This is a genomic window from Marinomonas posidonica, assembly GCF_043643765.1.
GTDB lineage: Bacteria > Pseudomonadota > Gammaproteobacteria > Pseudomonadales > Marinomonadaceae > Marinomonas > Marinomonas posidonica_A.
In genome coordinates, this window is the sequence record NZ_JBHZSP010000018.1 from 1 (window position 1) to 53,113 (window position 53,113).

A 53,113-nucleotide genomic window follows, 5' to 3' on the forward strand; every position below is an offset into this window, starting at 1 on the left:
CCGATATGATGTTTTGTCGACAAACCAAGTCTCTTGTTCCTTCCCCTTATGTCTTCAAGGGTAAGGGATGGGGTTAGTCCAGCAACCTCTATCCAATCAGATTAACTGCAAGACGCGGTTATTTTGTTAGCCTAGTCCATCTTGTTCTTTTACCCAATCAATTACTGTATTAGTCACCTGCACAAGTCAGATGGGCTCAAGCTATCCGATATGATGTTTTGTCGACAAATCAAGTATCTTGTTCCTTCCCCTTATGTCTTCAAGGGGAAGGGATGGGGTTAGTCCAGCAACCTCTATTAAATCACATTAACTGCAAGACTCGGTTATTTTGTTAGCCTAGCTCGTTTTGTCCTTTAACCTGACCAAATACTGTACTACTATCAAACGGATAGAGCACTTGTTACTGAAATAACGCGCAATACAAAATTACAAACGCACATGGGTATTATTTAAAATGTTATGTGCTTCGGAGCACAGGCATCTTTAATTGACGAATGGCGAAAGGGATTTAAATGTTAGAAAGAATACATAGAATAAAAGGTATAGGGCTTTTACATGATACTGATGCAAGGGCTCATGGACTACAGAAAGCCAGCTTTATCTATGCAGATAATGGACGAGGTAAATCAACACTAGCTTCATTATTTCGTTCTTGTTCGACGAACAAACCTGAACTCCTCTTAAACCGCCGAACTATTGATGGTAATAACGAACCAGAAGCAATTCTTCAATTTTCTAATGGGCAGCGTTCTACCTTTCAAAATGGTAGTTGGGATGTTGAGCGCCCAGAGCTTTTAGTATTTGATGCCGATTTCGTTGAACAAAATGTTTATGCAGGTGGACAAGTTACAGCCGACCAACGAAAAAACTTATTACAATTTGCACTTGGCGAAAATGCTGTTGTGGCGCAACAAGAATATGATCTCGCAGATGATAATGCGAGAGCAGCAGCCAATTCTATACGAGAAACAGGTAATCAATTAGAAGTGCTGCATAGAGGTTTGACGCAAACTCAATTTCAAAGAATCGCCGAAGTTGTAGATGCCGATGATCAAATATCCGCTCTTAACGGCAAAATCGTTGAAGCCCAAAATATAGGTCTTATTCAAGCTAAGGCATTGCCTCAGCAGTTAGCATTGCCGACACTTAATGTGGATGATATTTTTAATATTTTGGGTACATCCCTCGAAAATATTGATCTAGCAGCAGAGAAGCAAGTTAAAGAACACTTAAATACTCACAACAAAAATCGTTTAGAGAAATGGATAAGTGATGGGCATGCATACGGTGAAGAAGGTAATTGCTTGTATTGCAACCAACCTCTCGATGGTGTCGAATTAATACAAGCATATCGCAGTTATTTTAATCAAGATTATAATCAGCTTAAGTCGGATGTTTCTCGGTTGACAGGCCTCATTAACGCGAGCTGCTCTAATGAGATCATTGACAGATTAAAGTCACGGTTTGAAACTGCCAGTGCAGTCATTGATGGTTGGCAGGAGCATGTTGAGGTAATACCTCCAACATTCGATGAAAATTCCGCAAGAGATGCTCTTTCTAATATTGAAACTCTGTTAAACGCTTTGAGAGAGAGCAAAGAAGTTAATTTGCTCGACGCTGTTGGCTCTGAAGATAATAAAAATGAAGTTGCTAGAAACTGGCAGGAAGTTATAGAGATTGTTGTTGCATGTAACAATTCAATTTCAAATGCTACAGCTGTTATAACAAACTACAAAAACAGTTTGGCAGCTCTAAGTATTGAGAATTTACAAAACCAAATCCGTGATTTAGAGTGGGCTAAAATACGTTACAGGCAAGATGTTGTAGATTTATTTTCACAGCTCGCTTTGGAAAAAAGTCAGGACGAAACTGCAAAATCTGAAAAACAAACAAAAAAAGATGCTTTGAATCAAATCATGCAGGCAACTCTAGAAAGCTATAAAGATCGTATTAATGAGCTTTTGCGCGGTTTTGGTGCTCAATTTCTGATTCCGAATATTGATTTTAATTATCGGGGTGGATTGAGAAGTGATTATGTATTGCAAATGCGCGGTGCGAACATTGCTTTAAGTGGTGGTGTACCAGATTTTAAGACTTCTCTGAGTGAGGGTGATAAACGCACATTAGCTTTTGCTTTCTTCATAGCCTCTGCTGAATCTGATCCTGATTTAGCCAACAAGGTTATTGTAATAGATGACCCAATGTGTAGCTTAGACCTTAATAGAAAGCAGCAAACACGTACTGTTTTGAAGAGGTTGCATGACAGCTGCAAGCAAATAATTGTTCTTGCTCATGATGTTCATTTTCTTCGTAATCTTCGTGATGATGTGTTGCGAACAGGAAACCCGAACGAAATTAAATGTTTAAAGTTAAAATCAGTCATTAATCGCTATAGTGACTTTGATGTAATAAATCTTGATCAAGAATGTGAAAGTGCATATTTCAAATGCCACCGCATGCTTGATGAATATTTAGTTGGGAATGCTCAGAGCAGTATGGAAATAGCTAGATCAATTCGGCCAATGCTTGAAGGGTATCTACATAGACGTTTTCCCAACTTGATAAATGGCGGCGTTTTGTTTGGGCAAGTTATTGACTTGATAAGTCATGCTCAACCACCAAGTCCTTTAGTTAATGCTCAAAACATTACTAACGAACTAAATGAGATAAATCGTTACGCCGGACAGTTTCATCACGATACTAATCCAGCGGCAGACCAAGTTCAAATTACAGATGGTGAGCTTTTAAGCTTTGTAGAAAGGTCGCTATCTGTGATTTATGCTGGATAAACACATTCGTAATCAGCACATAACAAGGCCATAAAGTCGGATTCGTAACAGTTGGCTCGGTTCCGCTTCGCTACACATTTTAGCGAACTGTTTCTCACCGTTATGGCGGCGTTAAATTTACAAGGAGTAAAAATGAGCAATAAGTTTATTTCAAATTGGTTTTATTCTTCATTAGGGAAATACGATGTCGAAAAAGGCATATTCAAGAAAACGACTGAGCAGCACCACTCTCAAAGATACGTGGACTTCGATGAATTTTCTGAGCAATTAAGAAAAATGTACGAAGATTATGACTCAGAAGGTTATGATGTAGTAAATGTAATTCCTATTCAGATGGGGCAATCTGAACAATCAATTGCTAAAACTAAAGAGCTAATATCTCAATCTAATTATCTTGGTGATGTTGGCTTCTCAATAACTAGGGGAGCTGTTGTTATTGGTAAAAGGCGTGACTAAAATTTAACAAGTGTCAAGCACTTCGCCCGCAAAAAAACGCGGGCTGGACTTCGCTTCGCTCGGCCCGTGTAGGCGGCCTTATGAACCCCTATCTCTCTAAATCTGAACAATGGCTTTAATGACAGGTGAAAGCCGTTCTGTTTTCACCTTCTTTCGATCTGTTTTCTTCTCAACTTATTAAACTTACGTTCTCGTGACCCCTAGCTTATTCACAAGGATAGGTTGATCACGGGAGTGTCTGATTTTAATATCATGGCTCTTTGAGGAAAATGAGTAGGGTACGGCGAATGGTTTTGTTCTTTCCGGCACAGCAAGATTTGGACTGCATCAGTCAGCAAGGTCTGATTCTTGGCAAGATTAAGTTTGATGGTGTGAAGGAGGAATATGCTTTTCATCCCGATAATGCGTCTGTGTCGTTAACTGAGTCGGAAAGGCTGAGTATTGCGCAACGGCTGTCTATACTTTGTTCTGGTGCCAGTTCGATTCCCATGCAGGACGATGATTGATTGGTTATTGGTTTGCTCCGCGTAAAATAGATGCTTGAGGCGTTTTATGTCCCCAGAAATATTTGTTAAGCGCAGCTTGGCGGCTAAGTCTGTCGTGCGTGCTGAGGTAATCCAATCCTTGTGGAGCGGCTATGGTGAGATTGTGCGCTACCAAGTGTCTGGGGCGCAGGACAATCTTACTTCGGTGATTGTGAAATCGATTCGTTTAGATCAAGTCATGGCGCATCCGCGAGGCTGGCTATCAGACTTGTCCCATCAACGTAAACAAACCTCTTATCAGGTGGAAGCAAGGTGGTATCGCCATTGGGCGCCTCGCCTGTTAGACGCGGTGCGTGTGGCGAAATGTTATGCCGTGCAAGAGTCCGATACTGAAATCTTGCTGTTACTAGAGGACTTGGATGCATCGGGTTTTAGCCATCGTCATCGTCAGCTGACTTGGTCCGCTTGTTTGCCTGTTTTGGATTGGTTAGCGAGCTTTCACAGTGCTTTCATTTCAACCGGAATGGCTAACAATGACGAACGGGTGGACGATAAGGGGTTGTGGGCGCGAGGCAGTTATTGGCATCTGGAAACTCGCCCAGATGAATGGCAAGCCATGGCGGAAGGCGAGTTAAAACGTCAGGCCAGTGTGATTGATGAAACATTAAGAAAGGCGAATTTTCAGACCGTAATACATGGTGATGCTAAGGTGGCGAACTTTTGCTTTTCGGCGTCAGGTTCAGACGTGGCAGCGGTAGATTTTCAATACACGGGGCAAGGAATTGGCGTGCAAGATGTGGCGTATTTTCTTGGCAGTTGTTTGGAGGAAGTCAGTTTGGCAGACCATTTCGCTTTTTTGTTAGAGCACTATTTTGCCGAGTTAACGCGCTGCTTAGTTGCACAAGGTGAATCGCCCGATTTTGCCTCTAAGGTTGAAGCGGAATGGCGATCTTTGTTTGAGCTTGCGTGGGCTGATTTTCATCGCTTTATTCTGGGTTGGAGCCCAGATCACATCAAGAACACGCCGTTCAGTCAAATGATGACCGAACGAGCTCTGGCCTCATTACGAACTTCGTAAGGCGCGATTCGTCTTGGCTGTGGCTTGGGCTGCTAAAGGATCGTCAGGCCAAGGGTGCTTAGGATAACGACCGCGCATTTCCTTTTTTATCTCAGGGTAAGCGTTTTGCCAAAAGAAAGGCAGATCGTGTGTCACAGCCAAAGGCCTTTGGGCCGGGGACAGTAATTCTAAGGTGAGGTTTTGTCCTAATACTTGCGGTGTGTGTGTCATGCCAAAGGCTTCTTGCAGCTTCACGCTGAGCTTAGGAGGCGATTGTTGATAATCAATTTTATGCTGATGGCCTGATGCCACGGCGAGGCGTTCTGGAACCATCTTCTGGAGGCGGTTTTGTTGTTGCCAGTCTAAGGTGTTTAATAAAATGCTTTTGAGATCCAGCTTATCCAGTGCATGTTGTGTCGTCACGTTCGCTAAATAGGGCGCGAGCCATTCCTGCAATGTTTGCAATAATACTTCATCGCTCAAGTTTGGCCACTCGGCTTGATGATCATGTTGGGCGGCAAAGTGGATTCTGGCTCTCAGTTGATCACAGTCTTGGTGCCAGGGTAACACCGCCAGTCCTGCTTGTTTGATGTATTGGCAAACGGCGGTGGTGACGGCCTCTGCAGGAAGTTGTGATGATGCTTGGCGTTGCACACAGAGCTTGCCAATCCATACTTGTTGTTCACTGATCAAACGAGCGTCTTTTTTCGACCAAGCAAGGTGGTTTTTCGTCTGCAATAGGGAAGGCTGATGCTCAGCCAAAGCCGCTAAGTTTAAAGGCTGAGACAAGTAAATTTGGTCCTCTTCATGGCCTTGATGCCCGCCAATGTCGAGCGCCACCAGATAGTCGGATTGCGCATTGTTGTCGGTTTTGTCTAAGCTGGCGAGACGACCATTGGCCAGTTTGTAGCGTACTTTTTGATCAGACTTCCCTTTAGCGTCGCCTTGGCGCTGTGCGATGCGATCAAAAAACGCCGCGGCCAAGAGCAAACCTAATGCGTCCTCTTCACTGATGTTTTTCGTTCGAGTAGGCACGTCTATTGAGGCGCAGCGATGACGCCATTGTTTAATTGATTGTTGGTAAAAATGTTTTGGCTTGTGAGCGGTCAGCTTCGTGTCACTCTGAGTCAGCCACTGTAGACGCATGGTAAAGTCGCTGCCTACGTTGGACATAGGGTCGCCTTCGCTAAGTAATGCGCATGCTTGGCAAGCTAGGTCGCTGTGCCCCCATTGTTTCGCTAAGAGTAGCAGGTGCGCCAAGCGCGGCTCTAGGTTGAGTTGACTCATGTGTTCGCCGTGGGTGGTGAGCGTTAGCCCCTCTGCCTCAATGGCGTGTAATTGACGCAAGGTATCTAACGATTGCTGGAAATGACCTTCTGGCGGTGGCGTGATCCAGTCGAGTTCTAACCTGTCTTGAATGCCCCATTGGGCTAGATTTAAGGTCAAGGAACTGAGTTCTAAGCATTCAATTTGTGGTTGTGCTTGGGCCGCCAATCTATGTTGTTGCTCTTCGCTCCACCAACGATAACAAACCCCTGCTTGGGTGCGCCCAGCACGACCGGCACGTTGAATGGTTTCCGCTTGGGTGGCTCTTCGAGTGTGCAAGCGGGTGGTGGCGGTATTGGCATCAAATCTGGCTTCACGGCTCAGTCCGCTGTCGACCACGACACGTATGCCCTCAATGGTTAAGCTGGTTTGTGCAATGGCCGTGGCTAAGACGATTTTGCGTTCAGGTTCATTGGTCGGGGAAATGACTTTTTCCTGCTCCTGTAGGCTTAAATCTCCATATAAAGGCAAGATAGATAAATGGACTTGGTCTTTTAGTTCTTTGTGCAAACTCTGATGAACTTGGCGGATTTCTTTTTGCCCTGGCAGAAACACCAGAATATTGCCGATTTGTTGGTGGTATGCGCGTAGGACTAAGCGGCTGATTTCATCAGTGACTTCTGCGATTTTCAGCGCTTTATTGTCATATATCACGTCTACTGGGTAACTGCGCCCAGCACTGCTTAGGGTTGAGCTGCCAAGGCGTTGTTCGAGAAGCGGGGTGTCTAAAGTGGCAGACATCACCAGAAGCTTGAGAGGGTCCTCATCACGATAGAGTTCGCGGGTTTGCAGGCACAAAGCAAAGGCCAGATCAGAGTGGAGGTTTCTTTCGTGAAATTCGTCGAAAATAACCAGAGCAATGTCACTTAAAGAGGGATCGTCCTGCAACATGCGAGTGAGAACGCCTTCAGTCACCACTAAAACTTGTGTGTCTTTGCTTTCTTTGGTGTCGTGGCGGATACGATAACCAATGCGTTTACCAAGGGGTTCTAGCAAGCTGTCCGCTAGACGTTTGGCGGCGGCTTTCGCGGCCAAACGACGGGGCTCCAACATGATGATTTTACGTCCTTTCCGCCAAGTTTCATTCATTAAAGCAATCGGTACTACTGTGGTTTTGCCAGCACCGGGAGCCGCTTCCAAAATAGCTTGATCTTGCTCGGCTAAGGTTTGCAATAAGTCCGGCAGAATGGCGTGAATGGGTAAAGAAGATGTCATGTTAGAACCTTTGTAATGGTGGCCACATCATAGCGATTTTTACGTTGCTTTTCAGCTAGGGGGGCGAAGGCATCTTCTGAGCAAAAGAATGAAAATCTTTTTCATTAATATATTTCACGCATTTCTAAATTTAATTAATTTTACTCAAGTTGTTATGCCGGTATAAGATGCGTCTTGTTCTGAGATTAAACAACATAGCAATGGATGCTTAATGAGGCCATTAAGCAAAATACAAAACAGGATTCGATCACCATGAGTAAAGACATTATTTTTACGATTAACAGCGAATGTCTCGATGAACATTATCAGCCTTCTGAAAGTACTCGAGTTACGACGAATTTTGCGAATTTAGCAAGAGGTGAGCGCCGTCAAGCGAACTTACGTAACGCGTTAAAGATGGTGAATAATCGCTTTAATGCGTTAGCACATTGGGATAATCCTAATGGCGATCGTTATGCTGTTGAGTTAGACATTGTCTCGGTTGATATGGACATTGCCAATAATGGACACGCTTTTCCGGCGATTGAAATACTGAAAACGACCATTCTTGATCACCATACGAATAAACGTATCCAAGGCATTGTCGGCAATAATTTTTCCTCTTATGTGCGTGATTATGACTTTAGTGTCTGGCTATTGGAGCACAATAAGCATCAGCCCCAATTTAGTATTCCGAAGAATTTTGGTGAGCTGCATGGCAAGCTCTTTCAGTGTTTTGTGAATTCAAGTGATTACAAGGCGCATTTTAATAAACCACCGGTAATCTGCCTGAGCGTGTCGGACAGCAAAGTGTATCGTCAAACGGATAACCAGCATCCTATTTTGGGGACGGAATACTTAGCCAATGAGGCTTCCTTGACGGAACAGTATTTCCAGCAGATGGGTCTGCAGGTGCGCTATTTCATGCCGCCAAACAGTGTTGCTCCTTTGGCTTTTTATTTCTTTGGTGATCTGCTGAATGACTACACGCATCTTGAACTGATCAGCACTATTAGCACCATGGAAACTTTCCAAAAAATCTATCGTCCTGAAATTTATAATGCGAATTCGGTGGCGGGGAAATGCTATCAACCGAACCTGAAGAACGCAGACCATTCAGTTACTCAAATAGTGTATGACCGAGAAGAACGAAGTCAATTAGCCAATGAACAAGGTAAGTTTGCGGAGGAGCACTTCATCAAACCTTATCAAACAGAACTTGCCCAATGGTTGGCTCAATAATCCGGTTTTAAATGTACGTCTACAATACGGCAGACTTTATTATGAACACAGTTACTAAAAAAAAATTACTCCCTACGTCCACTGCTGGCAGCTTACCAAAGCCAGCTTGGTTAGCTGAACCTGAGACACTTTGGTCACCTTGGAAGCTACAAGATGAGTCATTAATTGAGGGCAAGCTCGACGCTCTTTGCGTGTCATTACAAGAGCAGCAACAGGCTGGTATTGATATTGTCAGTGACGGCGAGCAAACGCGCCAACATTTTGTCACCACTTTCATAGAGCACCTTAATGGTGTTGATTTTGAAAAACGTCAAACGGTTCGAATTCGTGATCGTTATGATGCCAGCGTGCCGACCGTGGTTGGACCAGTGAGTCGTCAAAAGTCGGTTTTTGTTGATGACGCTAAGTTTTTACGTCAGCAAACCAAACAGCCGATTAAATGGGCCTTGCCAGGCCCGATGACGATGATTGATACACTGTATGATGATCATTATAAAAGCCGTGAAAAACTTGCTTGGGAATTTGCCAAAATCCTCAATCAAGAAGCCAAAGAGCTTGAGGCCGCTGGTGTTGATATTATTCAGTTTGATGAGCCTGCCTTTAATGTGTTTTTTGATGAGGTTAATGAATGGGGCGTGGCGACATTAGAAAGAGCCATTGAAGGGCTAAAATGCGAAACGGCGGTGCACATTTGTTATGGCTATGGCATTAAGGCCAATACCGACTGGAAGAAGACGTTAGGATCAGAGTGGCGACAATATGAAGACGCTTTCCCTAAGTTACAGCAATCGAATATCGATATTATCTCATTGGAGTGTCATAACTCACATGTACCAATGGATTTACTGGCACTGATTCGCGGAAAAAAAGTCATGGTCGGTGCCATTGATGTGGCAACCGACACCATTGAAACCCCTGAAGAGGTTGCCAATACGTTACGAAACGCTCTTCAGTTTGTCGATGCCGATAAACTTTATCCTTGTACCAATTGTGGCATGGCACCGTTATCTCGCTCCGTAGCAAGGGCTAAGCTAAAGGCGTTAAGCGCCGGTGCCGACATTGTTCGAAGAGAGCTTTTAAACTCAGACAAATTGGTCTAATAAAGAGGCGGACTAGCTTTTTGATAAGCTCTGGTGAGACTGCTTGAAAGGTAGTCCGCTACTCATGGCGATGATCGGATGGCAAGATCTGTTGGTAGTAAGACTGGCCTATGTCTAGGTGCATTTGAAATGCGAAACCTTTATGAAGCATGGTTTGCATGTCCGCTTGTGTAATTCGCATGACGTAACTGGTTTCGGTGGCGACCAATTTACAGTCATGCATTACCATACTAGCGAGAAACCATTTCGCGGGATCATTGTGTTTGCTTGGGTAGCGCCTTTCGCCACATTCGAGTTGCCATGTGCCATCCAATAGAACCCAATAATCCTTTGCACTTGATGCCGTGGCGATCACTCCACCTTGGTTAACTTGCCATTCTTTTGAGTGATTAATCACCCACTGCTGTTGCGAGGTGTTCAGTACGGTGAAAAATGGCGTATGACGCAGTAAATGCAGATAGGTTACCGAAGGCCTCATGGTCAGCTGTCCTATTGCGTCAGCTTCCATCGGTCTGATACACCCAGTGATGGTCATGAGGGAAGCGCCCAACATGACCATTATTGAGCTTAATTTCTGACAAACCCTCATCAAAGTTAGGCCAACCCGCCGTTAGCGCGAAGTATTTGTCCATTGATCCAACCACTTTCCTGACTGGCCAAGAATGAAACGATTTGAGCAATGTCGTTTGGCTGGCCAAGTCGTTCCAACGGCGGCATTTTGGCAAAGCTTTGAATCATCTCTTGAGTCTTTCCAGTTAAGAACAAATCGGTAGCGATTGGGCCAGGTGCCACCGCATTGACGGTGATTTGACGTCCTCTTAGCTCTTTAGAAAATACTTTAGTGAAGGCTTCAATCGCGGCCTTTGTACCATTGTAAATGGAATAGCCCACCATATTTAAAGCCAGAGTGGTGCTGGATAGATTGATGATTCGGCCGCCGCTGTTTAGGCGTGTTCCTGCTTCTCGTAGAGTATTGAAAACACCTTGTGTATTAATGGCAAAGTAGCGTTCATACAATTCGTCTGAGGTTTCCATTAGAGGTAAGGTGTTCAGAATGCCAGCGTTATTCACTACAACGTCAATGGTACCAAGGCGACGTTCAACCTGATCAAACATGGTATTCACGTCAGCAGAATGGGCCACATTTGCTTTGACGGCGAACGCCGTTTGTCCTTTAGAGGCTAACTCTTCAACCAGTTTGTCTGCGGCTTGAGAGTTAGATGAATAGTTAATGGCGACGGCGAAACCGTCGGCTGCGAGTCGTCGAGCAATGCTGGCCCCAATGCCTCGTGATGCACCTGTTATCAATGCAATTTTCTGATGTGATGTCGACATTTTTTACCCTCTCAGTGATGTGAAAACCAATGAGAGCAAGAATAGTTGGTTTGATTTTAAAGATAATCTGCCTATATTTGATAAGATAATTCCATTTGCGACAACAATAGTTGCCATAACAAGCTTTATGTCAGCGCGTTTCTCTCTCATTTTTGATCACTGATTTTTTTAAGTAAGAGTGCCTTATGGATCGCTTTCAAGAAATGCATGTGTTTGTCCGTATTGCCCAGTGTGGTAGCTTTTCACAAGCCGCCGAAGACCTACACATCCCCAGAGCAACCGTATCTAATTTAGTGAAACGACTTGAGCAGCGGATTGGCGTGCGGTTACTGGAGCGTACGACGCGCCAAGTCAGTATGACGCAAGAGGGCAAGCACTATTACCAACGTTGTTTGCGCATTTTAGCGGATCTAGAGGAAGCCGATACCGCCTTTAAAGACACCAAACCACAAGGCTTATTGCGGATTAACTTACAAGGAACGTTAGCAAAACATTTTGTGATGCCTGTTATCGACGAATTTGTTGCTCGTTACCCAGATATTGCGTTGCATATCGAAGAAGATGATCGGCTGGTTGACCTAGTCAAAGAAGGCATAGATTGCGTTTTACGAGCTGGGCCATTACAGGATTCATCATTGGTTGCCAAGCCGTTGGCGAACATGGAGCAAATGACCGTTGCCAGTCCTAAGTATCTGAAACAATACGGTGTTCCAACCACATTGGCGTCACTTAAGCATCACCGAGTCATTGGTTATCTATCGTCTGCTACTGGATTGGATACGACCTTAGATTTCACTTTTGGTCAGGACATTAAGGAAGTGACATTGCCGTCGATGGTGACCGTCAATGGGGCGGATATGTATACCGGTGCGGCGTTGAGTGGATTAGGTTTGATTCAAGTGCCGCGTTATCGTATCGAAGAAGAATTAAAACGCGGGGTGCTCAAGCCAGTCTTGAGCGAATTCCCACCTCCTAACATGCCCGTGTCGGTACTCTACCCACAGAATCAACAGGTGTCATTGCGAGTCAGAGTGTTCATAGACTGGTTAACCGAGCAGTTTCGCGTAGGCGATTAGGGGAGAGGTCGTGCGTTATTAAGATTGCTTCCTTTGTTTGTTTTCGTTTAGCGAATACTGTTACGTCGCTTTGGGATGGCGGCCAATCGTGAGGTTAAATCGGCGTCTTCACGTTCGCCCAAAATATCGCTGACTCGGTGAGCAATGCCTTGATAAGGCTGAGCAAAGGTGGTGAGTTGATAAGCCTGCCAGGCGGATTGAGGAATATCGTCAAAGCCAAGAATGCTAATGTCATCTGGGATCGAAAGATTGAACGGATGTCGGGCGGTATCCATAAAGCCGCATGCGACTAAATCGGTAATGCAAAAATAGGCATGGTTAGGCTGGTGGTTGGGCAATAAGGCTTGGGCCGCCTGTTGTCCATCTTCGTAGTTGGTGTTATCTCCTCGCCAGACCGTCACTTCGAATCCTTTGGCCTGAGCCGCGCTAATAAAAAAGTGTTCTCGAGCTAACAGACTAGGCGTGCCCTTGTTCGAGCTAACCAGGGAAAGCGTTTGGCAACCTGCTTGTTGGAACAGAGTAACGGCTTGTTGCATGGCATCGGCATAGTCGATTTGAATGTGGTGGGCGTTTTCGACTTCATCATTACAGTTGATCATGATGACTTTTTGGCCTGAGTCGACACAGGTTTGAACCAGTTCTGGTGGTGGGGTTCCCGACATAACCACACTGGCTGATGCTCGATAATGCAGAGCGCGACGCATGGCATCATCGGCACTGCTGGGATCCGAACTGGCATTGATTACCATCACCATACGACCATCTTGTTGTAGTTGCTTGGTGAGGGCGTCTAACAATAGATTGTGATAGGGCTTGTCTAAATTGGCCGCCAGTAGGCAAACCGGTCGGCTTTGTTCTTTCGAAATACTACGGGCTAAATGATTAACGTGATAATTGAGTTCGGCTGCGGCCGCCAGCACTCTTTCTCGGGTTTTGGCCGAGACACTGGCGCCGTCAGTAAAGGTTCGAGAAACGGCTGAACGAGATACGCCTGCCAAACGAGCAACTTCGGCGGCCGACGTTGCTTTGTTCTTTTCAGGTCCTTTGTTTTTTGGCATTTACACTTTCTCTTTGGGCAAATAGGGTTGTAAACGTTTTACTTGTTCCGCAGCCCAATGGGCGGCATCGACCAGTATTTGCTTAGGCGCCTCAGGCCATTCTTCTTTGATCAATTGTCTGGCTTCGCGTATGTGATTGATGGCGTCTTCTAAGCTAGGGTAAGTTTCAGGCTCATCTAAATGTAGCAAAAGTGCCGTTAATGTCACCGAGCGACTGCGGCCACCACGACAGTTGATGAGTATGTTACCAGTTTCTTTCCAAGGGTAACTTGGTTTATTTGGTAATTCTTGGTCGATCAAACTGCGCAGCTGATAATAGCCAGCCAGCATCATAGGATGAGGGTTTCCTGGGCCATCTACTATGCCCAGTTTGTAGTAACGCACAGGTGACCAGCCAAAGGCTAAGGCTTGGCTCAACGGATCTTGCATGGTGACCAGATTAATGTCGAGATTGACAGCACAGTTAAAAACCGTACCTATGCCATGTTGGTTTAGTAATTCCGGATCAGAAGCGGCCTGCTTATTCCCAATGTAAAGATCGATGTTGCGACCAAGAAAATTTTTATGGATCAGATGAAGAGGGGCACGCTTTGCTTCAGCTTCTCGGAAGATTTGTTTCATATCGGTGACATTTGATTGACTCATGATGGTTCCTTTAGGGCTAAATTTGGGAAATTAACTTGGCAAACGCATGTTGCAATGGCGGGGGCCGAAGCGAGTACAGGGCCTGTTTCTAATAGATCAGGTAAGCTGTTTGGCCAAGTGCCGACTTGCCCGCCAGCTTCTTCGACCATCAACATGCCAGCAATACAGTCCCAACTGTTCATCGAGATTTCTAGATAGGCGTCGGTGCGACCCTCTGCAACCCAAGCTAACCCTAAGCCGCCTGAACCGCCTCGGCGAATGCTGGCGCCTTGCTTGAGTAAGTCGTCTTGAGCCGTTAAGTAGGCTTGCGTTGTGGCTCTTTGCGACCAGCCAAGCTCAACATGGGCTTGGGTCATGTCTGATGTTGTAGCGACACTAATGGGTTGGTTGTTTTTGGTGACGCCTCTACCGCGCTGAGCAAAGTACAATTCCTGTGAGACGGGTTGGGCTATGGCTGCTAGTTGAGCTTTGCCATCGATGCAAAAACAAATAATGACGCAAAAATGAGGGATGCCACGAGCAAAGTTCGCGGTGCCATCAATGGGATCTATGATCCAGGTAGCTGACTCAGGCGTTCCGCCGCCTTCTTCTCCTAAAATGGCATCCTCAGGAAAATGGCGAGATATTTCATCTCGGATCATGGTCTCTACGGCTAAGTCTGTTTCGGTCAGAAAATCTTGTGGGCCTTTTAAATCATAGGAGCCTGCTTCTCTGTTTAAGTAGCCCTCCAGCGCGCGCGCGGAGGCTTTTTTAATTAATGTGTTTAGGAAGTTGGCACGTGGTTCAATATCATTAAATGTGTTCAAGGTAATCCTTTATAACGTTGACACAGGCTCATTCATTGGCCTGTGTCTTACCGGTGATGCTAGATGAACGGGTGTTCATGGTATTTCAAAAGTGTTTACAGTTGTCCGGCACGGGCCAGCGCCCAAAGGTCTTGCCAGTCTTGGCGGTTCTCCCAGTCATTCTGTGCGGTTGCTGGGTTGTATTTCATCAGTTGATCAAGGTATGCCGCCACACCAGAAGGCTCGACAGAAGGTATCTGGTTATCCATATTGGTTGAGATCTTGCCGTCAATGGCTTGAGGATGAAAGCCTTCGCTGGTCAACATGTAATGCACAAATAACTTAGCGGCATTAGGGCTATCTGTGCCTTTGGTGATCATCATAAATTTAGGGTAAAGCAGGCCAACCATGGGTTTCATTGACGCGCAGATGCCCAATTTCATGCCATTTTTGTTTTCACGGTATTTCGCTGAAGACATGATGCCAATGAAGTTTTCTTTGGTATCTGGTGCGCCTACTGCAGAGGCGACATCACCATCTGAGTTGGTCAGCAAAGGTTGATTTTTTGCGAGGGCCACCACAAAGGCTGCTGTGGCACTATCCAGATCCGTTTTTAGGGGTTTGCCATAGTGAGCTTGATAAGCGTCGGCAATCACCTTGTCATGGTGCATAGCAAATTGGTTGAAGAAATCGGTGTACATAGATTTGTTAAGAGGGTCTGGCATGGTGACATGACCTTTCCATTTAGGGTCGGTCAGAGCCCAAATATTATCGACCGGACAGCTGTCATTCAGTGCCGTATTGTAAGACCACACTACAGGTGAGTTTGATACCACTAATGGATTGCTGAATTGTGCTGGTATCTTATTTTTCATGTCTTCGGGTAAATAGCTGTAGGTATAGCCGGTTGACAATAATTGTGCGGAGGCCGCGGGTACATCCGAAATAATGACCACGTCGGATTTGACGTTATTGGCTTTAGTTTCACTGAGCACCATCTTGATGTTAGCGCCTGCTTTGATTTTAGTACCAGTGGTTTCAATGCCGTATTTTTGGGCAAAGGCTTTGGCTTGTTTTTTGATTTTACCCGTCGAGTCGTAGACAGAAAGGGCTGGTTCCGACTGGGCTGCTTTGATTAAGGCATTAAGATCGAAATCTTCCGCGAAGGCTGATGTCGAAGCAAGCGTGCTGACTAGTAATAAGCTAGGGATGTTACGAATCATGAGATGTCCTCAATTTTGGATTGATTAAAATCAGGCGAAACCACGTCTGCAGAAGTGCGGAAGATCGCAGCCTTAGGGATTATGGAAAAGGGTTGGCGATGACCGTCTGCATTGAATAAATGCATGGCGTGACGGGCAACTTGCAAATTGGCTCGATCACCCCGTTGCCAAGCTGGTGGCGTTTGGGTGGTGTGAACCAGATTGATAGGCGAGTGACTGTTTTTCTCTTGGATGATGGTTAGTTCAATAATCCAAGCACCACCCGTCGGCAAAATGTCGTTTATTGTGACAGGCACGCAGGATGGCGAAGCTTCTTGGCTTAACAGTAAACCTTCTGGGCGTAAGCCAAGTTGTGTTCCTTTACTGACCGAAGTGGAAAAGCCGGCTTGGTGCATTAATTGCTGTGCAGATTTTGTTTCCGCTGAGATCATATTAATGGGCGGATTACCAATAAATTCCGCCACAAAACGATTCGCGGGGCGTTCGTAAATATCATTTGGTGTGCCGATTTGCTGGAGTGTACCTTTGTTCATGACAGCGATTTGTGTTGCCAATGTCATGGCTTCCCATTGGTCATGGGTCACGAAGACAATGGTCGTGCCGAACTCTTGGTGTAGGCGCGTTAATTCAGCTCGCATGGATAGGCGAAGGGATGCATCGAGATTGGATAATGGCTCATCTAACAACAAGATGCCGGGATTCATGGCTAAGGTTCGTGCTAAGGCGACACGTTGCTGTTGTCCGCCAGAAAGCTGCGCCGGGTAGCGGTTTTCTAGCCCTTCGATCTTGAGCATCACGATCATCTCAGCAACGAGTTTTTTACGCTCGTTGGCCGGTAAGCCTTTTAAACGCAGACCAAATTCAATATTACGTGCGACGGTCATGTGAGGCCACAAGGCATAGGATTGGAAAACCAAACCAATATGGCGTTTTTCCGCCGGAACAAAGAGGCCTTTCGCGACGTTATCAAGCACTCTTCCGTCGGCCATAATCTCGCCATCCGTTAAGTGTTCTAACCCTGCGATCATGCGCAGAATGGTGGATTTGCCACAGCCAGAAGGCCCCAGTACACACATAAACGCGCCATCCTGAATCTCCATTGACACCTGATCGACTGCAGGTGGATGACCCTTGCTATAGCATTTGGAAATATTGTTTAAGGTAATATTTGACATAGTATTAGCTCTCCAGACCTTGAGCTAAGCCTGTCCCAGTGAGGCGGTTGATGAGTATGGTGCCGAATAGGGCAATCAAGGCAATCATCAAAACGACAGCATTAGCGGCTTGGGTGTAGTTGAAATCAATAAGACGGATTGAGAACGTCGTGAGTACGTCGGTCGCCGGTACGGCGAGGATAATGAACAGGCTGACCCCTTTAATACCAGAGATGAAAGGCATTAAAACGGCTGTCACTAGGGCATTGCGTTGAATGGGCAAGATAATAGAAAACATGCGTCGTAACCAGCCTGCGCCAGCGACACGTGCACTGTCTTCCACATCACTGCCAAGTTGTGTCATGGCGGAAATGCCTGCTCGACTAGCAAAGGGCATTTGGTCAGCAATGAGGGCAAGGAAAAGGATCATTGGTGTGCCATACAAGGCTGGAATAGGGCCATGTGGTACGGCGAACAGAGTTAAAAACGCCGCCGCAAAGGCAATTCCAGGCACCAAATAGGGGAAGAACGTAATTTGGCGCAATGATACGGAGACGAATTTTAGCGGTGAGCGTAGCACAATGTATCCGGTTAAAAGTCCTAATATTCCAGCGCATATTGACGCACTGCCGACAATGCTGATGGAACTCCAAGCGGCGTTCCAAAACTCCGAGGACAATAAAATGCCATTGCGTAATGCCACTGTATCTAGATTGGTGCCAATCCAATAATCAAGAGTGAAGTTTGATAAATCGAAGCGACCTGGCAAATGCATGACAGTGGATAATGCCAGTGCTCCTAGCGGGGCAATGACACCAATAAAAACCATGATTAATGCCAATATGCTGGCAGGCCATTGTAACCAACCAAGTGACTGTCGACGCTCCATGGCTCCTTTGGAGCCGATAATGGCAAAGCGTCTGGCTTCGCGCATCATCCAAGTATCCAGTGCTAAGGTCGCAATGCCGACCACTAAAATGACGCCAGCAAACACCGCCGCGACCCCATTTTGTTGTGTGCCTATGGCGCGGTACAGTGAGGTGGCGAGGGTTTCAAATTGTACTGGTAGACCAAGAACGTAGGGTACGGAGAATTCACCAATTGCGTCGGCAAAAATTAATAAGGCCGATGACATCAGTGCCGGACGCATTAAGGGGAAAACAATCGATAGGGCCACTCTTCCTCGACTGGCTCCGAGCATTTGTCCGGCTTCTTCTAATTGGCTGTCTAGGCGTCTTAAGGCATTGCCGACTAACAGGATAACGAACGGAATGTAGTTGAGCGTCATAATGACGATGGTTGGAAAAGCACCATAGGACACCCAGTCTGGTAGCTGATAGCCCATGGCTTCGGCCCAACCTGGTTGACCTCCAATGGTGGCGTTTTTGAATAACGTGGTCCAAGCCAAAGCAAAGGTCCAAGCAGGGAGCATAAAAGGAACAATCAAGGCGGTTGATAACCAGCGACGCCCCATGAGATTTGTCCGAACAAGCAGCCAAGCCAAAATAGAACCAATGACCATGGAAAGCAGCATAGAGGTAATGGAAACCAGTAAGGTGTTCCATAGGGGCTTCCAGAAAATAATTGAGGACATTCGGGATGCAAAGACGCGCTCTAGGTAGTAGCTTGTCACTTGACCTGCGTCGCCGCCAGTGCGCATTTCATCACCTGTTTGAACAGTAAAGACTTCAAATAAAACATTGATGATAGGGACTGCAATTAACCATGCGAAGATAAATAATAGCCCTAGACCCATAAGTAAAGTCGGGTCACATTTTGCGATCACAAGCCGATGTCGCCACTTTTGTAGCGGTGATAAATGGGTCGAATGGGACATCTCGGTCATGTTATCCTCAAGTTCAAAAAACGAATGTTGAAACCTAAGATAGAGACCTTCTATGTCAGAAAGATGACATTTTGCAACCATGTGCAAAAAAATATAAAAAAGTTTGTCAGTGGCCTGATAGGAAAAGACAAAGCCGGCTTGTTCAAGCCATGATAGATCAAAATATGAGAGGGAAGAACAAGAGAAGAGGTGAACGAGTGGAAGCGGCTAGATCAGTCTGTTAGCGTATCCTAACCTTAGGTTGTGCAATGCAAATGTCCGTTTTACAGATGGCAATGCAGGGTAAAAAGTAACCCTTGGCCTGCTCTTGTGTAGTGAGACCTCGAGGTATTTTTGCGCCATAGTCTATCTCTCCGGCTAATAACTTCGTTAAGCAAATACCACAGACGCCATTATCACAGGCGTGTCTAATGGGGACTTGTTGAGCCAATAAGGTTGTGAGAATTGTGTCTTCTAAAGCACACTCTAGGTAGCGAGGAGGATGCAAAAAACTGAGCTGAATGCGTTTCATCTGGGGCAAGATGCTTTTCCTTCTGTTAATCTTCTATTAACTTTAACATGATAAAAATGCTGCAGTGCCATGAGGCGATTGTGCATCGAATAATAATGACAACGGATCCTAATCAATACAATGACAGAGCCAAGTAAAAAAACCTTATTGGTGGTTGATGATGACCAAGATATTCGTCAGCTATTGTGTGATGCGTTATCACAGAAAGGCTATCAAGTGAGAGAGGCCGAAGATGGTCGTCAAATGTGGGCGCATCTAGAAGCGGAAGCTGTGGACTTGGTGTTAATGGACTTGTACTTGAAAGAAGAAGATGGGTTGAGTTTAGCGCGTGAGGTTCGAGAGCGATTTGTCATGCCCATCATGATGCTTACTGGGAAGGGAGATGAAACCGATCGGATTCTGGGGTTAGAGCTGGCCGCGGATGATTACATGATGAAGCCCTTCAACTTGCGTGAGTTGACCGCTCGTATTCATGCTTTATTGCGCCGTTCGTTTCAAGCGCCTCCCGCCGACGTTCATGCGGTTAATCAAGATCACGAATGTTTGCGTTTTGGTTCATGGGTATTGGATCTCACCGCGCGTTTGTTGCAAGATCAAGAGGGCAAATTGGTCACTTTGACGTTGGGGGAATTTTCTTTGTTGGAAGTGCTGGCACGTCACCCAGATCGAATTTTCACTCGTGAGCAATTGATTGAACAAAGTCGAGGATTAGAAACGGAAGTGTTTGATCGTACCGTCGATGTGTTGATTTTGCGCCTCAGACGTAAAATCGAATCCAATCCGAAAACCCCTGAATTCATTAAAACACAACGTGGTCTTGGGTATTTCTTTCAAGGCCCAGTGCGAGTGAGCTGATGCGTTTTGTCAGTATTCGTCAAAAAGCCTCTCTGTCTATGTTGGCCATCAGTGTGGTGGCCTTTTTCATGGTTGGCATTGGCTGGCAATCTATGCGAGTCAGTGAAGCTACTTTGTCTGAATTCGAATCTGAAACGCTCCCTGAAATCAGCACCTCGCTCACCTTAGCGGAAGGCGTGGCGCAGCTGGCCGCGATTGCGCCTTATACCGCCGGTTCTGGACGTCCTTTTCAACTGCAAACGGAATCTGAGCGAATCCACCGTCGCATTCTTGAGTTACGTGGCGTCGCCGATAGCTTAATGAACTCAGAGTTTCAGGTGGACATAGACAAGCGTTTGGATGACTTGCAGGCAACCCTAGAGGAGTTGGTGGTGTTGGTCCGAGAAGAGTTGTACTTGCGAGAAGATGGCTTAGCACAACAATTTCGCATTCGTCAGCTATTGCCCTCTACCAACACAGTCGATATCTCCAATCAACAGGGATTAACTTGGTTATTGCAATTATTAGAAGCCCCTAGTTTGTTACCTGAGCGTATTGCCAATACCTTAAAACTGTCCCAGCAGGGTGCTGATGTGACTCGTATTGCACAGGATTTGTTGCAGGCTCATCAGCGCTTAAATGAGATACAAGAAAGAAAGAATTATTTGCTCATTGCCATACGGGCGAAGTCCGAACAATTGAGTCAGCAAGTGAGTGACTTTGTGGGGGGGTTACAGAAAAAAGTGAGTCGCCAGCGTCAGGAGGTCTCGTCTTTTGTGGCCACAGGGCAAATTTGGATCATGGGTATTTCATTGTTTTTATTGTTAGGTCTGGCACGACTTTATTGGTACAGCCAGCGTATGACCAAAGACTTAGGTGTGGTGACCAACAATATGGAGCAATTGTCTTTAGGAAAAGTAGATTCTGAGCGAGCTTTGATTCGTCGTAATGATGAGATTGGCACCTTGGCAGACACCTTTGATGTGTTTCGCCAAGATGCTTTACGACGCATTGAGGTGACCGCGGAACTGTCAGAACAGAAGCATTTGCTCGAAACCATTTTTGACAATATGAATGATGGTTTGAGTGTGTTCTCAGCCAAAGGTCAGCTGGTGGCTTGGAACCTAGGCTATCAAAAGTTATTTGATTTATCCGATGATGATTTGCACATCGGAATGCCGATTAATGATGTACAAAACCTGATTAACCGAGGAGAGCATAAAAACCTTAATTTAGAAAACCAGCAAGTACACATGGATGAGGTAAACCTGTCTCGTCATCTTAAAGTGCAAAGTTTTGAGCGTCATTTTGATTCCGGCAAGATTATTGAATTTCGCTCTAAGCCTATGCCGGAAGGTGGTTTTGTGACCTTGTATACGGATCTAACGGAGCGTAAAAGTGTGGAAAGCCAATTAAGACAGGCTCAAAAGATGGAGATGCTTGGTCAATTAACTGGTGGCGTAGCCCATGATTTTAACAATCTTCTGGCGGCGATCATGGGCAATCTGCAAATGTTGTCCGATTCTCAACCACAATCAGCTGATCAGGCAAGGTACATAGACAGAGCCTTGGTGGTAGCGGAGAAAAGCAGTAACTTGGTGCAGCGATTATTGGCATTCAGTCGGCGTCAGCAGCTCTTTCCTGTGTTGATTGCTGTAGATGATTTGATTGAAGGTATGTTGGATTTAGTGGAATACAGTGTTGGGTCTCATATCCAGATTGACAGCGATTTGCAATGCCCAAATGTGGTTAGTTTGATAGACCCATCGCAACTTGAAAATGCACTTTTAAATCTGGCTTTAAACAGTGCCAGTGCTATGCCGGACGGTGGGCGTTTGGCTTTTTCGACCAAAACCTGCACTTTGCCAGACAGCGATACGCCTGCTATCCGTATTCGTGTCGAAGACTCGGGCGAGGGGATTTCCGAAGAAGTAATAGGTCGTATCTTTGAACCCTTTTTTACCACTAAGCCGGTGGGCAAGGGCAGTGGTTTAGGTTTGAGTATGATTTATGGCTTCGTAAAGCAAAGCGGTGGTGAAATTAAAGTCACCTCGGAACCTGGTAAGTGGACTCGAGTGTGTTTATTTCTACCACAACAAATACAGCCTGTGGCGATTGCTGATCAAACCATAGAGCCGCAGTTGGCAAGAATCCATCTGCTAGAACAGAGTTTAGTTTGGCTAGTGGAAGATGATGAAGAAGTGTGTCGAGTGATGCGCGAGCAATTGGAAAAAATGGGGCTCATCGTGCAAACGTTTGATTGCGCTGAAACCGTGCTAATGGCGTTACAGAAGGCGATTTTGCCAGAGGCTATCGTGTCGGACGTAAACTTATCGGGTGCGATGAATGGTGTTGAGTTAGCGCATCACATCAAAGAGCAGGAGTGCGCTTTCCAAGGGGATATTTTATTAATGTCTGGTTTGCCAAAAGATGAGTTAGAACAAAAATATCACCTAAAAAGTAATGATTTGTTTATTTCTAAGCCCTTTACAATCAAGCAGTTAGAGAAAATTATCCAGATCAGTCGCTGAAATATTACAAATATTACAATAAAAAATGAAAATTGAAATTATTCGTTAGTTTTTACACTTCATATTATTGGCAAGGAACTAAAGGTTCCTGAGTGGCATCAATGCCAATAATAAAAACAAAAGATTGGAGTTACAGAACAATGAAATTCATGAAGCAATTTTCTGCCAAAAAATTGGCGTGCTTGATCGCTGCAACCAGCTTATCTAGCGTAGCGGTAGCCGAAACCCCTATCATAGGTTTGATCACCAAAACCAATACCAACCCATTCTTCGTTAAAATGAAAGAAGGCGCACAAGCCAAAGCACAAGAGCTTGGTGTGGAGTTGCGTACTTTCGCTGGCCGTTACGACGGCGACAATGAAACCCAAGTACAAGCTGTTGAGAATCTAATTTCAGCGGGTGCGAAAGGCATATTGATCACCCCAAGTGATACCTCTGGTATTGTGCCAGCCATTCAAAAAGCTCGTGATGCTGGTTTGTTGGTCATTGCTTTGGATACGCCTTTAAGTCCAGCGAACGCTGCTGACATGACCTTTGCCACTGATAATTTTAAAGCCGGTGAAATGATTGGCATGTGGGCAAAAGCGAAAATGGGCGATAAGGCCAAAGACGCGAAAATTGCTTTATTAGATTTGAACAGCAGTCAAATTACTGTTGATGTAGCGCGTGACCAAGGTTTCTTGAAAGGTTTTGGTATTGATCTAAAAGACCCGCGTCGTAATGGTGATGAAACGGATCCTCGTATTGTTGGTAATGATGTAACTCAAGGGTCAGAAGAAGGTGGTCGCCGAGCGATGGAAAACCTACTTCAAAAAGACCCTGAAGTGAATTTGGTATACACCATTAACGAACCGGCAGCAGCCGGTGCTTATGAAGCGTTGAAATCCTTCGGTCTGGAAAAAGATGTGCTGATCGTTTCGGTCGATGGTGGTTGTCCTGGTGTACGTAACATCCGCGACGGTGTGATTGGCGCTACCTCTATGCAATTCCCTCTCAAAATGGCCTCCGAAGGGGTAACAGCGATTGTTGAGTTCGCTAAGTCGGGCTCACGTCCAACTGCTTCTGATGGCCTAGACTTCTTCGATACTGGGGTTCAACTTATTACAGATGAACCAGCCAAAGGCGTGCAATCAATCAGTTCGAAAACTGGTTTGAGTATGTGCTGGGGCTAACCCCATTTCAATGATAGTTGGGCAAAAAGAAGGTGCCCGCTTTTGCCGTTAGCCGTCATGGGCTAACGGCTGTTTTCCTGTCTGGAGTAGTCTATGAGTTCAACCGACACAAAACCCTCTTCGCCTGTGCTTGAGCACGATAAAGTGGCGGATCAAGCGCAAACGTATGTTGCCAGTTTCGAACATCGTGCAACCTTATTAGAGCGTTTTAAAAAGTTTCTGCATCATTACCCTGTTGCCGCACCAAGCATTGTACTAATCCTTGCTATTGTGGCCTTTAGCATGATTATTGGTGGCCGCTTCTTACACCCATTTAACTTGTCACTGATTTTGCAGCAAGTGACCATCATTGGTGTGATTGGTGTTGCACAAACCCTGATTATTTTAACCGCGGGCATCGACCTCTCAGTTGGTGCCATTATGGTGTTGTCGTCTGTGGTGATGGGACGGATGGCAATGGACTATGGCTTTGAAGCCTGGTTGGCATTATTGATTGGTATTGGTGTGGGTGCCGTTACTGGATTTATTAATGGCTTGCTGATTACTCGCATGAAATTGCCGCCATTTATTGCCACTTTAGGCTCTTGGAATGTATTTTTTGCGTTAAATCTTTGGTATTCCAAAAGTGAAACTATTCGCTCACAAGACATCAGTGCCGCTGCGCCTTTATTACAGTGGTTAGGCGAGACGGTTAACGTTTTCGGTGCCAGATTAACCTATGGTTCTCTGCTGATGTTAGCTCTGTTTTTTGTCATTTGGTATGCCTTGAATTGGACTTCTTGGGGACGCCATGTTTATGCCACCGGAGATGATCCTGCCGCGGCGAAATTGGCCGGTATTCGTACGGATCGTATTTTATTATCTGTATACATCTTAGCAGGTGTGGTGTGTGCAATTGGTGCTTGGGTATTGATTGGTCGTATTGGCTCTGTCAGTCCTCAGGCGGGTTATACCACTAACTTGGACAGTATCACCGCGGTAGTGATAGGTGGTTGTAGTCTGTTTGGCGGGCGGGGTTCTATCTACGGTACTTTGATCGGAGCCTTGGTCGTCGGTGTGTTTCGGAATGGCTTGGCGCTCGCTGGTGTGGATGTCTTATGGCAAGAGTTCACCGTGGGTATCTTGATTATCGTCGCCGTTGGTGTCGATCAGTGGATTCGAAGAGGGACAGCATAATGACAGTCGATTACAACCAAACACCGGTTTTGCAAACCAAAAATCTAGTGAAACGCTATGGCAGTGTCACGGCCATTGATCATGCGGACTTTGAGCTTTATCCCGGTGAAATTCTCGCCGTCATTGGGGATAACGGAGCGGGAAAATCGTCTCTGATAAAAGCCTTGTCTGGGGCACTCACCCCAGATGAAGGGGAAATCTTATTGGATGGCAAACCTGTGCACTTCAATTCACCGATGGAAGCCAGAGCTCTGGGTATCGAAACGGTTTATCAGAACTTAGCTGTGTCGCCTGCGTTGAATATTGCCGACAATCTTTTTCTAGGTCGTGAGTTGCGCAAACCGGGTATCTTGGGGTCAGTATTTCGCATGCTGGACAAGAAAGAAATGGAAAAGCGCGCCCGTGAAAAAATGGCAGAGTTAGGCCTGATGACCATTCAAAACATCAGTCAAGCGGTTGAGTCATTATCGGGTGGTCAGCGTCAAGGTGTTGCGGTAGCTCGATCCGCGTTGTTTGGTAGCAAGGTCGTGATCATGGATGAGCCAACGGCAGCGCTGGGTGTGAAAGAGTCACGTCGCGTACTCAATTTGATCAAAGAGGTACGAGACCGTGGTTTGCCCATTATTCTGATCAGTCATAACATGCCACATGTGTTTGAAGTCGCTGACCGTATTCATATTCATCGGTTGGGTAAACGTACCGCAGTGGTGACACCCGAATCACATTCCATGTCGGATGCCGTCGCGATTATGACTGGGGCCATGGAAGTCGATGAATCAGAGAGTGCAGCTTAATTTGATCCGTTGGGTCGGATGTGATTTGTGATGACAAAGGACAAAAGGTAAAAGCGTGTCAGATTAACATTAAGCCTCTGTTTTGTTCTTATGGTGAGTAAGGCAAAATAGGGGCTTATTTTATCCTGCCATGGTAGAGGGCATTTCATGAAAGCAATCATCAACCTTATTCGCTGTGGTTTTGTTCAGCTGCGTACAAGCTGGATGATGCGGCGCGTATTGCCGAGTGGCATGGCTGTATTGCTTTGTGCGACCTTGGTCTTACCTATTTCGTCTCAATCGTCTGAGCCACAACCGCTTAGATCCATTGGCATTAGTGTGGCGGATTTAGGCAACCCTTACTTTGTTAAGTTAGTGGATGCTGCAACCAGCAAAGCTCAAGCTTTGTCGAACGGTCCGGTGAAAATGCTGATTCGTTCCGATGCTTATGATTGGCAAAGACAGATAGAGCAACTAAACGACTTCATTGAACAAGATGTGGATTTAATTGTGTTAACCGCCGCCGATGAGTACAAGGTGGCGCCGGTTGTGGCAAAGGCTCAGCGTGCGGGGATTAAAGTCATTGCCGTGGATGTGAATGCCGATGGTGCGGATGCCACTATCACTACGGACAATGTTCAAGCAGGTGTGATCGCGTGCGAAAGGCTAGCGAAGAAAACCGGTTACCAAGGTAACTTTGTAATCATCAATGGTGTGTTGGTGTCGTCCGTGATTGAACGTGTGGCGGGGTGTAAATCTGCCTTGAACAAGTACCCTAATATTCGTCTTCTCAGTGACCGTATGAATGGGACAGGCAGTGTAGAGGGGGGAATGGAAGCCATGACCTATCTGATGGAAGAGTATGACCATATCGATGCAGTATTCAGTATTAATGATCCTACAGCCTTGGGCGCACTCAGGGCGGCGAAACAAGCCCAGCGTGATGAATTTTTATTGGCCTCGGTCGATGGTGCTCCTTTTGCCGAAGATCTGATTAAGCAGCCGGATAATCCTTGGATTGCTACGGCGGTTCAGCGTCCGGTACAAATGGCTGAAAAAGCCATTGAAATTGGCATGGACTTGTTAGCCGGTAAAGACGTTCCTCAACGGTTTATTTTGATCCCAGCAGTATTGGTCGAGAAAAACTAGCTTACGACCTGATTGGCCTTTCAATGTAACAATAGTAAGCTATTGTTCTTCATCATAAAGGGCAAAAAATGGATTCCTCATCTGTCGTAACGCAAATATTTAATACGGTCTTTCCTCTGACCTGTATTGTTGTCATTGCTTTTCTGTATGCGCGTGTCCGTCCAACAGACATGACGGTCGCGAATCGACTCAACATCAGTGTGTTTGCACCTGCGCTGATTTTTTCTGTTATGGCTTCCAAAGAGTTCCATATTGCTCTCTATTTAGATTTGATGCTGGCGGCAGCCGTGGTGGTACTCGGTTCAGGGTTATTGGTGTGGCCGTTGTGTAAGTGGTTAAAAGTGTCGCCAAAAACCTTGGTGCCACCAATGATGTTTAATAACAGTGGTAACTTAGGAATCCCGCTGATTTTATTGGCCTTCGGTGAATCGGCTTTGCCAATTGCCGTGGTGCTATTTCTAACTGAAAACTTACTGCATTTTACCGTGGGTATATACCTCCTTAATCCAAGGTCCAACCCGCTGAATGTACTGAAAATGCCGATGATCATTGCGACCATGTTAGGCCTGGTTTGGAGTTTACAGGGTTGGGAAGTGATGCCGGCGATGAAGGTCACAGTAGATATGTTGGGGCAAATTGCCATCCCATTAATGTTGTTTGCATTGGGTGTGCGCATGACTAGTGTGGATCTTAGCCAGTGGCGACTAGGGGTCATTAGCGGATTTTTATGTCCATTGAGTGGAGTGATTGTGGCTTTTGTATGGCAAGCCACGGTGGGCGTGTCAGAGGAATACTTTGGTTATTTACTTTTGTTCGCGTGCTTGCCTCCTGCAGTATTGAATTACATGGTGGCTGAGTTATATCAACAAGAACCCCATAAAGTGGCGTCGATTGTGTTGATCAGTAATTTAATGAGCTTGGCGATCGTGCCATGTGTTTTGTTTTATGTGCTTTAATGATCCTTCGTTGTGTAGCCTTATTGAGCGGGAGTAAAAGACATGATGGTTCAGCTTGGCTTGATTGCATTGTTGGTGGTTGTCTATTTTATTTTGTCGCGGTTTTTAAAATCCAGTGTGGCATTATTAGGGCGCAGTAAGTCGGTTAGTGACGTGAGAGTGTCTTATGTATCGAAGATGTTACATCTCGGCTTTACCGCGATTTTTGTGTTGCTGATTTGCTTGGTGTTAGGCATAGGTTATGGTCAGCTAGCCATCTTCTTTTCATCTGTGTTTGCCGTTGTGGGGGTCGCCCTGTTTGCCCAGTGGTCTATTTTAAGCAACATTACGGCGAGCTTAATCATTTTCTTTGGCTTTCCTTATCGCGTCGGAGATTGGGTCAAGGTTGTGGATAAAGACGATGAAGTTTTGGGTCAGATACTCGAAATCTCTAGTTTTCATGTCATCATTCAGCGCTTGTCTGGGGATGTTGTCACTTACCCAAATAGCCTGATTTTGCAAAAGGCAGTGATACGCTTTTCATCACAAGAAGCGGCAATGGCAGCCAGTCAATTTCATCAAGACAAAAAGAAAACGCTCACCACAGAAGATAAGGTAGAATAAGAAAAAATAGCGCATCTGGCTAAAAAGTGTTCAATTTTTCATGCTTGAGTTGGTTTTGTGTCATACTTAGAGGCTTCCACCCTATCGAAAGGAGGCTAAAGTGAAATCAGATCCTGAAACTTTGTTAAAAAGTCACGGAGAGCTCGTACAGTCTGATGCCTTAAAAGTGAAGTCCCATGTGCAAAGATCACAAGAAGATTGGATTCTCCACACCTTGATGATCGAGGGTTATGATGTGCCGTTTCGTTTTAAGCGCCAAGGCAAATATCGAACGCTTCGCGGTGCTCGTGTCAACTTGACCTACTATCCCGCGCAGGAGATTGTGGCTGGTATTCCCGTTGAAATTATGAAAGTAGTTCGTGTCAAACGTACCTAACTTGCTCGTGTGAGCGCTTATTTTTGCTTTAAATCCTAACGATATGAACTTAATATGACTGCGCTTGTCTTTGAAGCGGGTACATTAGTTTGATTATTAGGTGTAAGTGTCATGGAAATGAGTCGTTCGAGTAACTGGCTAGCGTTGATGAAACGAATTGAGCGCAGTGTCTGGTTCCAAGGTTTTATCATCAGTATTATTATTGTTGCCGCGCTCACGGTTGGGGCAAAAACCTATTCGTTGCCTTATGGCGTGGAAGCGGCCATCAATTATTTAGATGCCTTTATTACCGTTTTTTTCCTCGTTGAGATCAGTTTGCGTTTTATTGCATGCGACGATAAAAGACGCTTTTTCCGTGACCCTTGGAACATTTTCGATACTGTCATTGTGGTGGGCAGTTTAATCCCCGTGTCTGATACGGAAATGATCTTAGTGGCACGTCTGTTGAGAGTATTTCGTGTTTTGCGTCTGGTTTCCATCATTCCGGATCTGCGCTTTTTGATCAATGCGCTACTCAAAGCCATTCCAAAAATGGGATACATTGCTTTATTGATGTTCATCATCTTTTACATCTTTGCTGCGGTTGGTTCTATTTTCTTTCATCAAGTGAATGAAGAGTTATGGGGAGACATTGCTATTTCCATGTTGACCTTGTTCCGTGTTGCGACGTTCGAAGACTGGACGGATGTGATGTACGAAACCATGACAGTGTACCCATTCAGCTGGATCTTCTATATTGTCTTTATCTTCCTAATGGCCTTTGTGTTCTTAAACATGATGGTGGGTGTGGTGTTGGATGTAATGACCCGGGAAACCGCGCAAGAAGAGCACGAGAACCAGGAAAACCATCATCAGGCTTTGGTGACACAAATAGCCGAATTGCAGGCTCAAATCGCTCGCTTGGCGGATAAAATCGACGAGCAACAAGATCGAAAAGATTAGGCGTTCATTTCAAGGTGATCGTTAAGTGGCGCGCTGGTTAACTTTCTTGAGCCAGCGGCCACCGAATGTATTGAGTATTAATCCAAGCAGTACAATTAAAATCCCCATCCATTGCATCATACTGACGGTTTCAGACAGAAAAATCTCCGCTGAGGTGAGGCCGACAACGGGTACGCCTAAAGTTAACGGTGCCACGGTTGCCGCAGGGTAACGAGACAGTAAATAACTCCATAGACCATAACCCGCTAAGGTTGCAAACAGCGATAAATACGCCAGCGTCGCGATGGTTTTTAGATTCAAATTGACGATATTGCTCCACATAACATCGCCACCGTCGATAAAATACGCACAGATAAAGAAGGGGACGGGCGGCACCCAGCTAGACCAAACGATCAGGTTTAAATTGGCATCGTAGCCTTTTCGGCTGATGACTTTGGTAAAAATATTCCCCAGTGCCCAGCTAGATCCTGCGGCTAAGGTCAAGCCAAAACCAAGTGCGGTCATGGTGGTGTCTTCGTTGTCTAATCCGATTACAGCTAAACCGCCAATGGCGATGCCAATTGCGAGTACTTGGTAGGGCCGAACCGTTTCTTTCAACAATAAAATAGCGAACAGCAGAGTGAAAATCGCCTGAGATTGCAGGACCAAAGACGCAAGCCCTGCTGGCATACCAAATGACATGGCGCTGAATAAAAACGCAAATTGCCCGAAGTTCAATGACAAGGCATAACCAATACACCAAAGTAGTGGCGTGTTGGGACGAGAGAAAAAGAAACAGCCAATCATACCGATGACGAGGAAACGCAATCCGCCTAACATCATCGGTGTAAGTTCATCTAAACCCCAACGCATGACGATAAAGTTAAAGCCCCAAGCGATGATAATAATCAGCGCCAAAAACATATCTTTGCGAATCATGTTGAGTCCTTAATCGTACCATGGTGAGGCGAAAAGTAAGCCAACCACTTTACGTGTTTTCGATACGCTTGCACATGGACAGATCAAGGAAGAATGAAGGACACAGATACAAAAACAGACCAGTTTGTGTATCTGTCTGAGTGAAGATGTCTAAGGCAATCCCGTCATCAGTAGTTTAATACCATATGAGACACTGACTAAGGTCACAAACCCGACTAGGTAGAAGAGTAAAAACCACTGCCACGACTTGAATTTGGCGATTTTTTCTTTCAGGCTTTTTAATGGCATTAGTAACCCTCCTGATAATCTTCCACCTTGCCAGAAAAAACGCGATAACCCCATAAGGTATAAGCACAAATTAATGGCACGAAGATGCAGATACCGGGCAGCAAGAAGAGCAAGCTGCTGTCTGGCGATGCGGCTTCCATAAAGGTGAGTTGTCTTGGTATCAGATATGGAAACAAACCGACGACAAGACCAGCAAAACCCAGTAAAAATAGCGTGGCGGCATACCAAAATGGTCGCCCTTCATGATGAACGACGCCAGCTGAATGACGGTTTAAATCTCTCCAAGCCAAAACCGCGACCACCAAGGTGATGATAGGTAAGGGCGACAGCCACAAGAAATTCAAACCAGAAAACCAACGTTGACGAATGTCTACTTGGTTTGCCACTGTCCATAAGCTCACGATCACCATGGCTAGGATAGTGATCAACAAGAGTTGTTTGCCGAGTTTCGCGGCGTGATTTTGAATACGCCCACGACTTTTCATAAACAAATAACAAGCGGCTAATAGAGCATAACCCGCCATGACAGCAAAACCCGTTAATATAGAGAAAGGCGTTAACCAATGCAGACTGGATAGGCTGTCGACACCGACGGGCACGCCTTGAACAATTGAGCCAAGCAGCATGCCTTGGCAAAATGCTGCGATGGCAGACCCAGCGCTAAAAGCGAAATCCCAATAAGGTCGAGAGGTATCGGACTTAAAGCGATACTCAAACGCCACGCCTCGAAAGATCAACGCAAACAGCATGAGCATGATAGGCAAGTAAAAGGTTGAGGTAATGCCAGCATAAGCAGCTGGAAATGCCGCAAACAACACCACACCACCAAAGACTAACCAAGTTTCGTTACCATCCCATACGTGTGAAATAGAGCGCATTAAATGATCACGCTCGCCTTCTTGGTTAAACCAAGGGTAGAGAATGCCAATCCCTAGGTCGAAGCCATCAAGTAACACGTACATAAAGATGGCAAAGCCTAAGACAAGGAAGTAGAAAAGAGCCAAATCCATCATTTATCTCCTTGTTCTATTGTTGGTTGATCTTTTGTTTTTAGCGACTTAACCCAAGCCAATGCGTAGCCCGGCGCTTTCATACCAATCAGTTGCTGCTCTAATGTTTCCATTGATGGCGGCCCTTTCTTAATCAGCTTGCGCATGAAATAGAGGTAAACGCCAATGAGCAAACTGTAAATGATGACAAACATGGTCAAGGTAAACAGCACACGTTCTGGAGGAAGCGGCGATACGATCTCAGACGTTCTAACGAGGTTGTAGACAATCCAAGGTTGACGACCGATTTCCACTACATACCAACCAGCTAACACCGCTATGACACCCATAGGGGTAAATAATGTTACAAGAGACAGGAAGGCTTTGTTTTCATACAAGCGACCTTTACGACGTAATAACAGGGCGAGTAACGCGATGCCGATCATGCCAAACCCAATACCGACCATGACACGGAAAGACCAAAACACTAATGGCACGTTCGGTCTGTCTTCTGGTGGTACCGCTTTTAGGCCTTGCACAGCGCCATCCCAAGAGTGAGTCAGGATCAAGCTACCTAGGTTTGGAATACCGACTTCATAATCGTTCGACTCGCTTTCCATATTTGGCATGGCGAATAACAATAAGGGAACGTTTTCTTCTTCCGCTGGCCAAATGCCTTCCATCGCCGCCAATTTAGTTGGCTGATGTTCTCTTACGTTCAAACCGTGCATATCACCAATCCAAGCTTGCAGAGGCGTTAACACCAAGGCAAACCACATACACATGGACAGACCTTTTTTCGCAAAAGGAATGTTTTTCTTTTTCAACAAATAATAAGCGCTAATACCAGCCACCACGAAAGTCGCGGTAATGAGTGACGCCACCACCATATGAGTAAGGCGATACGGCATAGATGGGTTGAAGATCACTGCCATCCAGCTTTCGACTTCAAACTTGCCGTCGATGATCTTGTAGCCTGTTGGTGTTTGCATCCAAGAGTTCGCCACAATGATCCAAAAGGCTGAAATCCAAGTACCTACCATCACGGTGAGCGTCGCGAAGAAATGCAATTTGCGACCCACTCGTTGCCAGCCGAACAGCATGACGCCAAGGAAACCGGCTTCCATGAAGAAGGCGGTCAGTACTTCATAGGCCATCAATGGCCCAAGTACCGCCCCGGTAATTTCCGAGAACTTGGAAAAGTTAGTCCCAAATTCATAGGACAAGACGATGCCAGACACCACGCCCATACCAAAGGTAATCGCAAAGGGTTTGATCCAAAACTTGGCCAGCTGTAAGTAATAAGGGTTGTGCGTTTTAAGCCATAAGCCTTCCCAAATGGTAATCAGCGTCGCCAAACCAATGGTGATGCTGGGGAAAATAATGTGAAAGCTCACCGTAAAAGCAAACTGTATGCGAGATAAGATGGCGACGTCGAGGTCCATAATGGCTCCCTTAGGTGTAAGTCAGCGTTAAGAGACATTGGTAAAAATTAGGCGTTTCTCTTAACGCTTCGCGTACGCATTTGCTGTAAAGCCAGAGGTAATAGTGCTAAGCCTACAATGCTAAAAAGTGCGATGATTTCGGTCATGAAAAAAACAGTATTCATTGTGTATGCCCCATTAATGCGAAAAATATTGAGATAGATCAATTTGATTGCCTTTTAAATAGCAATCCGTGGGCCAGTTTTTGGTTGATTTTAAGTTTATGATTTTTAAGAATTATTTTTTAACTTTGCACGAAGTGTAAAATTGGTTTACGATTTTTGACTCTTTAAGTGTAAACGAGGTTTACGATTTGCCCCTTTCTCTCATGTTTGAAGTGGCCATGCTGATTTCCAGTGTGTGTGGTGTGCTGGTGGCGGCTTGGTTGTTGTGGCGCGCTCGTAAACAGGGTGATTTACAGGCCTTGGCCGGTTTTGCCATCATGATGGCGATATGGTGTTTTGGTCATGTTGTGCTGTTTCAAGGTTATGAGCAGATCGGGATTTATATCATTTTGGCGAATCCTCTTATGCCAACTTTCTTTCTGCATTTTGCCATTCGATTTGTGAATTCCGGCTCTGTGCATGACGTCATGTTAGATCGATTACTGCAAGTGATTCCTTGGTTTTATCTCACCAGTCTTGCTGTGGTATTACAAAGCTGGTGGATCGGCGCTGGAGATGCGATTAGTACGCTCGACACGCGTTCCTTTTTTATCTTTACCGAGGCAGGTACTTGGAATCTAGCTTATACCGTATTGATTGGTATGTTGGCCCATGGTGTCTTGTTATTTGGTTGGTATTGTCATTCTGGTAATAAAAAGCGCTCTATCTTAGCCATGTTTGGCGTTGGGGCTTGGGGCTTGCTGCTAGCGACAAGCTTTGTGTTTCCTTCCTTTGGCATTAGCTGGTTTCCGTATCCTATGCTCTTGCTGCCAACTTATTTGCTGTTGTTGGTCTACGCGGTGGTGCGCTATCAGATTTTATCGGTGAATGCGTTCGCTAATCGGGCCTTGCTTTGGCTGGCGATGACCTTGGTGATTTTGTGTTTGATTGCGGTGATCAGCGTAGTGTCTGGGCGGCTTGGACTGCAAGCGTTGGCGAATGTACCGAGTTGGCAATTGTGGTTATATTCTTTGCTGATGTTGTTGGTTGCCGCTGTGATTTACCAGCCACTAAATCGAGCCATTTCACGTCTTATTTATCCTGGTACACAACTGAATGAAGCGGTATTGGAAACCTGGTCGAGTCAATTAAAAGAAGCGCAAAGCTGGTCTCATTTGATCAGCATTGGTGAGCACTTACTAGCAAAACAGACCCGCCAAAGTATTCACATTCAGCTGATTATCCAGGATGAACAGAATTCGCAGGAATCGTCTTCACAGAGCAAGTCTCGGTTGGCAATACAGGTTTATAAAGTGGCGTCGGACTGGCGTTTTGTTTTATTAGGTTGGGACGATGCCAGTCCTGGTATGCGACTAACCGCTGAAGTCTTTGGTTCATTGTTCTCAACCAGCTGCGGTTTATTAGAGCACTCCTTAGCCTTGGCAAAAGCTGAGCGAAAACGCCTAGATCAACAGCATCTTGTTGAATTGGGAAGCCTATCAGCCGCGATGGCTCATGAGTTACGGAACCCATTGAATATTATTGCCATGGCCACCTACGATGCGCCTGCTGAAACACGACAACACATTCAAACCCAATTACAACGAGCGGATCGTTTGGTCAGCGACATGTTGGTGTATTCGGGGGGGCTGATTTTACAAAGGAGCAAGGTGCCATTGTGTTCCTTAGTGACGACGGTTTTATCACAAGCTCAGTTAGACGGTGTTCACTATCAGCTCAACATAGATGACGACATTGAGCTGGAAGCGGATTCGCAGCGCTTGCAGCAAGTCTTTATCAATCTCATCGATAACGCGGTGGCGTTTTTGCGTAACCAAGCGAATGCTAAGCTTGTTATTGAAGCCCGTATTGAAGAGGGCGCGCAAGCGGATTCCAACAAGGTGGTGATTCAGGTACATAACAATGGTCCAAGCATTGATGAACCGTTACAGGGAGACGTGTTATTCCAGCCTTTTGTGACTAAGCGGGCAGGCGGTAGTGGTTTAGGGCTCGCCATTGTGCGTCGTATTGTTGATGCGCATGGCGGTGAAATTCATCATAGACAACATTCGGATTGGCCCGTCACCTTTGAATTGATCTTGCCGCAACAGGCACCTATAGGAAAAGACTCCCATGACACAAAATAAAATTCTCTTAGTCGACGATGAGCCTGCGTTTCGTGAATTGGCGAGTCGCTGGTTGGCCAATCAAGACTATCATGTGAAAGCGGCGGGTAGCCTGGACGAAGCGCGGAAAGCGTTGGCGTCGTTTGATGCGGATTTGGTGTTATTAGACTTGTCCATGCCGCCGCATTTTGACCCGCAAGTAACGCTTGATGCCATGGATGATTTTGCGGGTCGCCCTGTCATTATTATCACGGGCCATGCGGATCGGGATTTGGCACTTAAAGCCATCGAACTTGGCGCATGGGATTTTATCGCCAAACCCATTGATCCAGACATGTTGGCGGTCGTGGTGCGCCGAGCGATTACCAAAACCACGTTAGAGCGGGAATTAAACCAGCTCAAACAATCCACGCAACAAACCCAAGGCGCGGCGTCTTATATTGGGCATTCCGCCAGTTCGCAAAAAATTCGCGCCTTGATCGAACGCATTGCACCAACAGACGTGCGTGTTTTAGTCACTGGGCCATCGGGCACGGGCAAAGAAGTGATTTCACGTACCTTGCATGACTTAAGCCACCGAGCGAGCAAAGCGTTTGTTTCCGTCCATTGTGGCGCGATTCCGGCCGAATTATTAGAAAGTGAGTTGTTTGGTTATGTGAAAGGCGCGTTTACTGGGGCGGAAAAAGACAAAGTAGGCTTACTGAGCTTGGCGGATGGCGGCACATTATTCCTTGATGAAATTGGCGAAATGCCACTGGCGATGCAAGTCAAACTGCTGCGAGTATTGCAAGAAGGCACGTTTTTCCCTGTTGGCGGACGAGAGCAAAAACACATCGACATTCGTGTTATTTCAGCAACTAATGCGGATTTATTGGAGAAAGTTCGTGAGGGTAGCTTCCGAGAAGACCTGTATTATCGAATCAAGGGTGTGAACATTGAAACGCAATCTCTTGTTGAGCGGTTAGAGGACGTGCCGGTTTTGCTGCAAGCTTTTTTATCTCGTTTGCAAAGTCAGCAAGCCAAGAATTTACAGCTGAGCCCTGACGCTGTGCAATGGTTTCGCGACCAAGCGTGGCCCGGTAACGTAAGGGAACTCAAAAATGCCCTTGAAAGCGTGGCATCTATTTGCCCTAAAGGCATGATCTCCATGGATGACATTCAGCTACTGTACCCCAATGTTCAGCGAACGAACCAAGCGCAAAACCGTTTTCCTGATACCGAAGGTACACTGGATGAACAAGTAAAAGCGCTTGAGATTCGACTGATTCATCAAGCGCTAGAAACTTGCCAAGACAACCGAACTCAAGCCGCAAAGCAGCTGGGAATTTCACGGCAGGGCTTGATCAAGAAGATAGAAAGATATGGGTTGTGATTGCGACTGATTTGGGGCGCTAGACAGGAACATAACACGTTCGCTCCACGCGCAAGCGCGAAAAGTCGCTGAACTGTGCGATGTTCCTGTCTAGCCAAGTGTTTGTTTTTAAAGGCACTTACTTAAGTGTCATCTGAATTGCCATCTATCCAATCTAAAGCAGAAGCGAGTTCGACGTAGTCTTGGTAGGTTTCTTTTTTGATTTCGTTGAATTCACCTCTGTAATATTCAGCCTCACACCACGCAAGGCCATATGAACCGTCTTTTATGACCAAAGAATTATTATTCTGGAGTATCTTTTCAATTGCTTCATCAATTGGTGTTCTCTTTTTTTTGCTAGAGTGAGAATCAAGAGAAAAAACAGTTTGTTGGAACCCTAAATTATTAAGAAATGGACTTTTAAAATAATCTATCAAATTCAGCTTACTTGGAACTTGAGGTAGAGTTCGCTTTATTTCTTCATAATAGCGACCAAACAGCGTTTCATAACTTTCTATATTAATTGCTATTTGAAGTGTTTCATTATTGTCTTTAAACCTATTTTCGAAAAACTTCTCTAAATTGATATCTTTGTCGTTTCCATCTTTGTATTTAAAGTTTTCCGAAATAATATTTCTAAATAATTCATTATCTTGTTCATTTATGGACAGTAATGTGGTCAGCATTAAAATGTCGATCTTAGAGTCTTTAGGCATATTCGATAGCGTGGCGATGACTCTATCTGCTATTTGGATGGCCGTTCTTGGCTGCATTTTAAACGCATCTAAAATCACAGAAATGTTTCGTAGAGTGACCTTGCCATCTGGGTTGGGAGGTAGAATCTTTATGCCTTTTTTGTCTAAAAAATCACCCGATAACTTCGTGTGATCAACATGGACTTCCAAGAAGCTTTTTAGGTCTGGTGCTTTTAAACTGAAACGGCTGTTAAAGAATCGACCAAGATAAAGTCGCGCATCGAAACCTTCACCATAAATGGCTTTGACCGCGTATTGCAGTTGCTCCGTGTCGGTTGCGACAACAAAGACAATACCTTTAATATCGAAAATATGTTTGATGGTTTCCAGCATTTCTACGGCATAACTTGGACGACAGCGGTCTAACTCATCGATGAAAATAAAGGCTGGGTATTGTTTTGGGCTTTGTGGATTCTTTGCAACGAAAGAAACCCATTCAGCGACACTACTTTTCAAATCATCAATTGCTTGCGACTTCTCTTCATGCTCATCGAGTAAATGCGTCACCGCATCTGCTGCGACATCACTTAAATCGATAAAGTCTTCGTCACCAAAGTACTTCTTAGAAAATGTTTTTATAAGGGCTGGTGCGGCGGCTTTTAATAAGCCAACAACCTTGTTAGGAATTGCAAAATCAGATTTATTTACATCTATACCAGCTTGTTCTCTAAGCTGATTTATCACAGACGATATCACTGTCATCAATGGATCGTCGGAGTAGTCTTGTTGCCATGCATCAATGTACACAGTCGGGAAAGACTTTTTCAAATCTGCTGACCAACGCTTTAGAAAATAGGTTTTCCCTGAACCCCACTCGGAATTGAGATTCAGTACGTAGTTGCGTCTACCTTCGATACCTTCTTGGGTTGAGCCATTAGCTTGACCGATTAAAAATTGTGTTAAGAATCGCGCGTATTTCTCTCGAACGAGCGTGTCTTGTGGAAAGGCCTCATCGTCTATTATTGTAGGGCCAGACCAATCTAGAGTGAATTCTTCAGACATGTTATTGCTTCCTTTTAATAACCAAGTGAATCAAATGCTTTCTTCTATACTTATTTTGCATTATTTCATAAAGGTAAGGGGGAAAAATATGAGCATTAAACCTGGACCAAAGCCAAAAGCAGATTCCACAGGGAAGACAGACAAACGACGCCGAGTGACACCTGAAAATAAAAAGAAACATCCGACATTAAAAGAGCACGATCATGAAAAAGGGAAGTAACGCTCTTAGGCAAGAAGAAACCAAAACAACGTTCAGCGACTTCTCGCGCTGGCGCGTGGGGCGAACGTGTTTTGGTTCTTTCTCATGCACCAAAGTCGACATTTAGAAAAGCTTATCTGCCAATGATTCCCAAGTGTGTGTGTCTAAAGCCGCTGGCGTATTTGAGTCCGTAGCCTAAGGTGCGATCAAAGCCAACGTGCGCGAACCAAATGAGTCCAATAGAAATGCCCAGTTCACTCTTGAGTACTAACCAACTGATGCCAAGACACAAGCCTGGACCGATTAATGAGTGGGTCATGTTGTACAAAACCGCGCCTGTTTTATTGTTTACTGTATAACCTAATATCGCCAAGTCAGGCAGTAAGAATAAAAGAGCGAACAGTTGCCAATTTTGGCCGTATTGAAAATAGGCGATACTGGATAAGGTCAATATTGTCGCGGCTTCGAGCCGTAACATTCCTTTGATATTTCTGTTAATCATCATTTAAAACCTCCAACCAAGGTGAACCGCTGGGAAAAAGCTCACAGCATCACTTTCAAAACGCTCTCCATCAAGAATCACATCGTCATGTTCTAAATTTAGGTCGATTCCCAACCAAGGCGTGATGGTGATGTTTTGTGTGTACATGATGCGATACCCGATTCTTGGACCTAATGATATTTGTGTTCGTGTGGCGGTTTCTTTAGTGGATGTTCGTGTATAGGTGACGTTCGATGAGTTGGCTTCCACGCCAACAAACCATCCAGCATAGTTTCCAAATAAGTAGTCCAGCTTCACGCCGAAGCCTTCAAATTTTACATCGTAGTTTTCATCACCATGAAACGCTTCTGGCATCTCTAAGCCAAATAAACCTATATCAAATCGGTAATTTTGTTGACCGAAACCGAAGTGGACTGAATGTCCAGACAATGCATAGGCAAGCGGGTCAATTTCCACATCGAAAGCCATCGCTTGATGACTTAGTAAAATGGAGGTGCTCAGGAAAAGCGTGTGAGTTCTCATTGCAACTGTTTCTCTTTGTTTGTCGTGATTGAGAGTGTCAGTATGTGTATTCTATGTACAAATAAAAAACAGTTTATTTTTTAAAATTATTAAAATAAATTTGTGACCTTATAGTTTCTTTTTTACTCATGGCATCATTTCGGGGACATCATGCGGAATTTAAATAATCTTGCGACTTTTATCCAAGTGGCCAAATATGAAAGTGTGACGAAAGCTGCCGCTCGACTGCATTTAACCCAACAGGCGGTGTCTCATCAAATAAAGAAGCTGGAAGAGGAACTTGGTGTGCTGTTATTTAAAAGAGCACATCGAAAAATCTATCTCACTCCAGAAGGTAGGAAGTTGTTGGTCACAGCAGGAAAGTATCTTTCAGGGTTGGAAGAAGAAATGCTTAAGATTAAGCAAGATTCAGGTTGCTTATTTGGTAGCTTGTCCATTGGCTGTACGATGGAATTGGCAACTTTACTACTGGCTCCGGTGATCGTGACTTTTAAGAAACAGCACCCTCAAGTGAAGATTGAACTTGAGCTACACGATGATGCTATGACGGTGAATAAAATCGTACATGGCAAAACGGATATTGGGGTGGTGGTCTTTTCCTCTGATACACAATTATTGGATATTCAGCCATGTCGAACAGAGAGATTTGTTACGGTTGCGAATCATGAATTTTTAGATGCGCATGAAGACATTACCGATCTTAAACAGATTGTTGATCTTGATATCATAGACTATCAAATGGACTGTCCGTCTATGAAAACCTGGTTAGGAAAAAACGATAAAAAATTGGTGAAATTGCTAGAAGTGAAAACGGCATCTATATCGGCCAATGATGATCGACTGATAAAAGAATTTGTCATGTCGGGTCTTGGTATCGCCAATGTGCCAAAAATGTTAGTTGAAGAAGAACTGGCTAATGGAGAGGTCGTAGAAATATTACCGAACGCCGAATCCATTTCAGCAGGAATCGATTTGGTTACTATGAAAGATCGAGTTCTTCCTGCGCATATTGTGGCGTTTATCGAGCATGTGAAAACGTCAGTTTAACCACGTTATTCGTTATGTTATCTGACAAAATTTTGCGTTTGTATCTGTATCGTTTTATTGCTTTAGCTAATTGAGTTGTACATTCAGATATTAGTTTTACTCAGTAATGATAACGACATTGAACAATATAGAGAGTATTGCCTTGGACGCCATAAACTAAACGATGTTCTCTATCGATTCGTCTTGACCAATAGCCTGACCAGTTGTGCTTTAAAGGTTCTGGGTCACCTAGGCCTTCAAAAGGTTGGCGGGTCACATCTTTGATGAGAGTGTTGATCCGTTTCAGTATTTTTTTATCTTTTTGTTGCCAATAAAGGTAATCGCTCCATGCGTTTTCAGCCCAAGATAAAATCATTCTTCAATCAATTCTTTTATCTGTGTTTTACCTGCTTCCACTTCGGCAATGGCATCATTTAAACGAGATGCATTTTTGGGGCTGGCCATAAGATAGGCAGTTTCTTCATACGCTTGAAAGTCTTCTAAGCTTATTAATACCGCAGGCTTTCCGCCTTGGCGAGTGATGATCACGGGTTTGTGATCGTCGTTTACCTTGTCGAGCGTGCTGGCAAGGTTTGTTCTGAATGCAGAATAACTTAACGTATCCATAATAGACTCCATGAGATAAGTACTGATTATTGTACTTGTACTTGTATTTGTACGCAATGTTCTTCTAGGTGAAAAATCCAGGGGGTGATTAAAGAAACAAAAACACAGAGAGCGGCTTTTCGCGCTGGCGCGTGGAGTGACGGTGTTTATTGTTTCTGACTCAGTCTAATTCAGCACAACCTAACGAATTGCCTTAGTCGTTTTAACAGCACATCATTTTTTAACCGGCTTGTTGATTCAATTTTTGGCTTAGAAAGTCCAAAAAATATTGAACTAATGTTGGCTGCTTTCGACGTGACATTACTTGTAATTGCAGGCTGCGTTGTTCGAGAGAGTCCGCTTGAATAGGTCGTGTACATAAGTCGTCATGTTGAGCACGACGTTCAACACTGAGCTTGCCACATAGAGCAATGGCATCTGGGCTGGTAGCGACAAAGCTATAGATGGCTCCCATCGCATTACTGTTGAGAGTGGGGATAATATTAATACCGTCAAGGTGGCAGGCAATGTCAAAAAGGTAGCTGAGTGTTGTACCTGATTCAGGAAGGGCTAATGGGTACTCGCTTAAGTCTTTCAAACTCAAAATGGCTTTGCTTGCTAAAGGATGAGTTACCGGCAGTAAGGCTCGAATTGGCGAGGGGACTTGCAAGGCAACCTCGACGCCTTGCTCTGGTTGTAAGCTAAACGTTAGGGCTATGTCTACTTTCCCTTCTTTCACCAGCTGTGTGGCTTTTGCTGACTCGACGACTTGCAGTGAAAACAATGCGCTTGGATAGGTTTGGCGAAATTGGGTCATGGTTTGCGGTAGGAAATCCCATGCCATGCCTTCAGGACAGGCAATGGCGATGGATTGTTGTTGAATGCTTGTCACTCCGCGCATTTCAGCTAATACATTTTTCAGTTCCAAGGTATTTCGTAATGAATAGGTGTACAGCACTTCACCTGCTGCTGTTAGGGTCATACCACGGGCTTTGCGTTCAAATAAACTAAGCTGTAGACGTTCTTCTAATTGGGTGATTTGACGACTTATGGCTGATACTGCGACGTGTAATTCTTCAGAAGCCGCTGAGAGAGAGCCCGTTTTCGCCACGGAGTGGAAATATTTTAGTGTAAGTTCATGCATTAGCTTTCTATAAAATCGAATAATTGATTGCGTAATTGATAATTGTGGTAAGTCTGTCTCCATCTTAAGCTAAAGCCAACAGATAAATCGACCATTTAGGAGAGAAAATGCAGCATTTATCCTCAGAAGAGCGCCAGTCAGCTCTTCAAGGTGCCGTTCGTAATATTGAAAATGGCCGTTTTTTTGAGACGTTGTCACGTCGTGTCGCTTATCAATCGGAAAGTCAGAATCCGGCTGCTATGACGGAACTGGCGACTTACCTTAGCCAAGAGATTCTCCCTTATTTAGAGAGCATGGGGTTTGCTTGTGAGATCTTTGATAACCCTATTGCAGGTTGCCCTCCTCTGCTGATAGGTCAGCGTATTGAAGATCCTGCTTTACCAACGTTGTTAACCTATGGTCATGGCGATGTCACTAATGGTCAAGCTGAGCAATGGCAAGATGGCACACATCCTTGGCAGTTAACCCAGCATGGTGATCAATTATTTGGGCGTGGCACGGCAGACAATAAAGGGCAACATACCATTAACCTAATGGCCTTAGAAGCCGTTTTAGCAGCACGACACGGAGCACTAGGTTACAACCTAAAAGTGCTGTTCGAAATGAGCGAAGAGGTTGGATCAAAGGGGTTAGAGCGGTTTTGTGAAGAGCACAAAGCAGCATTGAGTGCCGATATTTTTTTGGCTTCTGATGGCCCTCGTTTAAATGCTAAAACGCCAACGATTTTCTTAGGGTCTCGTGGTGTGTGCCAGTTCCGTTTACGTTGTGAAACCGCTAATGGCGCGCGCCACTCTGGTAACTGGGGGGGCATTATTACCAATACAGCGATTCGTTTGCAGCATGCTTTGTCTTCTCTGGTTACTCCTCATGGACGGCTCATTCCTGACTGTTTGCGTGCGCCACAACCTGAAGGGTTAACGGCTAAAATGATGCAAGTTTTGCCTGTGGGAGGATATCCCGGTGACCCAGAGTTAAATGCTCATTGGGGTGAAACGGAACTGTCTGTTGGGGAAAGGTTATTTGGTTGTAATACATTGGAAGTGATTGCATTGGGTGCGGGGGATATTCAGAAACCGATTGGTGCGATTCCGGATGTGGCCGAGGCGGTCTGTCACTTACGTTTAGTGCCTGGCACGGATTGGCAAAACTTGGTGACCAACTTATCAACTTATTTGTCTGAGCAAGGCTTTGATGACATCGAAGTCCTGTATGAAGGCGGGTATAACGCCACGCGTTTGGACCCCAGTCATCCTTGGGTGAACTTTGTTCAATCTTCCATGGCGTTGTCTTTGAATGACGATGTCACAGTATTGCCGAATTTAGGCGGAACCATACCAAATCATTGTTTTGCCGATGTATTGTCTTTGCCAACGGTATGGATGCCTCATTCTTATCCTTCTTGTAAGCAGCATGCACCTGATGAGCATTTGTTGGTCAGTGTGGCCGAGCAAGGTTTGGCCGCCGCCGCTGGTCTTTTCTGGGATTTAGGTGAACATTGGCCTGCCGCACGATAGGGACAATAATGGACTTTTTAATGTATTTGCTGCTGGGATCCTGTTCCGGTGTGCTGGCAGGATTGTTTGGTATCGGCGGTGGGTTGGTAATCGTTCCCGTCTTAGTGTTTAGCTTTACGGCGCAAGGTGTTGCTCATGAGGTGTTGACTCATTTAGCGGTGGGCACTTCGTTAGCGGCGATTTTGTTTACTTCGATTAATTCGGTCTTAGCTCATCATAAACAGCAAGCCGTATTGTGGCCAAAAGTAACATGGCTTGGCGCTGGGATTTTGTTTGGTAGTGCGTTTGGCGGTGTGACAGCGGCTTATATTCCAGGCGGCTACTTGCAAAAAATCATTGGCTTTTTTGCTGTGCTTATGTCGTTACAAATGTTCTTTGGTTGGCGTCCTGCAGGGCAACCCTCCGTGTTGTCGAAACCCGTGATGACCGTTTCTGGTGGCGTCATTGGCTGGGCGTCGGCTATTTTTGGGATTGGTGGTGGCTCGTTAATGGTGCCTTTTTTAACTTGGAAAGGGGTGGACATTAAAAAAGCGGTTGCGACTTCGGCCGCTTGTGGGTTGCCGATTGCGTTTTCTGGTGCCCTGTCGTTTATGTACATGGGCTGGCAGAAAGCGACGTTACCGCAATACAGTATGGGTTTTGTGTATTTGCCTGCGTTATTTGGTATTGCTTTGACCAGTTTTTTCTTTGCTCGTCTGGGCGCGAAACTGGCTCATCAACTGCCTCCTGTTATGTTAAAGCGATTGTTTGCTCTTCTATTGGCTTTGGTTGGCGCCAATTTTTTATTGTGAAAAAGGCGTGCGCCCGTTTTTAATCTGTTGTCCTCCTAAAGCATTTGCCTTACCTGGCGTGCTTTAGTTTTTGATCCTCATTCGGCTTGCCGCCCTGTGAGGATTTTTTTATTGTTAAATGCGGGATTATTGGTCTGCTTTCTGGTGAAAATTTAAGGCCAATCATCCTTGGATGAGGGAGGTTAATAAAAAGCCGTGCTATGCACGGCTTTGTTGTTTTAAAAAGTAGTTAACCAATTTTAAAGTGTTTACGAATCGCAACCAGAGTGAGCAAACTGATAATACAGGTAAACAATAAGTAATAGCTTGGCGCTAATAAATCATCCGTGGCGCTGATGACCCACACCAGCAAAAAGGGAGTGAAGCTACCAAATAAGGTGGTGCTGATGTTGTAACTTAATGCCATGCCAGTGGCACGTACCTGAGTGGGGAACAGTTCTGACATGAGTGCAGGTAAACCGCCAAAGTACATCGCTTTAAGAATGCTCAACCAGAACAGCACGCCTGCAAGCATCAGCAGGGTTGCATTGTGTGATAGCAATACGAAGGCTGGGTAAACCGTCAAGAAAAACAGCAAACCTGCAATCATCATTAAACGAGTACGCCCCATGCGATCGGACAAAATACCAATAAAGGGCGTTAATAGCGTCAAGACGGTATAACTAATCAAGGTGCCGCCATAGCCAATAGAGTTGCTTAGCCCTAGATATTTGGTCGCATAGGTTGGCATGAAAATGATGGAATAAGTTACAGAGGTAGACAGTACCATCGCGCCTATATTGCAAAGAATAGCGCTTTTGTTATTGTCAAACAGTTCAAATAATGGCACTTTTGCCTGTTCTGTTTCTTTGAATTCACTTGCTTCTTCAATGTTACGACGGATATACAGACCAACAGGGCCAATTAATAGACCGAAGAAAAATGGGATTCTCCAGCCCCAACTTTCTAACTGATCTGTTGTTAATGTCGTTGTTAAAAGTAAGCCGAAACCTGCGCCTAGCAAACCACTGATGCCTTGACTGGCAAACATGAAGCTGGAAATGAAACCTTTGCGTTCAGGGTAATGTTCTACCAACATCGCCGTGGCACTACCGAACTCACCGCCGGCAGAGAAACCTTGTAGTAAACGCGCCAGTAAAATGCCGAATGGTGCCAGTAAGCCAATTACTTCATAAGTCGGCATGATAGCAATTAAGAAAGTTCCTGCCATCATCAGCCAAATAGTTAACAGCATAGCGGCCTTACGGCCCACTTTATCTGCATAGCTGCCGATCACGATGGCGCCTAATGGGCGAATTAGATACGACATGGCGAATGTGAACAATGCCAACATCAAAGATAAGGTTTCGTTATCCGTTGGAAAGAAGAGTTTAGAGATGGTACGTGCAAAAAAAGCGTAAACGATCAGATCGAACCATTCCAAAGCATTACCAATGGATGATGCCACGATCAGCTTAACCAGTTTTTTATCGGCTGGTTTGTCCGCTTTTGCTGTTGTGTCTGAGTAAGTATCGGACATGAGGGGGACTCCACAGTTTATTTAGTCATTATGTCAATTATTGATACTATGAAGTCCCTAGGTTTTGCACAATTATTCATTTTTTAAGACAACTTTGCTTTTATTAGAAAGCTTGATTGACCATTTTAGGTGCACTTGATATCAGAACGTTTCACTTTGTTTAAGGTGATGTGGTTTTTGTTATGTCGACAGTACAGGTCATTTCCCCATCCTGAACTCGGACGTTTATTGCTTCGCCTTTTTTAACATCCTTAATAGAGCGAATCACCTGTTCGTCTTTACTGGCAATCGCGTAACCGCGCGATAAGGTGTTGAGCGGACTGACTAGATTGAGCTTGTCTATGATACGGGCAAAGTGAGTTTGTTTGCTGGTAAGGTTATTGCGTAGGGCAAGGCTCAAGCGGGTATTTAAGTCATTAATTTTGGCTTTGTGTTGAATTAAGGTTCTGTTTGGGCTTTGGTTAAGCAGTCTTTGATGAATATTGTTAGTAAGTACTTGTTGCTGTGTTAGCTTTTTCTCCATCGCTTGTTGTAGTTGTTTTTGCAATTGTGATAACTGGCGCTGCTGTTGCTCAATGCGTTCTTTTGGGTGGCGAATACGCTTGATCAAAAAGTCAAGTTGCTGGTGGCTCTGCTCCAACTTTTGTGACAAACGCGAGGTGAGTTGTTTTGTGTGTTGCTCAATCTGACGAATCAGATGAGCTTTATCTGGGCTCAGTAATTCAGCCGCTGCTGTTGGTGTGGCGGCACGAACATCGGCAACGAAGTCGGCAATGGTAAAATCGGTTTCGTGACCTACTGCGGATACGACCGGTGTTTTCGCATTAAAAATGGCTCTGGCTAATGCCTCGTCGTTAAAACTCCATAAGTCTTCAAGCGAGCCACCGCCTCGACCTAGGATGATGGCATCAAAGTGTCCACTGGCATCGGCGCGATTCAGTTGTCTCAGTAGATTGGTTGCCGCGTCTTGACCTTGTACTAATGAAGGTAAAATAGTCAGCTCGGTTAAAGGGAAACGGCGGCGGAAGGCGATGATCATATCGCGAATGGCAGCCCCTGCTGGTGAAGTGATGATGGCAACGCGTTCTGGTCGGGTTGGCAAAGTCTGTTTGTGTTTGGTGTCGAACAAGCCTTCTAGCTGTAATTGCCCTTTTAATCTTTCGAACGCTTGTTGCAAAGCGCCTTCACCAGCCGATTCCATGCTTTCTACGCTCAGCTGGCAATCGCCTCTGGGGCCATAAAAAGTCACTCTAGCCCGTAAGCGAACAAGGTCGCCATCTTTAGGACGGAAACGCACGGCGAGATTTTTGCTTTTGAACATGGCGCAACGAATCTGAGCGCGATCGTCTTTCAGGGAAAAGTACCAATGACCTGAGCCGGGTTTTGCTAAATTAGAAATTTCACCTTCAACTAAAATCCACGGCAAACTGGCTTCCAAAAGTTGCTGAATTTGTCGATTTAACTGTGAGACGGTAAAAGCGGTTTCTTGGGAATGGGTTGTTGTAAATTTTTTCATCAATCTCTCGTGGTTTTGATTTACCGACAGCAACTATTGGAGTAGAATTACTTGCCATCTTAACACCCTTGTTGGCATTGGAAACTCCCCATTATGTTACGAATCGTGCAAGAAGCTTTAACGTTTGACGACGTATTGCTCATCCCCGGCTATTCCGAAGTTTTACCTAAGGATGTTAGCCTCAAAACCAAAATCACTAAAGACATCGAATTGAATATTCCGCTTACGTCTTCCGCAATGGATACGGTGACAGAACATCGTATGGCAATTGCATTGGCTCAAGAAGGTGGCATTGGCATTGTGCACAAAAACTTGACCATTGAAGAACAAGCTCGCGAAGTTCGCAAGGTAAAAAAATTCGAAAGCGGCATTGTTCGTGATTTGGTTACCATTAATCCAGAAGCCACAGTCAATGAACTGATGGCGTTAACTGCAGCAAACAGTATTTCAAGCGTGCCCGTTGTTCAAGGTTCTGACCTTGTTGGCATCGTGACGAGCCGCGATGTTCGCTTTGTTAAAGACTTCGAAAAAACCGTTGCCAACATTATGACGCCAAAAGAGCGTTTGGTAACGGCTTTGGAAGGCGCTTCTTCTGGTTCTATTCGTAAGCTATTACATGAAAACCGTATCGAAAAAGTCTTGATCGTCAACGATCAATTCGAACTACGTGGCATGGTCACAGTAACAGATTTCAACAAAGCAACGACTTACCCAAATGCTTGTAAAGACGAGCAGGGTCGTTTGCGTGTTGGTGCAGCTGTTGGTACGGGTGCAGATACGGCAGACCGAGTAAAAGCCTTGTCTGACGCAGGTGTAGATATTGTGGTTGTTGACACTGCGCATGGTCATTCTAAAGGCGTGATTGATCGCGTTCGTTGGGTAAAAGAAAACTTCCCGCACATTCAAGTAATCGGTGGCAACATTGCCACAGCGGAAGCAGCGATTGCTTTGGCTGATGCGGGTGCTGACGGTGTGAAAGTGGGTATTGGCCCAGGTTCTATTTGTACAACGCGTATCGTTGCGGGTGTGGGTGTGCCACAGATCAGTGCGGTGGCTAACGTTGCTGAAGCCATGAACCCTCGTGGTATTCCAGTGGTTGCAGACGGCGGTGTACGTTTCTCTGGTGACATTGCCAAAGCTATTGCAGCAGGCGCAAGCGTGATCATGGTGGGTGGTTTGTTGGCAGGTACCGACGAAGCGCCAGGTGAAGTGGTCTTGTTCCAAGGACGTTCATTTAAAGCTTACCGTGGTATGGGCTCATTGGGTGCCATGTCACAAGCTCAAGGTTCGAGTGATCGTTATTTCCAAGACTCTAGTAGTGTTGAGAAATTGGTGCCAGAAGGCATCGAGGGTCGTGTGCCTTCTAAAGGGCCAATGGTGGCCGTGGTTCATCAATTGATGGGCGGTGTTCGCTCTTCAATGGGTTACACAGGTTCTGCTGATATCGAGACAATGCGAACGAAGACACAGTTCTCGAAAATTACTGGTGCTGGTATGCGTGAGAGTCATGTTCATGATGTGACCATCACCAAAGAGGCGCCGAATTATCACGCGGGTTAAATCGCTGATAATGGCTGGTTAAGATGGGGCGTACAACACGCCCCATCTTTATTTACTGCTTTCATTTTTTAATTGATGACTTCTAGATAAAAGATTGGCTCTTTTGGCTAGAGTGAGAGGAATGGCTAACCATGTCGCAAGATATTCACGCTCATAAAATTCTTATTCTTGATTTTGGTTCTCAGTATACGCAGCTGATTGCGCGTCGAGTTCGTGAGATCGGTGTTTACTGTGAAGTTCGTGCTTTTGATATGACAGATCAAGAAGTAATCGACTTTGACCCAAAAGGTGTCATCTTGGCTGGTGGCCCTGAATCTGTGCCTGAGCCAGGCTCGCCGCGTGCTCCAGAAGCCGTTTTCAATCTAGGCGTGCCGGTATTTGGTATCTGTTACGGTATGCAGACCATGGCAGAGCAATTGGGCGGTAAAGTTCAAGGTTCTGAAATACGTGAATTTGGTTACGCACAGATTCGTAAACACGATGGCCCATCTTTGTTTGATGATATTCAAGACCACGTGGCGAATAATGGCATTGCCTTATTAGACGTGTGGATGAGTCATGGTGACAAAGTGGTTGCTATGCCAGAAGACTTTACTCTGATGGCGTCGACGGATAGCTGCCCTATTGCAGCGATGGCGAACGAAACGAAGAAATTCTACGGTGTTCAGTTTCACCCAGAAGTAACGCACACACTTCAAGGTGGCCGCATTCTGTCTCGTTTTGTTGTCGATATCTGTGGTTGTGACACTCTGTGGACGCCAGCGAATATTGCGCAAGATGCCATTGAGCGTATGCAGGCTCAAGTAGGTGGTCGCAAAGTGCTATTGGCCTTGTCTGGTGGTGTGGATTCGTCTGTCGTGGCGGCTTTGCTTCATAAAGCGATTGGCGATCAATTGACTTGTGTGTTCGTCGATAACGGTTTGCTTCGTTTGAATGAAGGCGATCAAGTGATGAAAATGTTCGCTGATAACATGGGTGTAAAAGTCATCCGTGTGGATGCGGAAGATTTGTTCCTTGGTAAGCTTGCTGGTGAAGCTGATCCAGAAGTGAAACGTAAGATCATTGGGAATACCTTCATCGATATCTTTGATGACGAAGCGGGTAAATTGACCGATGTCGATTTCCTAGCACAAGGTACGATTTACCCAGATGTGATTGAATCGGCTGCTTCTAAAACAGGCAAAGCGCATGTCATCAAGTCTCACCATAATGTGGGTGGCTTGCCTGAAGACATGCAGTTCGAATTGGTTGAACCGCTTCGTGAGTTGTTTAAAGACGAAGTACGTAAGTTGGGTCTAGAGTTAGGTCTGCCGTATGACATGGTTTACCGTCATCCATTCCCAGGACCGGGTCTAGGTGTGCGAATTCTCGGTGAAGTGAAAAAAGAATACGCCGATATTCTTCGTCGCGCGGACGCTATCTTCATTGAAGAGCTTCGTCGCTCTGGTTGGTACGATAAAACCAGCCAAGCCTTTGCGGTCTTCTTGCCCGTTAAGTCTGTCGGTGTCGTAGGCGATGGGCGTCGTTACGAATACGTTGTGGCATTGCGTGCCGTTGAAACCATCGACTTCATGACAGCGCGTTGGGCGCACTTGCCATACGAATTGTTGGAAACGGTTTCCAGCCGCATCATCAATGAGATCGAACATATTTCTCGTGTGACTTACGATGTGTCGTCTAAGCCACCGGCTACGATTGAGTGGGAATAATCTGGTCACGTTAGTGGTTTAATGAAACGGCTCTCTTATTATAAAGAGGGCCGTTTTTGTTTCTGCAAGGAATACAATAGAAGGGGTAGTCGATGGAGTTTCCTACGACCTTAATAGAAGGGCGTTTACTTAAGCGTTATAAGCGCTTCTTGTCAGATGTTCTGTTGCCAAATGGTGATGTAGTGGTGGCGCATTGTCCTAATACGGGGTCAATGAAGCGATGTCAGCAGGAAAACGCTCGTGTTTGGCTATCTAAGAGTGATAATCCAAAGCGTAAGCTGGCTTATACTTGGGAATTAGTCGAGGTCGATGAGGCACATCTTGCTTGTATCAATACAGGATTACCGAACAAGCTGGTGGGTGAGGCCATTGCTAAAGGAGTTATGACAGAACTCTCTGGTTACTCAGAGCAAAAAGCGGAAGTGAAGTATGGCGAGAAGAGTCGTATCGACTGGTTATTAACCAGCACGAATGGCGAGAAGTGTTATGTAGAAGTGAAAAACGTCACCTTATTAGAAGAGGATGGTAAGGGGTATTTTCCTGATGCTGTGACAGAAAGAGGGCGAAAGCACTTGAATGAGCTGATCACGATGGTGGAACAAGGTCATAGAGCTGTGTTGTTCTTTTGTGTTAGTCATTCGGGGATTGATCAAGTGTCACCTGCTCGACATATCGACCCGGCGTATGCGGATGCATTTGAGTTGGCGGTGTCAAAAGGCGTGGAAGTTTTGGCTTACAAAGTGGATATCACAAACAAAAAGATGGAAGTGTCTCATGCCATTGCAGTTTGCTGACGATGGTGGCGAAGTATGGTCAGTTCCTCGTCAATGAAATAAGTGGTTTGAACCCTTGCTTCAGTAAATTGTCTGCTGAAGATGAGTATTGTCAAAATTCTCTTACCGCTCTTTACGTTATGAGGTGAAGTGCAAGTTGATTGTGGGTTTTCAGGATCAAACTGGGAAGCTAGTGTCGGGTGCTTTTTTTATGGTTTTGTCTTGTCTAGTATCACTTCCATGGAACGAGATAGTTCCTGATCGAGCCCTAAACTAGGTCTTGAAAATTTACCAACAAATGGAGATTACGTTATGAAGACATTCACTAAATCAGCTCTGACACTATTTACTGCTGCTGCACTTTCAACAGCTGCGTTTGCAAATGAAGATGCTTTAGCTGAAGCACAGTCTCGAGTGGATGCCATTGCATCACAATTGGAAAGCATGGGCGCTGAAGTTGATTCAACTGTTGACCTGAACGAAGCGGCAACACCAATTGAAAAAGAAGCGGCACTTAGCGCTAAATATGACGAGCTTCAAGCACAACTTGAAAGCCTGCAAGCACAAACTGCAGAGTAAAGACGTCTATTATTAAGATCGTCTAGTGAACTGAGGCCACTCTAGAAAGATTTAGAGTGGCCTTTTTCTTGTGATAGTGTGTTTTTTGTTTGTTTTTTAAACGATTTTGGCGTTTTAGAGTGCCTAAACAATAAAACTTAACCAAAACATCAAAAAAACGAAAAAAAGAGTTGCACTAAATCTGTAGATCCTTAATATACGCCCTCGCTGACACGGACAGGGCTTCACTCTCTAACAGAGACGAAGCTGCTTAAGTGGCTTGGCAACGCTCTTTAAAATAGATAATCAGATAATTTGTGTGGGCGCTCGCTGGGGCTTCAAAAAAAATTGAAGTCTTACGAG

49 protein-coding genes are annotated in these 53,113 nt (G+C 45.2%); 27 read left to right on the top strand and 22 right to left on the bottom strand.

The genetic code is table 11. From position 1 onward, the window contains the following. Positions 1 to 512 precede the first annotated feature (512 nt). The 4 genes from ACHUFM_RS16885 (at position 513) to ACHUFM_RS16900 (ending at position 4,808) form a co-directional block, all read left to right on the top strand. Positions 513 to 2,789: an AAA family ATPase gene (locus ACHUFM_RS16885; RefSeq protein ID WP_394183697.1), complete on the top strand. Its 2,277-nt coding sequence runs from the start codon at positions 513 to 515 to the stop codon at positions 2,787 to 2,789. Between the two features lie 132 nt (positions 2,790 to 2,921). After that, entirely contained in the window at positions 2,922 to 3,245 is a 324-nt protein-coding gene (locus tag ACHUFM_RS16890; protein WP_394183699.1) for a hypothetical protein, read from the top strand. Positions 3,246 to 3,532: 287 nt separating this feature from the next. After that, positions 3,533 to 3,751 (top strand): hypothetical protein, encoded by a 219-nt coding sequence (locus tag ACHUFM_RS16895; RefSeq protein WP_063334378.1) that lies wholly within the window; start codon positions 3,533 to 3,535, stop codon positions 3,749 to 3,751. Positions 3,752 to 3,797: 46 nt separating this feature from the next. Further along, positions 3,798 to 4,808 carry a phosphotransferase gene (locus ACHUFM_RS16900; protein WP_394183700.1) on the top strand — a complete coding sequence of 337 codons (1,011 nt, stop codon included), beginning with the start codon at positions 3,798 to 3,800 and terminating at the stop codon, positions 4,806 to 4,808. Here ACHUFM_RS16900 and hrpB read toward each other — a convergent pair. Continuing rightward, positions 4,794 to 7,328 carry an ATP-dependent helicase HrpB gene (hrpB, locus tag ACHUFM_RS16905; protein ID WP_394183702.1) on the bottom strand — a complete coding sequence of 845 codons (2,535 nt, stop codon included), beginning with the start codon at positions 7,326 to 7,328 and terminating at the stop codon, positions 4,794 to 4,796. The genes ACHUFM_RS16900 and hrpB overlap by 15 nt on opposite strands. Positions 7,329 to 7,580: 252 nt before the next feature. On the opposite strand from hrpB, the gene ACHUFM_RS16910 reads away from it, so the two are divergent. Beyond that, on the top strand, positions 7,581 to 8,549 hold the full coding sequence (locus tag ACHUFM_RS16910) for a DUF1852 domain-containing protein (RefSeq protein WP_394183704.1): 969 nt from the start codon (positions 7,581 to 7,583) through the stop codon (positions 8,547 to 8,549). A gap of 41 nt (positions 8,550 to 8,590) precedes the next feature. Further along, the gene (locus ACHUFM_RS16915) at positions 8,591 to 9,649 is read left to right on the top strand and encodes a methionine synthase (RefSeq protein WP_394183706.1); all 1,059 of its coding nucleotides are present in this window, start codon (positions 8,591 to 8,593) and stop codon (positions 9,647 to 9,649) included. A 58-nt stretch (positions 9,650 to 9,707) separates the two neighbouring features. Here the strand turns inward: ACHUFM_RS16915 and ACHUFM_RS16920 are convergent, their stop codons facing one another. Together ACHUFM_RS16920 and ACHUFM_RS16925 are read right to left on the bottom strand one after the other, a co-directional pair. Beyond that, positions 9,708 to 10,127, bottom strand: a complete 420-nt coding sequence (locus ACHUFM_RS16920) for a hypothetical protein (RefSeq protein WP_394183708.1) — start codon at positions 10,125 to 10,127, stop codon at positions 9,708 to 9,710. A 116-nt stretch (positions 10,128 to 10,243) separates the two neighbouring features. Next, on the bottom strand, positions 10,244 to 10,984 hold the full coding sequence (locus ACHUFM_RS16925) for an SDR family oxidoreductase (RefSeq protein WP_394183710.1): 741 nt from the start codon (positions 10,982 to 10,984) through the stop codon (positions 10,244 to 10,246). Positions 10,985 to 11,169: 185 nt separating this feature from the next. Between ACHUFM_RS16925 and ACHUFM_RS16930 the strand changes: the two genes are divergently transcribed. After that, positions 11,170 to 12,060 carry a LysR family transcriptional regulator gene (locus tag ACHUFM_RS16930; RefSeq protein WP_394183712.1) on the top strand — a complete coding sequence of 297 codons (891 nt, stop codon included), beginning with the start codon at positions 11,170 to 11,172 and terminating at the stop codon, positions 12,058 to 12,060. Between the two features lie 47 nt (positions 12,061 to 12,107). Here the strand turns inward: ACHUFM_RS16930 and ACHUFM_RS16935 are convergent, their stop codons facing one another. The 7 genes from ACHUFM_RS16935 to ACHUFM_RS16965 all read right to left on the bottom strand — a co-directional run bounded on the left by ACHUFM_RS16935 (position 12,108) and on the right by ACHUFM_RS16965 (position 19,282). After that, the gene (locus tag ACHUFM_RS16935; RefSeq protein ID WP_394183714.1) at positions 12,108 to 13,118 is read right to left on the bottom strand and encodes a LacI family DNA-binding transcriptional regulator; all 1,011 of its coding nucleotides are present in this window, start codon (positions 13,116 to 13,118) and stop codon (positions 12,108 to 12,110) included. Next, positions 13,119 to 13,763, bottom strand: coding sequence for a dual specificity protein phosphatase family protein (locus ACHUFM_RS16940; RefSeq protein ID WP_394183715.1), 645 nt, complete (start codon positions 13,761 to 13,763; stop codon positions 13,119 to 13,121). Further along, positions 13,760 to 14,569 carry an inositol monophosphatase family protein gene (locus ACHUFM_RS16945; protein WP_394183717.1) on the bottom strand — a complete coding sequence of 270 codons (810 nt, stop codon included), beginning with the start codon at positions 14,567 to 14,569 and terminating at the stop codon, positions 13,760 to 13,762. Before ACHUFM_RS16945 ends, ACHUFM_RS16940 begins: the two co-directional genes overlap by 4 nt. Before the next feature lie 95 nt (positions 14,570 to 14,664). Next, positions 14,665 to 15,771, bottom strand: coding sequence for an ABC transporter substrate-binding protein (locus tag ACHUFM_RS16950; protein WP_394183719.1), 1,107 nt, complete (start codon positions 15,769 to 15,771; stop codon positions 14,665 to 14,667). After that, positions 15,768 to 16,946, bottom strand: a complete 1,179-nt coding sequence (locus ACHUFM_RS16955; protein WP_394183721.1) for an ABC transporter ATP-binding protein — start codon at positions 16,944 to 16,946, stop codon at positions 15,768 to 15,770. The genes ACHUFM_RS16950 and ACHUFM_RS16955 overlap by 4 nt, the downstream gene beginning before the upstream one ends. A 4-nt stretch (positions 16,947 to 16,950) precedes the next feature. Next, positions 16,951 to 18,771 (bottom strand): ABC transporter permease, encoded by a 1,821-nt coding sequence (locus tag ACHUFM_RS16960; protein ID WP_394183723.1) that lies wholly within the window; start codon positions 18,769 to 18,771, stop codon positions 16,951 to 16,953. A gap of 220 nt (positions 18,772 to 18,991) precedes the next feature. Beyond that, complete coding sequence (locus ACHUFM_RS16965; RefSeq protein ID WP_394183780.1) at positions 18,992 to 19,282, bottom strand: 2Fe-2S iron-sulfur cluster-binding protein; 291 nt, start codon at positions 19,280 to 19,282, stop codon at positions 18,992 to 18,994. A 120-nt stretch (positions 19,283 to 19,402) separates the two neighbouring features. Between ACHUFM_RS16965 and ACHUFM_RS16970 the strand changes: the two genes are divergently transcribed. The 10 genes from ACHUFM_RS16970 (at position 19,403) to ACHUFM_RS17015 (ending at position 29,794) form a co-directional block, all read left to right on the top strand. Continuing rightward, the gene (locus ACHUFM_RS16970) at positions 19,403 to 20,137 is read left to right on the top strand and encodes a response regulator (RefSeq protein WP_394183725.1); all 735 of its coding nucleotides are present in this window, start codon (positions 19,403 to 19,405) and stop codon (positions 20,135 to 20,137) included. Next, the gene (locus ACHUFM_RS16975) at positions 20,137 to 22,647 is read left to right on the top strand and encodes a PAS-domain containing protein (protein ID WP_394183727.1); all 2,511 of its coding nucleotides are present in this window, start codon (positions 20,137 to 20,139) and stop codon (positions 22,645 to 22,647) included. Before ACHUFM_RS16970 ends, ACHUFM_RS16975 begins: the two co-directional genes overlap by 1 nt. Before the next feature lie 140 nt (positions 22,648 to 22,787). Next, positions 22,788 to 23,819, top strand: a complete 1,032-nt coding sequence (locus ACHUFM_RS16980) for a sugar ABC transporter substrate-binding protein (protein ID WP_113875838.1) — start codon at positions 22,788 to 22,790, stop codon at positions 23,817 to 23,819. Positions 23,820 to 23,912: 93 nt separating this feature from the next. Beyond that, positions 23,913 to 24,995: an ABC transporter permease gene (locus ACHUFM_RS16985; protein ID WP_394183730.1), complete on the top strand. Its 1,083-nt coding sequence runs from the start codon at positions 23,913 to 23,915 to the stop codon at positions 24,993 to 24,995. Further along, positions 24,995 to 25,789, top strand: coding sequence for an ATP-binding cassette domain-containing protein (locus ACHUFM_RS16990; protein WP_394183732.1), 795 nt, complete (start codon positions 24,995 to 24,997; stop codon positions 25,787 to 25,789). The genes ACHUFM_RS16985 and ACHUFM_RS16990 overlap by 1 nt, the downstream gene beginning before the upstream one ends. 147 nt (positions 25,790 to 25,936) lie before the next feature. Next, positions 25,937 to 26,917, top strand: a complete 981-nt coding sequence (locus ACHUFM_RS16995) for a substrate-binding domain-containing protein (protein WP_394183734.1) — start codon at positions 25,937 to 25,939, stop codon at positions 26,915 to 26,917. A gap of 68 nt (positions 26,918 to 26,985) precedes the next feature. After that, positions 26,986 to 27,873, top strand: coding sequence for an AEC family transporter (locus tag ACHUFM_RS17000; RefSeq protein WP_394183736.1), 888 nt, complete (start codon positions 26,986 to 26,988; stop codon positions 27,871 to 27,873). Between the two features lie 42 nt (positions 27,874 to 27,915). Next, the gene (locus tag ACHUFM_RS17005) at positions 27,916 to 28,476 is read left to right on the top strand and encodes a mechanosensitive ion channel domain-containing protein (protein WP_394183737.1); all 561 of its coding nucleotides are present in this window, start codon (positions 27,916 to 27,918) and stop codon (positions 28,474 to 28,476) included. Positions 28,477 to 28,576: 100 nt separating this feature from the next. Beyond that, positions 28,577 to 28,852 carry a hypothetical protein gene (locus tag ACHUFM_RS17010; protein WP_113875832.1) on the top strand — a complete coding sequence of 92 codons (276 nt, stop codon included), beginning with the start codon at positions 28,577 to 28,579 and terminating at the stop codon, positions 28,850 to 28,852. Positions 28,853 to 28,963: 111 nt separating this feature from the next. After that, the gene (locus ACHUFM_RS17015) at positions 28,964 to 29,794 is read left to right on the top strand and encodes an ion transporter (protein ID WP_394183739.1); all 831 of its coding nucleotides are present in this window, start codon (positions 28,964 to 28,966) and stop codon (positions 29,792 to 29,794) included. A gap of 21 nt (positions 29,795 to 29,815) precedes the next feature. Here ACHUFM_RS17015 and ACHUFM_RS17020 read toward each other — a convergent pair whose 3' ends face one another. The 4 genes from ACHUFM_RS17020 to ACHUFM_RS17035 form a co-directional block, all read right to left on the bottom strand. Further along, positions 29,816 to 30,712: an EamA family transporter gene (locus tag ACHUFM_RS17020; protein WP_394183741.1), complete on the bottom strand. Its 897-nt coding sequence runs from the start codon at positions 30,710 to 30,712 to the stop codon at positions 29,816 to 29,818. Positions 30,713 to 30,862: 150 nt separating this feature from the next. After that, positions 30,863 to 31,000 (bottom strand): hypothetical protein, encoded by a 138-nt coding sequence (locus ACHUFM_RS17025; RefSeq protein ID WP_394183743.1) that lies wholly within the window; start codon positions 30,998 to 31,000, stop codon positions 30,863 to 30,865. Then, entirely contained in the window at positions 31,000 to 32,010 is a 1,011-nt protein-coding gene (gene cydB, locus ACHUFM_RS17030) for a cytochrome d ubiquinol oxidase subunit II (RefSeq protein WP_394183782.1), read from the bottom strand. The genes ACHUFM_RS17025 and cydB overlap by 1 nt, the downstream gene beginning before the upstream one ends. Then, on the bottom strand, positions 32,010 to 33,434 hold the full coding sequence (locus tag ACHUFM_RS17035; RefSeq protein ID WP_394183745.1) for a cytochrome ubiquinol oxidase subunit I: 1,425 nt from the start codon (positions 33,432 to 33,434) through the stop codon (positions 32,010 to 32,012). The genes cydB and ACHUFM_RS17035 overlap by 1 nt, the downstream gene beginning before the upstream one ends. A gap of 352 nt (positions 33,435 to 33,786) precedes the next feature. Here ACHUFM_RS17035 and ACHUFM_RS17040 point away from each other — a divergent pair, with 352 nt between their 5' ends. Together ACHUFM_RS17040 and ACHUFM_RS17045 are read left to right on the top strand one after the other, a co-directional pair. Next, positions 33,787 to 35,724: a sensor histidine kinase gene (locus ACHUFM_RS17040; protein ID WP_394183747.1), complete on the top strand. Its 1,938-nt coding sequence runs from the start codon at positions 33,787 to 33,789 to the stop codon at positions 35,722 to 35,724. Next, on the top strand, positions 35,711 to 37,075 hold the full coding sequence (locus ACHUFM_RS17045) for a sigma-54-dependent transcriptional regulator (protein ID WP_394183749.1): 1,365 nt from the start codon (positions 35,711 to 35,713) through the stop codon (positions 37,073 to 37,075). Before ACHUFM_RS17040 ends, ACHUFM_RS17045 begins: the two co-directional genes overlap by 14 nt. A gap of 122 nt (positions 37,076 to 37,197) precedes the next feature. Here the strand turns inward: ACHUFM_RS17045 and ACHUFM_RS17050 are convergent, their stop codons facing one another. After that, the gene (locus ACHUFM_RS17050; RefSeq protein ID WP_394183751.1) at positions 37,198 to 38,811 is read right to left on the bottom strand and encodes a KAP family P-loop NTPase fold protein; all 1,614 of its coding nucleotides are present in this window, start codon (positions 38,809 to 38,811) and stop codon (positions 37,198 to 37,200) included. Between the two features lie 88 nt (positions 38,812 to 38,899). Between ACHUFM_RS17050 and ACHUFM_RS17055 the strand changes: the two genes are divergently transcribed. After that, positions 38,900 to 39,031, top strand: a complete 132-nt coding sequence (locus ACHUFM_RS17055; RefSeq protein ID WP_394183753.1) for a hypothetical protein — start codon at positions 38,900 to 38,902, stop codon at positions 39,029 to 39,031. A gap of 112 nt (positions 39,032 to 39,143) precedes the next feature. Here the strand turns inward: ACHUFM_RS17055 and ACHUFM_RS17060 are convergent, their stop codons facing one another. Further along, complete coding sequence (locus ACHUFM_RS17060; RefSeq protein ID WP_394183755.1) at positions 39,144 to 39,515, bottom strand: DUF4260 domain-containing protein; 372 nt, start codon at positions 39,513 to 39,515, stop codon at positions 39,144 to 39,146. Next, positions 39,516 to 40,034 carry a hypothetical protein gene (locus tag ACHUFM_RS17065; protein WP_394183757.1) on the bottom strand — a complete coding sequence of 173 codons (519 nt, stop codon included), beginning with the start codon at positions 40,032 to 40,034 and terminating at the stop codon, positions 39,516 to 39,518. Between the two features lie 150 nt (positions 40,035 to 40,184). Here ACHUFM_RS17065 and ACHUFM_RS17070 point away from each other — a divergent pair, with 150 nt between their 5' ends. Further along, a complete protein-coding gene (locus tag ACHUFM_RS17070) occupies positions 40,185 to 41,081 on the top strand; it encodes a LysR family transcriptional regulator (RefSeq protein WP_394183759.1) in 897 nt (298 codons plus the stop codon). 100 nt (positions 41,082 to 41,181) lie between these two features. Here ACHUFM_RS17070 and ACHUFM_RS17075 read toward each other — a convergent pair whose 3' ends face one another. From ACHUFM_RS17075 to ACHUFM_RS17085, 3 genes are all read right to left on the bottom strand, one after another. Then, on the bottom strand, positions 41,182 to 41,436 hold the full coding sequence (locus tag ACHUFM_RS17075; protein ID WP_394183761.1) for a Txe/YoeB family addiction module toxin: 255 nt from the start codon (positions 41,434 to 41,436) through the stop codon (positions 41,182 to 41,184). Next, positions 41,433 to 41,687, bottom strand: a complete 255-nt coding sequence (locus ACHUFM_RS17080; protein ID WP_394183763.1) for a type II toxin-antitoxin system Phd/YefM family antitoxin — start codon at positions 41,685 to 41,687, stop codon at positions 41,433 to 41,435. The genes ACHUFM_RS17075 and ACHUFM_RS17080 overlap by 4 nt, the downstream gene beginning before the upstream one ends. Positions 41,688 to 41,907: 220 nt before the next feature. Then, positions 41,908 to 42,810, bottom strand: coding sequence for a LysR family transcriptional regulator (locus ACHUFM_RS17085; RefSeq protein ID WP_394183765.1), 903 nt, complete (start codon positions 42,808 to 42,810; stop codon positions 41,908 to 41,910). Positions 42,811 to 42,917: 107 nt separating this feature from the next. Here ACHUFM_RS17085 and ACHUFM_RS17090 point away from each other — a divergent pair, with 107 nt between their 5' ends. Together ACHUFM_RS17090 and ACHUFM_RS17095 are read left to right on the top strand one after the other, a co-directional pair. After that, entirely contained in the window at positions 42,918 to 44,324 is a 1,407-nt protein-coding gene (locus ACHUFM_RS17090) for a M20 family metallopeptidase (RefSeq protein WP_394183767.1), read from the top strand. An 8-nt stretch (positions 44,325 to 44,332) separates the two neighbouring features. Beyond that, on the top strand, positions 44,333 to 45,115 hold the full coding sequence (locus ACHUFM_RS17095) for a sulfite exporter TauE/SafE family protein (protein ID WP_394183768.1): 783 nt from the start codon (positions 44,333 to 44,335) through the stop codon (positions 45,113 to 45,115). Positions 45,116 to 45,344: 229 nt separating this feature from the next. On the opposite strand, the gene ACHUFM_RS17100 is transcribed toward ACHUFM_RS17095, so the two are convergent. Together ACHUFM_RS17100 and xseA are read right to left on the bottom strand one after the other, a co-directional pair. Then, the gene (locus tag ACHUFM_RS17100; RefSeq protein ID WP_394183770.1) at positions 45,345 to 46,634 is read right to left on the bottom strand and encodes an MFS transporter; all 1,290 of its coding nucleotides are present in this window, start codon (positions 46,632 to 46,634) and stop codon (positions 45,345 to 45,347) included. Positions 46,635 to 46,794: 160 nt separating this feature from the next. Further along, on the bottom strand, positions 46,795 to 48,150 hold the full coding sequence (gene xseA, locus ACHUFM_RS17105) for an exodeoxyribonuclease VII large subunit (protein WP_394183772.1): 1,356 nt from the start codon (positions 48,148 to 48,150) through the stop codon (positions 46,795 to 46,797). A 93-nt stretch (positions 48,151 to 48,243) separates the two neighbouring features. On the opposite strand from xseA, the gene guaB reads away from it, so the two are divergent. From guaB to ACHUFM_RS17125, 4 genes are all read left to right on the top strand, one after another. Next, positions 48,244 to 49,710, top strand: a complete 1,467-nt coding sequence (gene guaB, locus ACHUFM_RS17110) for an IMP dehydrogenase (protein ID WP_394183774.1) — start codon at positions 48,244 to 48,246, stop codon at positions 49,708 to 49,710. Between the two features lie 131 nt (positions 49,711 to 49,841). Continuing rightward, positions 49,842 to 51,419 (top strand): glutamine-hydrolyzing GMP synthase, encoded by a 1,578-nt coding sequence (guaA, locus tag ACHUFM_RS17115; RefSeq protein WP_394183776.1) that lies wholly within the window; start codon positions 49,842 to 49,844, stop codon positions 51,417 to 51,419. A gap of 92 nt (positions 51,420 to 51,511) precedes the next feature. Further along, positions 51,512 to 52,213: a DNA/RNA nuclease SfsA gene (gene sfsA, locus ACHUFM_RS17120; RefSeq protein WP_394183778.1), complete on the top strand. Its 702-nt coding sequence runs from the start codon at positions 51,512 to 51,514 to the stop codon at positions 52,211 to 52,213. Between the two features lie 291 nt (positions 52,214 to 52,504). Continuing rightward, positions 52,505 to 52,771 carry a hypothetical protein gene (locus tag ACHUFM_RS17125; protein ID WP_063334341.1) on the top strand — a complete coding sequence of 89 codons (267 nt, stop codon included), beginning with the start codon at positions 52,505 to 52,507 and terminating at the stop codon, positions 52,769 to 52,771. Positions 52,772 to 53,113: the final 342 nt, after the last annotated feature.

Bases quoted from the DNA above. Each gene is read 5' to 3' on its own strand.
- ACHUFM_RS16885 (WP_394183697.1), top strand. From the start codon at position 513: ATGTTAGAAAGAATACATAGAATAAAAGGTATAGGGCTTTTACATGAT.
- ACHUFM_RS16890 (WP_394183699.1), top strand. From the start codon at position 2,922: ATGAGCAATAAGTTTATTTCAAATTGGTTTTATTCTTCATTAGGGAAA.
- ACHUFM_RS16895 (WP_063334378.1), top strand. From the start codon at position 3,533: ATGGTTTTGTTCTTTCCGGCACAGCAAGATTTGGACTGCATCAGTCAG.
- ACHUFM_RS16900 (WP_394183700.1), top strand. From the start codon at position 3,798: ATGTCCCCAGAAATATTTGTTAAGCGCAGCTTGGCGGCTAAGTCTGTC.
- hrpB (WP_394183702.1), bottom strand. From the start codon at position 7,328: ATGACATCTTCTTTACCCATTCACGCCATTCTGCCGGACTTATTGCAA.
- ACHUFM_RS16910 (WP_394183704.1), top strand. From the start codon at position 7,581: ATGAGTAAAGACATTATTTTTACGATTAACAGCGAATGTCTCGATGAA.
- ACHUFM_RS16915 (WP_394183706.1), top strand. From the start codon at position 8,591: ATGAACACAGTTACTAAAAAAAAATTACTCCCTACGTCCACTGCTGGC.
- ACHUFM_RS16920 (WP_394183708.1), bottom strand. From the start codon at position 10,127: ATGAGGCCTTCGGTAACCTATCTGCATTTACTGCGTCATACGCCATTT.
- ACHUFM_RS16925 (WP_394183710.1), bottom strand. From the start codon at position 10,984: ATGTCGACATCACATCAGAAAATTGCATTGATAACAGGTGCATCACGA.
- ACHUFM_RS16930 (WP_394183712.1), top strand. From the start codon at position 11,170: ATGGATCGCTTTCAAGAAATGCATGTGTTTGTCCGTATTGCCCAGTGT.
- ACHUFM_RS16935 (WP_394183714.1), bottom strand. From the start codon at position 13,118: ATGCCAAAAAACAAAGGACCTGAAAAGAACAAAGCAACGTCGGCCGCC.
- ACHUFM_RS16940 (WP_394183715.1), bottom strand. From the start codon at position 13,763: ATGAGTCAATCAAATGTCACCGATATGAAACAAATCTTCCGAGAAGCT.
- ACHUFM_RS16950 (WP_394183719.1), bottom strand. From the start codon at position 15,771: ATGATTCGTAACATCCCTAGCTTATTACTAGTCAGCACGCTTGCTTCG.
- ACHUFM_RS16955 (WP_394183721.1), bottom strand. From the start codon at position 16,946: ATGTCAAATATTACCTTAAACAATATTTCCAAATGCTATAGCAAGGGT.
- ACHUFM_RS16960 (WP_394183723.1), bottom strand. From the start codon at position 18,771: ATGACCGAGATGTCCCATTCGACCCATTTATCACCGCTACAAAAGTGG.
- ACHUFM_RS16965 (WP_394183780.1), bottom strand. From the start codon at position 19,282: ATGAAACGCATTCAGCTCAGTTTTTTGCATCCTCCTCGCTACCTAGAG.
- ACHUFM_RS16970 (WP_394183725.1), top strand. From the start codon at position 19,403: ATGACAGAGCCAAGTAAAAAAACCTTATTGGTGGTTGATGATGACCAA.
- ACHUFM_RS16975 (WP_394183727.1), top strand. From the start codon at position 20,137: ATGCGTTTTGTCAGTATTCGTCAAAAAGCCTCTCTGTCTATGTTGGCC.
- ACHUFM_RS16980 (WP_113875838.1), top strand. From the start codon at position 22,788: ATGAAATTCATGAAGCAATTTTCTGCCAAAAAATTGGCGTGCTTGATC.
- ACHUFM_RS16985 (WP_394183730.1), top strand. From the start codon at position 23,913: ATGAGTTCAACCGACACAAAACCCTCTTCGCCTGTGCTTGAGCACGAT.
- ACHUFM_RS16990 (WP_394183732.1), top strand. From the start codon at position 24,995: ATGACAGTCGATTACAACCAAACACCGGTTTTGCAAACCAAAAATCTA.
- ACHUFM_RS16995 (WP_394183734.1), top strand. From the start codon at position 25,937: ATGAAAGCAATCATCAACCTTATTCGCTGTGGTTTTGTTCAGCTGCGT.
- ACHUFM_RS17000 (WP_394183736.1), top strand. From the start codon at position 26,986: ATGGATTCCTCATCTGTCGTAACGCAAATATTTAATACGGTCTTTCCT.
- ACHUFM_RS17005 (WP_394183737.1), top strand. From the start codon at position 27,916: ATGATGGTTCAGCTTGGCTTGATTGCATTGTTGGTGGTTGTCTATTTT.
- ACHUFM_RS17015 (WP_394183739.1), top strand. From the start codon at position 28,964: ATGGAAATGAGTCGTTCGAGTAACTGGCTAGCGTTGATGAAACGAATT.
- ACHUFM_RS17020 (WP_394183741.1), bottom strand. From the start codon at position 30,712: ATGATTCGCAAAGATATGTTTTTGGCGCTGATTATTATCATCGCTTGG.
- ACHUFM_RS17025 (WP_394183743.1), bottom strand. From the start codon at position 31,000: ATGCCATTAAAAAGCCTGAAAGAAAAAATCGCCAAATTCAAGTCGTGG.
- cydB (WP_394183782.1), bottom strand. From the start codon at position 32,010: ATGGATTTGGCTCTTTTCTACTTCCTTGTCTTAGGCTTTGCCATCTTT.
- ACHUFM_RS17035 (WP_394183745.1), bottom strand. From the start codon at position 33,434: ATGGACCTCGACGTCGCCATCTTATCTCGCATACAGTTTGCTTTTACG.
- ACHUFM_RS17045 (WP_394183749.1), top strand. From the start codon at position 35,711: ATGACACAAAATAAAATTCTCTTAGTCGACGATGAGCCTGCGTTTCGT.
- ACHUFM_RS17050 (WP_394183751.1), bottom strand. From the start codon at position 38,811: ATGTCTGAAGAATTCACTCTAGATTGGTCTGGCCCTACAATAATAGAC.
- ACHUFM_RS17055 (WP_394183753.1), top strand. From the start codon at position 38,900: ATGAGCATTAAACCTGGACCAAAGCCAAAAGCAGATTCCACAGGGAAG.
- ACHUFM_RS17060 (WP_394183755.1), bottom strand. From the start codon at position 39,515: ATGATGATTAACAGAAATATCAAAGGAATGTTACGGCTCGAAGCCGCG.
- ACHUFM_RS17065 (WP_394183757.1), bottom strand. From the start codon at position 40,034: ATGAGAACTCACACGCTTTTCCTGAGCACCTCCATTTTACTAAGTCAT.
- ACHUFM_RS17070 (WP_394183759.1), top strand. From the start codon at position 40,185: ATGCGGAATTTAAATAATCTTGCGACTTTTATCCAAGTGGCCAAATAT.
- ACHUFM_RS17075 (WP_394183761.1), bottom strand. From the start codon at position 41,436: ATGATTTTATCTTGGGCTGAAAACGCATGGAGCGATTACCTTTATTGG.
- ACHUFM_RS17080 (WP_394183763.1), bottom strand. From the start codon at position 41,687: ATGGATACGTTAAGTTATTCTGCATTCAGAACAAACCTTGCCAGCACG.
- ACHUFM_RS17085 (WP_394183765.1), bottom strand. From the start codon at position 42,810: ATGCATGAACTTACACTAAAATATTTCCACTCCGTGGCGAAAACGGGC.
- ACHUFM_RS17090 (WP_394183767.1), top strand. From the start codon at position 42,918: ATGCAGCATTTATCCTCAGAAGAGCGCCAGTCAGCTCTTCAAGGTGCC.
- ACHUFM_RS17095 (WP_394183768.1), top strand. From the start codon at position 44,333: ATGGACTTTTTAATGTATTTGCTGCTGGGATCCTGTTCCGGTGTGCTG.
- ACHUFM_RS17100 (WP_394183770.1), bottom strand. From the start codon at position 46,634: ATGTCCGATACTTACTCAGACACAACAGCAAAAGCGGACAAACCAGCC.
- xseA (WP_394183772.1), bottom strand. From the start codon at position 48,150: ATGAAAAAATTTACAACAACCCATTCCCAAGAAACCGCTTTTACCGTC.
- guaB (WP_394183774.1), top strand. From the start codon at position 48,244: ATGTTACGAATCGTGCAAGAAGCTTTAACGTTTGACGACGTATTGCTC.
- guaA (WP_394183776.1), top strand. From the start codon at position 49,842: ATGTCGCAAGATATTCACGCTCATAAAATTCTTATTCTTGATTTTGGT.
- sfsA (WP_394183778.1), top strand. From the start codon at position 51,512: ATGGAGTTTCCTACGACCTTAATAGAAGGGCGTTTACTTAAGCGTTAT.
- ACHUFM_RS17125 (WP_063334341.1), top strand. From the start codon at position 52,505: ATGAAGACATTCACTAAATCAGCTCTGACACTATTTACTGCTGCTGCA.